The organism is Streptomyces parvulus (assembly GCF_014648855.1).
GTDB classification, from domain to species: Bacteria; Actinomycetota; Actinomycetes; order Streptomycetales; family Streptomycetaceae; genus Streptomyces; species Streptomyces parvulus.
Genome location: NZ_BMRX01000007.1, coordinates 230,686 through 286,655, shown reverse-complemented (window position 1 = coordinate 286,655; position 55,970 = coordinate 230,686). Strand labels below are relative to the sequence as shown.

Here is a 55,970-nt window from a genome sequence, read left to right as displayed (position 1 = left end):
GGACACGGTGCTCGCCGAGGACGGTTCGGTCCTCGTCTTCACGCAGTACGTCGGCATGGCCCGCCTCATCACCGCCCACCTGGCCGCGCGCGCCGTCCCCGTCGACCTCCTCCACGGCGGTACACCGGTGCCGGAGCGCGAGCGCATGGTGGACCGCTTCCAGAGCGGCGCGACGCCCGTCCTCGTGCTGTCCCTCAAGGCCGCGGGCACCGGCCTGAACCTCACCCGCGCGGGCCACGTCGTGCACTTCGACCGCTGGTGGAATCCGGCCGTCGAGGAGCAGGCCACCGACCGCGCCTACCGCATCGGGCAGACCCAGCCGGTCCAGGTGCACCGCCTCATCACCGAGGGCACGGTCGAGGACCGGATCGCCGAGATGCTCCAGTCCAAGCGGGCGCTGGCCGACGCGATCCTCGGCTCCGGCGAGTCGGCCCTCACGGAGCTGACGGCCCGTGAGCTGTCCGACCTGGTGTCCCTGCGGAGGCCGGCATGACCCCCCGCCCCGCCGACGAGGCCCGCCGCGCCCTGCGCGAGGCCCGGCTGCGCGGCGAGTCGACCCCGGACGTTCCGACGGACACCCCCGAGGACACCGGCTCCGGGGTCGCCACCGGGCCGGAGCCCGGCACGCGGGCCCGCGACACCGCGCGGTCGCGCGACCAAGGCCCCGGCGACGACCTCGACGAGAAGCGCCCCGCGCGTCCCGCCGACCTCGCTCGTGCGGCGCTGCGCGACACGCGCCACGCGAGGCCGGACGCGGATGCCGGTGCCCCCGAGGAGACGGCCGCCCACGCCGCGTCCGGCCCCGAGGAGGACCGCGAGGGCGACCGCGTCCCGGCCACGGATGACCGACCTGACGGGACATCAACCCACGGCGAGGGGAAGCCGACCGCAGAGACGGAGGACACAGAGGCGCACGACGCAGAGCCGGAGGGCGCGGAAACCCCGGCCGTCGGCGAGGGCCGCCCGGGAGACGTGGCGCGGGAGGCCCTGCGCGCGGCTCGACGGCAGGCCCGCGCGGACGCGGCGGACGGGAAGGCGGGCCCCGGGCGACGCCCCTCGCCTCCCCGGAACCCCAGGCCCCTCACCACCGGCGATCCGCGGGCCGCCGACGCCCGTGCACGCGCCCGTGCCGTACGGGACTTCGCCGCGGACGCCTTCCGGCTGCCGCCGGAGACGGACCCCGATGAGCAGACCCCGGCCGGCGAGGAGCAGCGTCCGGTATCCCAGGAGGGCGCCGAGTGCCCTTCGGCGCCCGACGAGTCGGCCGGCCGGTCCCCGCGCACGCCCGCCGACGCGACGCCCGTACCCGGTGCCGCCCCCGGCCCGGCAGAGGTGCCCCCTTCCCTCGGGGAGCCCCGCACCTCTGCCGTACCCGGCCCCGCAGAGGTGCCCCCTTCCCTCGGGGAGCCCCGCACCTCTGCCGTCCCCGGCCCCGCAGAGGTCCCCACTTCCGTCGGGGAGCCCCGCCCCGCGTCCACGTCACCACAAGACCCGCAGCCACCCCGGCACCGGACGCGCCCGCACGAGGCCCCGCCACCGCACGACACCTCACCACCCCCCACCGACGGCCGCCCCTCCCACCAGGCCCCGGCCCGCCCCGCCCCGACCCCTCCCGCCCCGGCCGCCCCCTTCACGACCCCTCGCACCACCCCCCGCTCGATGGCCGCCCCGGACCGTGACGGCGACCTGCGGCGCACGTTCCCCGCGCTCCCGCCCCGCGCGGCGGACGAAGGCCTCGCCGCCACCTGGTGGGGAAACGCATGGGTGACCGCGCTGGAGGAGGGCGCCCTGGACGCCGCCCGGCTCGCGCGGGGACGCGGCTATGCCGAGCAGGGCCACGTCGACGCCGTCACCGTGACGCCCGGACTGGTCCTCGCCTACGTACAGGGCAGCCGGCCGCGGCCGTACCGGGTGCAGGTGCGGTTGCGCACCCTGGGCGACGACGACTGGCAGCGGTTCCTGGACGCGGCCGTCGAGCGGCCCGGGCACATCGCCGCGCTCCTCGACGGGGAGCTGCCGCACACCCTGGCCGACTGCGGCGTGCCGCTGCTCCCCGGCCCCGGCGACCTCGCGCCCCGGTGCAGCTGCCCCGACTCGGGGCGCCCCTGCAAGCACGCCGCAGCGCTCTGCTACCAGACGGCGCGGCTCCTCGACGCCGACCCCTTCGTCCTGCTCCTGCTCCGCGGCCGGGGCGAACGCGCGCTGCTCGACGCCCTGTCCCGGCTGAACGCGACCCGTGCCGCACGGGCCGCCCAGGACCGCGGTCCCGCTCCGCTGCCCGGCGTGCGGGCAAGCGCCGTACTCGACGGGCGGCCTCTCCCGCCCCTCCCGGCCCCCCTGTCCCCCCCCCCGCATCCGGAGCAGCCCCCGGCCTACCCGGCGGCGCCGGGCGGCCCCGACCCCTTCGCGCTCGATCAGCTGGCCACCGACGCCGCCGCCCGCGCCCACGCCCTGCTCAGCACCGGCCGGGACCCGGTGGGCGGTCTCACGCTGTGGCAGGACGCCGCCCGGCTCGCCGCGGCCCGCCCCGGCTCCGGTCTCACCGCGGGCACCCGGGCGCTCTACGCCTCACTGGCCCGCGCGGCCGGCCGTGACCAGGCCGACCTGGCCCGCGCCGTGGCGGCCTGGCGGCAGGGCGGCCCCGAGGCACTGGACGTACTGGAGGCGGCGTGGGATCCGCCGGCCGGTCGCTTCGACCGCGCCCGGCCGCTGCTGCTCGCCGCGGACCTGCCCGCGTTCCGGCCCTGGCGCAACCGCCTCACCCACCCCCGCGGCCACGTCCAGCTCCGCCTCGGCCGCACCGGGCTCTGGTACGCCTACGAGTCGGAGCCCGGCCGGGAGGACTGGTGGCCGCGCGGCACCCCCGACCTCGACCCCGTGGGCGCCCTCACCGGCCTCGGCGCGTCCGACGACCTCTGACGCGGCCGCGGGGGCTCACACCTCGGCGTCCCGCACCAGGAGGGCGATCTGCACCCGGTTCTCGACCGCCAGCTTGGCGAACAGGCTGCCCGTGTGCGCCTTCACGGTCGCCACGCCGATGCCCAACCGCCGGGCGATCTCCGGGTTGCCCAGCCCGTCCGCGATGGCGCGGGCCGTGTCGAGTTCCCGTTCGGTCAGCGCGGCCAGCTGCTTGCGGGCGGCGTCGCGCGAGGAGTCGCGGGCGTGCGAGGACCGCGGACCGGTGGCCGCGGCGATCACCCGGGCGGTGGCCGCCGGCGACAGGACCGGGTTGCCGTCCGCCACGGACCGTACCGCCTCCAGGAGTTGCGGGGGCTGGGTGTCCTTGAGGACGAACCCGAGCGCTCCGGTGCGCAGGGCGCCCAGCACGAGGTCGTCGGAGTCGAACGTGGTGAGGATCAGCACCCGCGGCGGTGACGGCCTGCTCAGCAGCTCACGGGTCGCGCTGAGCCCGTCGCGGCCCGGCATCCGCACGTCCATCAGCACCACGTCGGGACGGTGCTCGTCCACCACCGAGATCGCGGCGTCCCCGTCGGCCGCCTCGGCGACGACGGACAGGTCCGGTTCGCCGTCGATGACCAGCCGCAGCGCCATGCGCACCAGTTGCTCGTCGTCGACGATGACGACACGCACCGGCTCCCGCTCGCTGTCCACTCATGTTCTCTTTTCGTGCGTGGGGTTCGGCCAGGGTAGTCGTGCGGTGAGGAGATAGCCGCCGTCCGGTGTGCGGTGGTGGCACAGTTCCCCGCCGGCGAGGTCGACCCGCTCGCCGAGACCGAGCAGACCGAACCCCGACGACGGCGGCTTCGCGGCCCGCGCGGCCGACGGGGAGTTGCGGATGCTCACCTGGAGCCCGCCGCCCGCCGCCCCTTCGAGGCCGACGCGGATGCGGGCGTCCGGGGCGTGCTTGGCGGCGTTGGTCAGCCCCTCCTGGACGACCCGGTAGCAGGTGCGGCCGACCACGTCCGGCGGCGTTCCCGTGACGGTGCTGGTGAGCGACACGTCCAGCCCGGAGGCGCGGGCGTCGGCCACCAGTTCGGGCACCCCTTCCAGGGAGGGCTGCGGCGGTTCGGGGAGACCGGGGTCGGCCCGGAGCACGCCGAGGACGTCCCGCAGCTCCTCCAGGGCGAGGTGGGAGCCCTCCGCGATGCCGCGGACCAGGACGCGGTTCTCCTCCGCCTTGAGGTCCCGGCGGTGGTCCAGCACTCCGGCCTGCATGGCGACCAGGGAGATCCGGTGCGCGAGGACGTCGTGCATCTCGCGGGCGATGCGGTTGCGTTCCAGCGCCCGTGCCTGCGCGGCCCGCGCGGACTGCTCCCGCTCCGCGCTCTCCGCCCGCTCCCGCAGCGACCGCACCTCCATGCGCCGCGCCCCCACGGCCATGCCCATGGCCACGGCGATGCCCGCGGTCAGGAACGGCGTTGCGAGCTGGTACCAGAAGGCGCCGGGAGGATTGTCGACCGGGTAGAGCTCCACGCCGAACTGCGAGGCGGCGACGTGGCCCACCACGACGATCCCGATCTCCACCGGACGGCGGCGGGTGGCCACCGACGCCAGGGCCAGCAGCGATGCCCCGGTCGACAGGACCGACACGGTCGCGACGATCGTGACGCCCAGCGCGACGGGGAGCGGGAACCGGCGTCGCCATACCAGCGCTGTCAGGCACCCCGCGGCCACCAGCGGATCGCCGATGAAGAACCAGGGGCTCGGCTCGCCCGCCGGCCCGTTCGACACCGCCACGCCGGTCGCCATCCAGAGCACCAGGCCGATGGCCGCGGCGCCCGCGAGCCGCCAGGTCTGCTGCCACCACCCGAGCCGTGGCGCGATGTCCGTGTTCACCTGCTCATTATCGCGAGCCCGCACGGCCGGCGGGTCGGCCGAAGGACCGAGGAGCCTTAGACCAAAGTCGAATCCCGGCCTCTCCCACGGTCCAGTGCGAGCCGGTCCGCCGGGCCGATGTGCGGCGCGGTGCGCGCGAACAGACTGCTTCACGTACCGGACGACCGAGAAGGCGGAGCGGCCGGGAGGCAGAAGGAGTGGGAGGCATGTTCGAGGACGCGCGCCGTCGGCGGGCCGTGCGGCGGGTCGAGCCCGGGGACGGACGGGAGCTGAAGCGCTTCCGGTGGTGGCAGCTGCCGTTCCGGGCCCTGTTCTACCTCCGGCTGCCGAACGGCGACGGCGGCTCGAGCGTCTACGCCGTCGACGTCAGGCACGGCAGGAGCGACGACTCCGGCAGGGTCTGGGCCCACCTGTACCTCGACGGCAGGCAGCACGCAGCGTCGCGGCTCCCCGCGGCCTTCCCCGTCCCGGGCGGTGTCGTGGAGGTGCGCAGGAGCGAGTTCGGACTCAAGCGCTGCCACTACGTCACCGACGCGGGAGCCGAGTACCAGCTCGTCCCCGACCGGGACTCGGCCGAGGGGCGCCGCGCCCACTTCGACCGCGAACACCCGGTGGCCGGCCGCGTCGTGGGCGTCCTCTCGGCGGCGGTGCTCGTGGCGGGGCTGTTCCTCGTCGTCACGCAGCTCGCCGAACAGGTCACCCGGCCGCAGGAGATCGCCCGGCACGTCGGCGGGACCTTCACCGCGCCCGTCGACCTGCCCGCCTGGGCCAACACCGCGGTCGGCCTGGTCACGGTGGCGGCCAGCACGGAGCGGGCCCTGCGGCTGCGCTACCACCGCCTCCTCGACGGCGCCGCGGGCTGAGCCTTCCCCACAGGACGACGCCACCGAGCGGCGCCCGGCCCCCCAGCCGGGGAGCACCGGACGCCGCTCGCCCCGTCGGACCGGCGGACTCAGTCGTCGTAGGACAGGCCGTGCCCGGTGCGGAAGAGGACCCTGGACGGGTCGTCGGCCCGCTGGACGGGGACGGGCAGCCTGCCTCGCGGGCCGACCCGGCCGGCGATCACCCGGGCCGCGGCGCGCAGTTCGACCTCGGTCCAGCAGTAGGAGGCCAGCGAGGCCGGGACGTCGCCGAGGTGGGCGATGTCGTAGGGGTTGCGCACCGCGAGGTGGACGACGGGGACGCCGGTCGCGAGCAGTCGGGACACCAGGGTGCGCTGGGTGCTGGTGGCACCGACGTTGTCGGTGGTCACCACCACGGCGTCCCGCCCCCGCGCGGCGGCCACGGCCTCGTCGATCTTCGCCGCGTCGGGCGTCCGGCCGGTGGCGAGGTGGGTGGTGCGGTAGCCCAGTTCGTCGAAGGCCTTGGCCAGTTCGGGCACCGTGGTGCGGGTGTCGTCGGTCGGGAAGGCCGGGCTGGCGCCGACCACGAGGAGCTTGCCCCGGCCGCGGCGCAGCGGGAGCGCGCCGTCCTCGTTGACGAGCAGGGTGGTGGTGCGCTCGGCGATCCGGGCGGCGGTGAGCCGGTGCCGGCGGGAGCCGACGACCCGGTCGACGTCCCGGCGGGAGACGAAGGGGGTGCCGCTGAGCAGGCCCGCCTTCTCCTTGACCCGCAGAATGCGCAGGACCGACGCGTCGAGGCGGTCCTCGGTGATCTCTCCGGTGCGGACGGCGGCCAGGACGCCGTTGTAGGCGACGTCGATGCTCGGGGGGAAGAGCAGCTGGTCGGCCCCGGCCTTGAGGGCGAGGACGGGCACGCGGTCGTCGCCGTACTTGGTGCGCACGCCCTGCATGTTGAGGGCGTCGGTGACGATCACTCCGTCGAAGCCGAGTTCGCCGCGCAGCACGTCCTGGAGGATCGTCGGCGACAGGGTGGCGGGTTCGTTGCTGGGGTCGAGCGCGGGGACCTGGAGGTGCGCGGTCATGATCGAGTCGACGCCGGCGGCGATCGCGGCCCGGAAGGGCGGGGCGTCGATGCGCTCCCACTCCTCCCGGGTGTGGGTGATCACCGGCAGCCCGGTGTGACTGTCCTCCCCGGTGTCCCCGTGGCCCGGGAAGTGCTTGGCGCAGGCCACGACGCCGGCCTGCTGATAGCCCGTCACCTGCGCGCCCACCATGCGGCCGACCTCGCGGGCGTCGGCGCCGAAGGAGCGGACGTTGATGATGGGGTTGGCCGGGTTGACGTTGACGTCGGCCACGGGGGCGAAGTTCTGGTGGATGCCGAGGGCGGCGAGTTCGGTGCCCGATATCCACCCGGCGGTGCGCGCGTCGGAGAGCGAGCGGCCGGCGCCGAGCGCCATCGCACCCGGCAGCTGGGTGGCCCCGCTGCCGATGCGGACGTTGACGCCGTGTTCCTGGTCGATGGAGATCAGGGAGGGGACGGGGACGGGCAGCGCGAGCGAGGCCCGCTGCACACCGTTGGAGAGGTCCGCGATCTGGTGGGGGTCGTGGAGGTTGTTCGTCCAGCCGGAGAAGTAGATGACGCCGCCGACCTGGTACTTGGCGATGAGCTCGGCGACGGTGCGGACGCCGAGTTCCTTGAGGTTGCGGTCCTGGTCGACCTGGCTGGGGGAGGTGGCGGACGCCCCGTAGAAGTACGGCACGAAGAGCTGGCCGATCTTCGCCTCGACGCTCATCCGGGCGATGATCTTCTTGAGGCGGTGGTCGCGCTGGTGTGCCGCCGCGGGGGCGGCCGTCACCGCCGAGACGCCGGCCGCGCCGGCGGCGACCGCGGTCGCGGAGACGAGAACGGTTCGCCTGGAAAGACTCCGGTCCTGCATGTGGAACTGCTCCTCCCACCCTTGCCCATCAAGGGACTTGACGGAAACTTGAAGGACGCCGAGCAGCGGGAAACGTAGCCCGGGGGGCATGGATGGGGCAATAGGTCTAGACAAAATGAGTGCGTGCCGGGGCATCGCCCCGTCAGGAGGCCGGCCGTTCGCGGGACCACTCCTCGATGACCCTGCGGGCCTCCTCCCGGGTGGCGTCCGGGTCGAACCGCTCGGTGTGCCAGGTCGTGGAGTGCAGGGCTCCGCGGTCCCGGTAGGCGCGCATGATGCGCACGTGGTCGTGCCGGGCGACGAAGCCCCGCAGGCCCTCCTCGTCACGCCAGACCGAGACCGAGCCCGAGCGCGGCCGCAGCAGGCCGGGCACGGACCAGAGCCAGAGCCCGACCGCCCCCTCGACCTCCCCCCACCCGCGGCGCAGCGCGACGCCGGAGACATTGACGCCCACGGAGGTCCAGGGGCGGTGCGGGGCGAAGCCGGTGACGCTCACGACGGCCGCGCCTCCCGCGCCTGCCGTGCCTCCCGCACCCTCCGTACCGCGCGCCCCCTGGTCGGCTCCGGTGGACGCGACCGGTCCGGGCTTCCACGGGGCGAACCAGATGGGGGCCGGCATGTGGACTCCTCGCGAGAAACTGAACGCTCGATCGTGCTAATATATCAGGCCCTGACGCGCGAGCGAGGAGCCATGAGCATGAAACCCGTCGAGGCAGTCGCGAGCACCGCCCTCAACGCCCTCTCCCTGGTCTCGGGGCGGCTCGCCGGCAAGGGCGCCTTCGCCCTCTTCCACATGCCGCTCGTGCGCGGCCGGCTCCGGTCCTCCGAGCGCGCCCTCCTGGACCAGGCGCACGTGGGCCGCGTCGAGCTGGGCGGCGGCAAGCACGCGGTGACCTACCGCTGGGGCGACGGTGGCAGCCCGGTGCTCCTGGTGCACGGATGGCAGTCGCGCGCCTCGCGGCTGTCCGCTTTCGTCCCCGGGCTGCTCGAACGCGGCCACAGCGTCGTCGCCTTCGACGCGCCGGCCCACGGCGAGGCGGACGGACGCGGCACGACCATCCTCGACTACCGCGACATCGTCACCGCGCTGCACGCCGAGTACGGCGACTTCGACGGTCTGATCGCCCACTCCATGGGCGTTCTCGGCTCGTTCTTCGGTCTGCGCGGCGGGGTGGTGGCGCGGAAGGTCGTCACGATCAGCGGGGTCTGCGACTTCGACTACCTGGTGGAGGAGTTCTCCGCCGAACTCCGCGTCCGCGACCGGCTCAAGGCCCGGCTGCACGACGAGATCAGGGTGCGGCTCTTCCCCGACCTGCCGCGCGACGAGGTGCCGTTCTCGCTCACGGACATGCCCGGGACCGTGCGCGCCCCGCTCCTGGTGGTCCACGACGAGGACGACACCAGGATCCGGGCGGATCAGGGCCGCAGGATCGCCGGGGCCTTCGGCGACCGGGCGCGGCTGGTGCTCACGAAGGGGCTCGGGCACCGGCGCATCCTCGGTGACGAGGAGGTCGTGCGGACCGTCCTGGAGTTCGTCTCCCCCCAGGGGCGCGCCGCCGACGGTACCGACGTGCGGGCGGCCGTTCTGGACTGACGGCTTCCGGTGCCGCACCAAACCGCACGCACGTCCACTTATTCGCTACACTGTTGACGCCTCAATGGAGCCGAGAAAGTCCGGCTCCGGGAGAGTGGGTGCACATGGGCGTGGCAGGAACGCAGGCCGACGGACGGATCGCGCGCGGCAACCAGACCCGTCAGCTGATCCTCAGACGTGCGGTGGAGATCGCCTCGGTGGAAGGCCTCGCGGCGCTTTCCATGGGCCAGCTGGCCAGTGAGCTGAAGCTCAGCAAGAGCGGCGTCTTCGCTCTCTTCGGCTCCAAGGAGGACCTCCAGCTCGCGACGATCCGCGCCGCCATCACCGTGTACCTGGAGCACGTGGTCCAGCCCGCCCGCGATCTGCCGGCCGGCGTCGGCCGCCTGCGGCAGCTGTGCACGGGCTGGCTCACGTACTCCAGGGAGCGGGTCTTCCCCGGCGGCTGCTTCTTCTACTCGGCCTCCGCCGAGTACGACGCGCGCGAGGGCAAGGTCCACGACATGCTCGCCTCGGCCCGCGTCAACTGGTTCTCGTACCTGGAGCAGACGGCGCGCGAGGCCCAGCTTGCGGGCGAGATCGCGGACGACGCCGACGTCCCTCAGCTGATCTTCGAGCTGGTGGCGTTCCTGGAGATGGCCAACGCCGAGTCCGTCCTCCACGACGACTTCACCTGCTACGGCAAGGCGGAGAAGGCCGTGCTGAGCCGGCTGCGCACCGTCGTCACCGATCCGTCGCTGCTGCCCGAGAGCGCCTGAGGAGCGGCTGCCGCTCCCGGGCGGCGGCCCCGGCCGCCCTCACGCCCCCATCGCGTGCACGCCGCCGTCGACGTGCACGATCTCCCCCGTCGTGCGGGGGAACCAGTCGGACAGCAGGGCGACGACGGCGCGGGCGGCCGGCTCGGGGTCGCGGATGTCCCAGGCGAGCGGGGCGCGGGTCTCCCAGATCTCGCGGAAGGTGTCGAAGCCGGGGATGTGCCGCGCCGCCATGGTGCTGACCGGCCCGGCCGCGACCAGGTTGCAGCGGATCCCGCGCGGCCCGAGGTCGCGCGCGAGGTGGCGGGAGGTGGCCTCCAGCGCCGACTTGGCCACGCCCATCCAGTCGTACGCCGGCCAGGCCGTGCGCGCGTCGAAGTCCAGGCCCACGACCGCCCCGCCGCGTTCCTCCATCAACGGCAGGCAGGCGACGGTCAGCGCCTTGAGGGAGTACGCGGAGACCTCGACCGCGGTCCGCACCGACTCCCAGCCGGTCGCGAGGAAGCCGCCGCCCAGCGCGTCCTGCGGGGCGAAGGCGATGGAGTGCACGACGCCGTCGAGACGCGCGTCCGCGCCCACCCGTTCCGCGATCCGGCCGGCCAGGCTCTCCAGGTGGCCCGCGTCGCGGACGTCCAGCTCGACGAGCGGCGCCGGCGCGGGCAGCCGGCGGGCGACCCGCTCGACGAGACCGAGCCTGCCGTGCCCGGTGAGGACCACCTCGGCGCCCTGCTCCTGGGCGAGCCGGGCGGTGTGGAAGGCGATCGAGGACTCCAGCAGGACGCCGGTCACCAGGACGCGCCTGCCCGCGAGCAGTCCGCTCACCGGGCCGCCGCCTCCCCCCGGGGGGAGCGGCCGGTGGGCTCCCCGCCGGCGAGGAACCGGGCGACCGTGTCGACCACCACGGGGGCCCCGAGGATCCGCCGGTGCCCGAGCCGGCGGGTGACCACCAGGCGCGCCCGGTCCCCGAAGGCCCCGGCGAGCCGCTCCGCCTGCTCCGCGCCGACCGCCTCGTCGTTCTCGTCGTGGACCAGCAGCAGCGGGAACCGCACCCGCGGCGCGTGGTGCAGCACCGAGAAGCGGGTCCACATGTCCTCGCCCGGGTACAGGTCGCGGTCCAGGCGGTCGCGCAACTCCGCGTCGCCGCGCGCGTCCAGGGCCGTGTGGGCGCAGAACGAGTCGACCAGGTAGGCGAAGTCGGGGACCGTGCTGATCGCCACCATGCGCCGGGTCTCCAGCCCCCCGGACAGGGACAGGAAGAGCGCCAGCGCGCCGAAGGAGTGGCCCACGACGGCCTCGAAGCCACCGTGCGCGCGGTGCAGCGCGCGGATGGCGGCGCCGTAGTCGAGCAGGGTCGCGCCGTCCCCCTCCGACTCGCCGTGCCCCGGCGCGTCGAAGGACACCGGGCTGAGGCCGAGTTCGAGGAGCCGTACGACCAGCTTGGCGTAGCGCGACGCGCGCGACTCCCAGCCGTGCACCAGCAGGACGGGGCGCTCGCCGGTGCCCCAGGCGTAGGTGACGACCTCGCCGCCGCCGACGTCCACCGTGCCGGTGCGCGCGCTCTCCAGGGCGGCCCGCTCGTCCGGCCTGGTCCTGCTGCGCCCCTGGGGCCGCCGGAAGAGGTCGAACAGCCGCTCTCCCTCGGTGGTCGGGGCCAGGGCGGCCTCCGTCGTCGCGAGGTCCATGGGACGCCTCCAGGTCGGTCAGCGGACACAGCGGCACGAGGAATGCCGGCAATGTCTGCACGAGCGATAATGTCTGCACGATCGTTCGCTCATATTTATACCAGGGCATCGCGCGCGCACTATAAAACTGTACGCACGATCGTGCTAATCTCCCTGCCGTCAGCGCTCCCGCATGGAGGACGACATGGCTCTCTCAGCTCTCTCGCATCCCGCCGGCCGCGGCACGGAGACCGCGGCGGACCGGCAGCCCGGACCCAATCAGTGGATCAAGGACCACCTCGACTCGGTGATCGACGCCGAGTTCCTGGGGGACACCTCCGCCGAGCCCGCCGCCGCCCGGCCGGGAGCACGGCCGTGACCGGCGACGGAGCCCCGGGCGGGGACGGGTCCCGGGAAGGCGGACGGGTGGGCGTCGTGGTGGCGTCCGGCATGCTCAAGGGCGTCTACGGCCACGGGGTGCTGTCCGCCTTCGAGGAGCGCGGCCTGCGGGCCGACGTGTACGCCGCGGCCTCCTCCTCGGGGCTGTCCTGCGGCCTCGCCGCGATCGGCCGGGCCCGCGAGGTCGGCGTGGACTACTGGCTCGGTGCCGCCGCGGCCGCCGGCGAGCGGGGGATGAGCCGGGTGGTCCTCGACAGCATCGCCGCGCACGGACCCGCCCTGCGCGAGGGCCTGTTCCGCCCCGGCGCGCCGGAGTACCTGCTGGCGACCAGCAAGGTCACCGACGCGGCCGCCGCGGAGACCACCCAGGGGCCCGGTGCCAAGGCGCTCGGCAAGCAGCTGCTGCGGGACGTCTTCACCGGGGACCGCGGCTGGGTCGAGAAGAACCTCGCTCCCGTCGTCTTCTCCTCGCGGGCGGAGCCGGGCGAGGGCTTCCCGCGTCTGACCCCGCAGAACCACGACGCGGTCGCCTACGCCTCCACCCGGATGCTGCATGCCTGGGCGGTCCCCGCCGAGATCGACGGGGAGGCCTACGTCGACGCTTCCTACACCTGCTCCTGCCCGGCGCGTGAGGTCGCCGCGCGGGGCGTGAGCGAGCTGATCGCGATCGGATCCGACCCGTTCCCGCTCTACCGCGACCTCTACGCCTCCGAGGAGATCGCCGACGGCACCGTGCTCGACGGCGCGCGGGTCATGGTCGTCAAGCCCGGGGAGGACCTGAAGACCCTGGGCGTCGACTACGCGGCCGCGACCGCCGAGGGGCTGGTCGCCGCGTACGAGGCCGGGCTCGCGGCCGGACACGGCTTCCTGGACGCGCACCCCGGACTGCCGGCCGGGTCCCGGGAGGGCGTCGCATGACCCACGTCGTCGCCGAGCAGTGCGTGCGCTGCAAGTTCGCCGAGTGCGTCACGTACTGCCCCGTCGCCTGCTTCCGCGAGGGCGACACGTTCCTCGTGATCGACCCCGAGGAGTGCATCGACTGCGGCAACTGCGTGGAGGCGTGCCCGGCCGACGCGATCTACCCGGAGGACGAGCTGCCCCCCGAGCTGCGGCCGGCCCTGGAGTGGAACGCCCGGCTGGCTCCCCTGCTGCCGCTGGCCACGGCCGACCTCCGGCCGCTCGCCGAGGCCGACGCCTGGCTGGGCCGGCCGGACAAGTGGGGGACGCTCGCGGGGGAGCAGGCCCCGGCCGCGGGCCGCCCCTGACCGCGGCGGGGACCCGTACGGCGGCGGACGACGCGTGAGGGGGAGGCCGGCAGCCGGCCTCCCCCTCATCCGTCACCGCCTCAGACGGCCATGGCCTCGCGCTGCGCACGGGCCGCCCTGATGCCCTCGCGGCGGTCCGTGAACGAGGTCGCCTTCGTGTCCAGCCGCCGCACGAACGCGGCGAGTTCCTCCCGCGCGGCCTCGCCCGGGGCGCCGAACCCCTCCCGCTCGAAGACCCGGAGCCTGCGCAGGATCGGCATCACCACGCTGTCGTGGTGCAGGCGCAGGTCGTAGATGCCGGCGATGGCGATCTCCGCGGACTTGCGGCCGAAGTCCTTGATGGTGGAGCCGGGCATCTCGAAGCCGACGACGACGTCCCGCACCACCTCCATGGCCGTGTCCGGCGCCAGTTCGAACGCGGCCTCGACCAGGTTGCGGTAGAAGACCATGTGCAGGTTCTCGTCCGCGGCGATCCGCGCGAGCAGCGCGTCGCACCGCGGTTCCCCGCTCACCACGCCGGTGTTGCGGTGCGAGATGCGGGTGGCCAGCTCCTGGAACGCGGCGTAGGCGATGGCGTGCAGCGCGCTGTAGCCGTCCGGCCGGTCGTAGCCGCCCTCCATGTGCGTCATGCGGGCCCGCTCCAGCGCCCGGGGGTCGACGGCCCGGGTGGCGAGGAGGTAGTCCCGCAGAGCGGTTCCGTGCCGGGCCTCCTCGGCGGTCCAGCGGTCCACCCAGGTGCCCCAGGCGCCGTCCTTGCCGAACTCGGCCACCGCGAAGTGGTAGCCGGGCAGGTTGTCCTCCGTGAGCAGGTTGACCACCAGGGAGGTGCGGGCGACCTCCGGCAGCGTGGCCTCGTCCGGGGTCCACGGCTCGCCGCCGAGCGGGCCGTCGAACGTGCGCCCCTCGCTCCACGGGATGTACTCGTGCGGGAACCACTCCTTGGCGACGCCGAGATGGCGGTGGAGGTTGGCCTCCACCACCGGCTGCAGGTCGGCCAGCAGGGCGTGTTCGGCGCGCCCGGCGCTGCGGTCCGATCGGTCGATGGGTGGCATCGTGTTCTCTTCCTCGCGTCCGCGCGGGAGCCGTCGGCCCCGCGCCGTGGATCTGGCTCTCAGGTGTGCCGTGCGGAACGGGACCGGATGGCTGGTGCGGCGGCCGCGGCGCCGGCGGCGCCGATGGCGCAGGCGAGGAACACCTGCAGGTAGCCCTCGTCGTCGAGGACGTGGTGGCGTTCGAGGATGGCGGCGAGCGCGGCGATGCCCAGGGCGCCGCCGATCTGCCGGGTCGTCATGAGCAGACCGGTGCCGGAGGCGTAGCGCTCGGGCGGCAGCGCGGCGGTGGCCGCGTTGGAGATCGCCGTCAGCGCCGCACCGATGCCGATGCCGGCCAGGACACCGATGGGCAGCCACACCGCCGCGTACTGCTTCTCGGTGCCGAGCAGCAGGTACATCGCCGCGCAGGAGGCGCCGAAGAGCGCGGAGCCGACGGCGACCGCGGCCCACTGCGCGGACGGCTGGATCCGGCGCCCCACGACCATGGCCCCGATCGCGGCGGCGAAGGCACCCGGTGTCACCGCGAGGCCCGCCTTCAGCTCGGAGTAGCCCCACACCGCGTTCAGGAAGAGCAGGGAGCTGAGCAGGTACGAGTACATGGCGGCCCCGAAGAGGACCGAGGTGACGTTGGTGGCCGCGAAGGCCCGGCTGCGCCACAGGTCCAGCTCCAGGGCCGGCGCCGCGTGCGCCCGGGAGAGCAGCAGGGCCACCACGAGCAGCACCGCGCCGCCGGCCAGCAGCCCGAGCACGCGTCCGCTGTCCCAGCCCCACTCGGTGCCCTGGGTGACGCCGAAGACCAGGCCGCCGACGCCCAGCGCGAGCGCCAGGGTCCCGAGCGGGTCGGGGAGCCTGCGGCCCGTGGGCTCGTCGGCGACGAGTCTCGCGGCGCCCAGGAGGATCACGAGGCCGATCGGCAGGTTGATGAGGAAGACGCTGCGCCAGCCCCAGACGTCGACGAGCAGGCCGCCGAGGCTCGGACCCACCGCGGCGGCCATGCTGCCGACCGCGCCCCAGACGCCGATGGCCACCTGGCGGCGGGCCGCGGGGGTGTGCTGGAGGACCAGTCCGAGCGCGGAGGGGATGAGGCCGGCGGCACCCACCCCCTGCAGGGCGCGCGCGGCGATGAGCATCGGCACGTCCGCGGCGAGTCCGCTCAGCAGCGAGGCCGCGACGAACACGCCCGAGGACCACAGGAACAGCCGCTTGCGGCCGATCACGTCGGCGACCCGGCCGCCGACGGCCAGCAGCGCGGCGAACACGACGGTGTAGGCCGTGACGACCCAGGTGAGCTGGGACAGCGAGGCGTCGGGGAAGTCGGTGCGCAGGTCGGCGAAGGCGATGTTCACGACCGTGGTGTCGAGCACGGCGAGGAACGTGGCGCCGGACGCGACGAGCAGGGCGAGCTTGGCCGTCGCGGCGGCCGGTGTCCCTGCCTGCTCCGGGCCGGCCGGCTGCGGTGTGGCCGGACCGGTGTCCGGCGAGTGGGGGGAGGCGGTCGTCATGCGAGGTGATCCCTTCGTCCGATGCGCCGCCGTCGCCCGGTTCGCGGCGGCCGCACCCACACCAGTAAAGTAAACGACCGTGCGTACATTTAAAAGCGGAGATCCCGCCGAATCGAGGGCCGGGGCCGGCGCGCTTCCCCGGACTGGCCGAAACCCGCCGCGGCCCTCGACCGCCGGCCCTCAGAACCCGTCCGGGCCCACCGCGCGCACCGGATCACCGCTCGCGGACAGGGCACGGTGCGTCAACTCGCCCGCCGCTCCCGTGTACGCGGCCGGGTCGAGGAGCGCCTCGAGGTGGCCGGCGGAGAACCGGGCCGCGATCTCCGGTCGGGCCGCGAGGATGTCGGCCAGCGGGCGTCCGGTGGCGGCGCTCTCGGACGACGCCCCGCCCACCGCCTCCTTGGCCGCCGCCTTGCCGAGGGCGGAGGCGAGTACGGCGGCCAGGCGCTCGGAGACGATCAGACCCCCGGTCAGGCCGAGGTTCGCGCGCATCCGCTCGGGCGACACCACCAGGCCGGACACCAGCTCGCGCGCCGTGTGCGCGGCGCCGCCCGCCAGCCGCAGGCACTCGCGCAGCGGCTGCCACTCGGCGTGCCAGGCGCCCGCCGAGCGCTCGTCCTCGGACAGCATCGACTGCGTCAGCACACCGGCGTACGCGGGCACTTGGAGGGCGGCCGAGCGGATCAGCGTGGCCAGCGCCGGATTGCGCTTCTGCGGCATCGCGGAGGAGACGCCGCGCCCGGCCGCCGCCGGTTCCGCCAGCTCGGCGGTCTCCGTGCGCGCCAGTGACTGCACATCCACCGCGATCTTGCCCAGCACGCCGGTGGCCAGGGCGAGTTCAGCGGCCAGCCCCGCCACCGGCGCCCGGTGCGCGTGCCAGGGCAGCAGGGGGGCGGCCAGGTCCGTCTCGACCGCGAACCTCGCCGTCAGCCGCCGCGCGTACTCGTCCGACGAGGCCTCCCCCCGCTCCGCGCGGTGCAGCCGCTCGTACTCGACGTAACCCGCCAAGGTGCCCGCCGCGCCGCCCAGTTGTACGACCAGCTCCTCGTCCCGGACCCGCCGCAGCCGCCCGGCCGCCGACGTCACCGCGACGAGCCAGCCCGCCGCCTTCAGCCCGAACGTGGTCGGTACGGCGTGCAGCGCGAGGGTGCGCCCCGCCATCAGCGTGTCCCGGTGCCCGTCGGCCAGGGCGCGCAGCGCGGCGGCCACCTCGTCCAGGTCGGCCAGCAGCACGTCCAGGGTGCGGGCCGCCACCAGCATCAGGGCCGTGTCGAGGACGTCCTGACTGGTCGAACCGCGGTGCACGTAGTCCGCCGCGTCCGCATCCTCGGCCGCCACCAGAGCGGTGAAGGCCTGGACGAAGCCCACCACCGGGTTGGCCGCGCCCCGGCCGAGCACGGCGATCGCGCGCAGGTCCAGAAGGTCGGCCCGGGCCAGCCGGGTGATCGTCCGCGCGGCCTCGAAGGGCACGGTGCCCAGGGCCGCCTGGGCCCGGACCAGCGCCGCCTCCGCGTCGAGCATCGCCTGGAGCAGGGCGTGGTCGCAGGTGGTCTCCTCGGCCGGGGTGCCGGCCCGGACCGGGCTGAGGATCCCGGAGTCGACGGTGAGGTGACTCATCGCGCCAGCTCCCCGATCATCTCCTCGTCGTGCCGCAGGTCCTGGGAGCCCGCGAGGACCGCGCACGCGATGGCGTCCGAGTCCTGAAGCGTCACGGAGTTGACGCCCGGGCGTATCCCGGCGGCCGTCGCCCAGTGCACGGACTCGGTGGGCACGCCGAAGGCGAAGCGCCGCGGATGCGCCCGGCCCCCGGAGTCGATCAGGCGGAAGGGCGCGCCGGTGACGGCGAGGCCGCCCGTCTCGTACGGCGTCCCCCCGGGGTCGCTTATCTCGTAGGGGCGGCACTGCCCCGACTCCAGGAGCGTGCGCAGCAACGGGTCGGCGGTGGAGCGCAGATCGGTCTCCGGCAGCCGTGCCTCGATCAGCGTGGTGGCCTCGGTCCGGGACCCGGGAACCGCCGGCGACCAGGCCGCGAACACCCCCGCCGCCTCGTCGGCCACCGCCTGCGCGTCGGGACCGAGCACCCGCAGCACCCCGGCCTCGACCAGGGCGATCGCCTGCTCGATCCGGGCGGCGGGCGGACCGATGGACAGGAAGGCGTTCAGCGGCGTGTACCAAGCCTCCAGATGCTGCCGGTGCGAGCGACCGGTGAGGCCGCCGTGGTCGACCACGAGCCGCAGTTCGTTGCGCAGGTCCCGCAGGACGTCGAGCGCGGCCTTGAGCGGTCCGCCGACGTTGCCCGCGCGCGCCGCCGCGAGGTCCGCGCGCAGATGGCCGACCAGCCAGTCCCGGAAGTCCTCCGGCGAGCCGAACTCCCGCCCCGTGTACGGGCGGGCGATCCGGGACCAGTCCCAGCGGTCGGCCGGCGCGATGCCGAACACGTCGAGGACCGCCCGTTCCTGCGCGCTGCCCGGCGCCGCCGCGAGGTAGGCCGTGCGCAGCCGGCGTGCGTCGCCCGCGCGGTCGGCGCCGGTGAGCAGCGTGGTGTAGTAGACCGTCTCGACCTCCTTGGAGACCAGCGGCCACACGGTCTCGCGGAAGTCGATGCCGCCCCTGCGCCGGGCCGACTCGCGCAGTTCCCCGATCACTTCGGCGGTCAGCACCGCCGGTTCGTGCCTGCCGTGCGCGCCCTTCTGGTTCTCGCCGCGGGCGTGGAAGGGCAGCCCGCGCCGGGATCCGGCCACCAGCCGCGGTTCGTCGCCGGAGGGCAGGTAGACCAGCCTCTCTCCGCGGCGCTCGAACCTGCCGCCGCGGCCCAGGGTGAGGAGGGCGAGGTAGTCGAAGAAGTTGAGCCCCAGCCCGATCAGCGCGACCGTCTCGCCCGGTGCCACCCCGGTGAGGTCCACGTCGGCCGGATTGGCCGGCGGGACGTGGCGCAGGCCGTGGGCGGCGGCGAAGTCGCCCAGTTCGCGCCGGCGGTGGGACGCCCGCACCGGCAGATGCCCCTGGGCGAGGACGACGGCGTCCAGACCCGTCAGGAGCGTGCCGTCGTCGAGCCGCACGTGCTGGGTGCCGTCGTCCCCGTCGTCGAGCGCGACCGCGCGGGCGCGGTGCACGACGGTGCGCACGTGGTCCGGCGCCGTCTGCGTCACCCGCTGGAAGACCCACTCCAGATAGTGGCCGTAGAAGGACCGGGTGGGATAGGAGTCGGGGCCGAGCGCGCGCGCCTCGCCGAGGACCCGCTCGTCGTACGGGGGGCCGTCCATGGGGCCGATGAGGGTGAGGAAACGCGCCCACTCGTAGAGGCTGGGCCCGGGAACCAGTCTTCCCTCGACGTGCACGCTCTCGTCGGTGAACATGGTGACCTGGGAGGCCACCGTGTTCATCAGCAGGTGCCTTGACTGGTCGGTGCGCCACACCCGGCCGGCACCCGGCGGGCAGGGGTCGACCACGTGCACGGTGACGGCGGTGTCGTCCGGGACCGACGCGGCGTTCGCACACAGCCTTTCGAGGACCGAGAGGCCGCGTGGCCCGGCACCGATCAGGCAGACGTCGAGCCGTCGGCTGGTCATAGTCACTCACTCCACTGGGTCGGAAGTCGTCGTGGGCCCGGTCGGCCGCCCGACGGGTGGCGGCGTGATCACCGACGCCTCATTATGGGACGGCCGCCGCGCCGCTCAGGCTCAGGTCGGTCCGCCCCTGGATCAGTGCGCGCCCCCGCACGCCGCGGGCCAGGACGTCGTTCAAGTGGGCCCGGCCGGTGGGTCCGTGGGCCGGTGGGGCCACGGCCAGGTCCCGCAGCGCGGCCACGGCCGCGTTCAGTTCCAGGGCCACCTCCGTCAGCACCTCGGCGACCGCGGCCGCGTTCGAGCTGAGGATGTCCGTCCACAGGCCGGCGTCGCCTGCCGCGATCCGGGTGGCGTCCCGCAGCCCCTGCCCGGCGAGTTCGAGGTGGGACTCCTCGCCGGTCAGCAGCCGGGCCGCGAGCAGGCTCGCGACCAGGTGCGGGGCGTGCGAGACGAGGGCCACGGCCCGGTCGTGCCGGGCCGTCTCCATCACCACGGGCCGTGCCCCGCACAGCTCGGCCAGCGACCGCGCCCGTTCGACGGCCCGCTCGCCGGTGCCCTCCGCGGGGGTGAGCACCCAGGGCCGGTCGTGGAACAGGTCGCCCCGCGCCGCGAGCGGCCCGGACCGCTCCCGGCCGGCCATCGGGTGGCCGCCCACGAACCGGGCCAGGTCGCAGCCCAGCTCCGCGGCCTCCCGCTGCGGCCGCACCTTGACGCTGGACACGTCCGTGAAGTCCTGCGCCAGGCCCCGCAGCTGCTGCTCCCGCAGAACCGCCGCGACGTGCTGCGGCGGCACCGCGAGCACCGCCAGGTCGACGGGCACCCGGGGCGCCCCCACCACCCCGGCGCCCAGACCGGCCGCGAGCCGCGCCGCCTCCGGATCGGCGTCGAGGAGGTGGGGGACGATGCCCCGGCCCCGCAGGGCCAGGGCGATCGACGTACCGATCAGGCCGGTGCCGACCACCGCGACACTGCGCATCAGCGGGTGCGCCACAGCACCGGGAGGAAGTCGGGGTCCGCGTAGTCCGGCGTGCCCTCGGGAGTGCGGCGCACCACCACGTCGTGGTTGTAGGTCACCTCGGTGCCGTCCGAGCGGCGGAAGGCGCGGTAGCGGTTCTCGCCGTCCTGGAGGTGGAACGAGATGGCGCGGCGCGGGCGGTCGCTCACGTTGGCGCCGCTGCCGTGGTAGGTGCGGCAGTGGTGGAAGCTGACGTGCCCCTTGGGGATCACCATGGGGACCTTGCGGACCTCGACGCCGTTGTACGCGGCGTTCTCCTCCAGCATCTGGTCGAGTTCACTCCGGTCGCGCTCGGCGAAGTGCAGGGAGGTGGCGTCGTTGGCGGCCGTCTCCTTCCACCGGTGGCTGCCGTCCACCATCGTGATGGTGCCCATCTCCTCGTCGCAGTGGTGGAAGGGGATGAAGGCGGTCAGCATCCGCTCCGAGGTCGACGTGGCCCAGTAGTGCCGGTCGAAGTGCCAGGGCACGATGTTCGAGCGCTCCCCGGCGACCGGCGGCTTGTAGATCAGGGTCGACTGGAAGACCCGTATCTCCTCGGCCTCGGCGAGCCGCGCGGCCACCGCGCCGAGCAGCGGCTTGCGCAGGATGCGGCCGATGGTGTCGTCCTCGTAGTGGATGTAGTCGTTGTGCCGCTGGACGGAGCCGTGGTCCGGCTCCCAGTAGGCGAGCTTGGGCGGGCGCACCGGCAGGGTCCGGTCGCGGTGGCCGGCGTAGAACCGCTCGGACGCGGCCTCCAGGAGGTCGATCTCCTCGTCGGTGAAGAGCTTCCCGGACAGGTACCAGCCGCGCTCGGTGTAGAGGTCGACCTCCTCGTCGGTGGGCAGGAGCGCGCGCTCCTCGTCGGTCAGCGTGAACGGTGCCGTGTTCTGCATGGTCGAGGTCTTCCTGGGTGGGGTGGTGAGATGGGCTCGGACGGGCGCGGGTCAGGCCATCGCCTTCTCGCGGGCCACCGCCTCGTAGAGGGCCTTGATGTTGCCGCTGCCGAAGGTGCGGGCGCCGTGCCGGTCGATGACCTCCCAGAAGAAGGTCTTCCGCACGTGCATGGACTGGGTGAAGATCTGGAAGACCTGCCCCCAGTGGTCCTGGTCGACCAGGACGTTGGTGCGCCGCAGGTCCTCCAGACGCAGGTCCGGACGCTTCAGACGCCCGCCCAGCTCGTCGTAGTAGGAGCCGGGCGTGTCCAGGAAGGTGACCCCGCGGGCCTCCAGCGCCGGGACGGCGGACACGATGTCGTCCGTGAGCAGCGCGAGGTGCTGCACGCCGGCCCCGCCGTGCCGGGCGAGGAAGGTGTCGATCTGGCCGGGGCGGCGGTCGGTCACCGGCTCGATGAGGGTGAAGGTCACCTTGCCCGACGAACTCTGCACGACCTTGGAGTCCATGGCCTGCTCGCCGACCTCGATGAACTCCTCGAAGATCTGGCCGAACCCGAACACCTTCTCGTAGAAGGCGACCGTCGGCCGCAGCTCACCGGCCGGCAGGCAGATCGCCGCGTGGTCCACCGTGTGCAGGAGCTGCTCGCTCTCCTCCGGGTCGTCGGCGATCATGTCCATGGTGCCGGGCAGGAACTCGGCGGGGTCCCCGGTGCGCTGCACGAACCGGTGGGCGACGTCGCCGAAGCCGAGCACGGAGGCGGTGACGACCTCGGTGCCGCACTGGCTGTGCACGACCGGTTCCTCGACCGGGGTGGCCCCCCGCGCGACGGCCGTCTCGAAGGCCTTCGCCGCGTCGGGCACCCGGAAGGCGATGTTGGCCACCCCGTCGCCGTGCCGGGACACGTACCCGGCCGCCGGGTGGTCCGGGGTCAGCGCGGAGGTCAGCACGACGTCGACGCCGCCCTGGCGCAGCAGCAGGGAACGGCTGTCCACGCGGCCCGTCTCGGGCCCCGCCTGGCCGCACACCCGGAACCCGAAGGCGGTGCAGAGGTAGAACGCGGACTGCTGGGCGTCGCCGACGTGGAACTCGACGTGGTCGACGGCTTCGATCTTCACGTGCCTTCTCCCTCTCGCTGTCGTGTGGTGCGGGTACTTGCGGTGCCGAAGAGCAGGCTGACGTTGTGACCGCCGAAGGCGAACGAGTTGGACAGGGCGGCCGCCACGGGACCGCGCCTCGCCTCGCCGCGCACGTGGTCGAGGTCGCAGGCCGGATCCACCTCGTCGAGGTTGTGCGTGGGCGGCAGCGTGCCGCGCGAGACGGCGAGGGCGCAGACGGCGGCCTCGACGGCACCGGAGCCGCCGAGCAGGTGCCCGGTCATCGACTTGGTGCTGCTGACCGCGGGGGAGCGGTCCCCGAACACGGCCCGGACGGCCCGCGTCTCGGCGACGTCGCCCAGCTTGGTGGCCGTGCCGTGCGCGTTGATGTAGCCGACCTCGTCGGGCGTGAGCCCGCCCGTCCGCAGCGCACCGCGCATGGCCTGGGCGGCGCCCTCGCCGCCCGGACGCGGCGCGGTGGGCTTGAAGGCGTCCGTGCTCGCCCCCCAGCCGAGCAGGTCGGCGTAGCCGGCCGCGCCGCGGGCGTCCGCGTGGTCGGCCCGCTCGACGACCAGCACACCGGCGCCCTCCGCGAGCACGAACCCGTTGCGGCGGCGGTCGAAGGGGCGGCTGGCCGCCTCCGGGTCGTCGTCCCAGCCGCCGGCCAGGGCCCGCGCGTGGTCGAAGGCCAGGGCCGAGGTCGGGTTCAGCGGTGCCTCGGCGCCGCCGCAGACCACGACGTCGGCCTCGCCGTACCGGATCAGCCGCGCCGCCTCCGCGACGGCGTGGGCGCCCGCGGCGCAGGCCGTGGACACGGCCGAACTCCAGCCGCGGATACCGTGCTTGATGGCGATGCGGGCGGCCGCCATGTTGGGCAGCATGCCGGGCAGGAGGTACGGGCTGACCGCGGTCCGGCCGCGGCTGACGCGGTCGTGGGCCTGTGCCTCGTACGTGGTCAGGCCGCCCGCGCCGCTGGAGACGACCACCGCGACCCGTTCCGGATCGGCGTCCCGGCCCACGACGAGCCCCGCGTCGGCGAGGGCGTCGTCGGCCGCCGCCAGTGCCATCAGGGCGAAGCGGTCCACGAGCCGGCCCTCGCTGGGCGGCAGCACCTCGGACGCCTCGATGTCGGGGGCGATGCCGGCGGAGCCCACCGTGCCGTCGAGCAGGTGCCCGGCGGGCGGCCGGCGCAGGCCGGACTTGCCGTGGCACAGCGCGTCGAAGGTGTCGGCGGCGCCCCGGCCGAGCGGGGTGAAGGTGCCGAGCCCGGTGATCACGGCGGCCGGGTGGGAGACGCTCATACCGCCACCTGCTTCGCGGAGGGCTCCGTGCCGAGCAGTTCGCCGTCCAGGAAGCGGCGGCGGAGCAGGAACTTGCGCACCTTGCCGGTCGCGCCCAGCGGGATGCGGTCCGGGCTGACCACCACCACCCGTTCGACCGTGCGGGCCACGTGCTCGTCCAGCGCGGCGAGCACCTCCGGCGTGCGGTCGCTCTCCTGGTCGGCCGCCGGGTCCAGCACGAGCAGGACCGAGGTGACGACCCGGCCCTCGCTGGGCACCGCCACCACCGTGCACTCCAGCACGTCGGGGCAGTCGGCGAGGACGCGCTCCTCGCACAGCATGGTGTACAGGCGGTGGCCGTCGCCCAGGTCGACCGCGTCCACCAGGCGGTCGACGTGGTAGTAGTAGCCCTCCTCGTCGCGCATGACGAGGTCACCGGTGAGGAAGTAGCCGTCCCGGCGGGTGCGGTAGGTGGTCAACGAGTCGTTCCAGTAGCCCAGTGACAGCGTCGGCGCGCTGACGGCCAGCTGGCCGACCTCGCCGGCGCCGAGCTTCTCGCCGTCGTCGTCGACCACCGCGACGTCCGAGAAGGCGTGCGGCCTGCCGATGCAGCGGCCGTAGCGGTCGGTGTCGGGCGTGTGGGTGATGTGGAACTGGGAGTGGCCCATCTCCGAGGAGCCGAGGCCGTCCACGAAGAACGAGCCGGGCCGCGTGACGCGCCCCCGCGTCGTGACGGACTCCCGGGTGCCGTTGGCGATGAGCCGGCGGATGTGCGCCTCGTGCGCGCAGTCCCCGGTGTTCCACCAGGTGCGCACCGAGGCCAGGTCGCGCTGCGACAGGTCCTCGCCCGCCAGTTCGGACCAGGTGGCCGCGAAGCCGAGGACGCTGGTGGGCTGCCAGGACTCGATGGCGTCCAGCACCCGGACGCCGTTCTGCTGGGACAGCACGGCCAGTTGGGCGCGGTTGGTCAGGGCGAGGTTCACCGCGATGACGGTGGCCGCGTGCGCCGAGGGCAGCGCGCCCAGCATCCGGTCCAGGCCCTGGCCCTTGGGCAGGGACAGCCGGTGGCGGATGGCCGCGAAGAGGCTGTGGTGGGAGTGGGTGACGGCCTTGGGCAGGCCGGTGGTGCCGGAGGAGTGGGTGATGACCACGGGTTCGTTGCCGTGGTGCCGGTAGGGCGCCGGTGCCCCGGCCCCGTCGCCCTTGCCGAGGTCGGCCGGGTGGGCCAGCAGCGGCGTCGTGTTGCCGGCGCCGGACAGCAGGTCCCAGTGCGGGACGTCCGCGATCACCCCGACGGCGCCGAGCCGCCGGATGTACTCGGCAGCCTGGTCGGCGGGCAGCCTGCCGTTGACGAGCGCCGGAATCGCGCCGAGGCGGGCCAGCGCCAGGTAGCCGAGCACCTGGTCGGCCCCGTCCGTCACCCAGACGGCGACCGGGTCGCGGGGCCGGACGCCGAGGGCGTGCAGGGCGGCGGCCCGGCCGGCGACGCGCTCGGCGAGCTGGGCGAGGGTGAGGGCCTGCCAGGCCGGATGGCCGTCGACCTCGGTGTCGAAGGTCAGGGTCGGAGTGTCGAGGCCGGTGCCCCGCTCGGTCAGTGTGGTCAGCACGTTGCCCACGCCGAGCCGTTGATCGGCCGCGAGTTGTGCGCGCTCGTTCTTCGGGTTCATTCCCGGGTGTCCCTACGTGTGGGGCGTTGACGCCTTGGACTTGCCGGACACGGCCGCTGCCGTCCCGGCCCGCGCGGGGTGCCGCCGCCCTCCCGCCCGCCACGGGGGCGTGCGAGCAGGGAGGCGCACCCGTGGCCGGGGGCCGGCCGGGGACTCACCTGGCCGCGGCAGCGGCGGCGGCGCGGTCGACGATCTCCTTGACGAGTCCGGAGACGGTGAGGAGCGCGACGGACTCCATCTCGTCCTCCTCGAACTTCACCCCGTACGTGTCCTCGACCTGGATCGCGATCTCCGCGACCGAGAGCGACTCCAGGTCCAGGCCGGCCGGACCGAGCGGGGTGTCTCCGGTGACCTCGGACACGTCGTAGTTCATGTTCTCCAGCGCCTCGATGATGAACTTCTCGACCTCAGCGGACATTTGATTGACTCCGTTCATGGATGGTCGCCCGGGAGCGGACCCGGACACGGTGACGGTGCTGTGGTGCACCACGGACGGGGACGAGCGCAGGAGGGCGCGCGCACTGCTGCTGCGGAGCGCGGCCGCGATGCTGGACGTCCCGGAGTCCGAGGTCTGGGTGGAGCACGAGCCCGGCGGCCGTCCTTGTCTCGGCGGTGCCGGGGGCGGGCTGCGGGTGAGCGTGGCCCACACGCGTGGAGCGCTGGCGATCGCCCTGTCGGAGCGGTGGCCGGTGGGTGTCGACGTGGAAGGGGTGCGTGAGCTGCGCGCCGCGGCGATGGGGCGCGCATGGTTCGACCCCGCGGAGGCGGCCTGGATCGGCGGACTGCCCGAGCGGGAACGCCCGGCGGCTTTCCTGTGGTTGTGGACGCAGAAGGAGGCGGTCGGCAAGGCACTGGGCCGCGGACTGCGCGACGGGGGCATGAGACGGGCCGTGCCCCTGCCGAGTCCGTGGCCTCCCGGTCCGCGCCCTCCGCTCGTCCCCCGCCCGCTGCCGGGGCGGCGGGACGTCCTCTCGCTGGCGCTCGGGGTGGACGACGGCCGCCATGTCGTCGGCGTCGCGCTGCACCGGGACGGTGCGGAGCCCTCAGGCGAGGGCGCTGTCCGGCTCCAGGTGCGCCGGGTCTGATCCGGGGCCCGTTTCCGAACCGCCGGCGGAGGCGGCGGCCCGGACCGCGGCCCGCAGGACGTCGGCGTTGCGCACGGGCTTCCCGGTGACGGTGCGCGGGATCTCGGACAGGGTGTGCACGGCGCGGGGCCGTTTGTACGGTGCGAGGCGCGCCGCGAGCAGGGCGGCGAGCCCGTCCCCGGCCTCCTGTCCCGTCACGGACACGAAGGCCTCGATGCCCGCGCCGTGGACGACCACGGCGCCGGTGACGCCGGGCAGCGAGGTGAGGACCTCCTCGACCTCGGCGAGGTCGACCTTCAGGCCGCCGACCGAGACCTGCGCGTCCAGCCTGCCGTGGACCGTCAGCAGGCCGGCCGCGTCGAGGCTGCCCGCGTCCTTGGTGCGCAGCCATCCGTCGACGAAGCGCGTCGGGTCGGCCGGGCCCACGTAGGGCGTCCGGGGCAGGCCGAGGAGGATCTGCCCCTCGTCGACGCGCACCTTCATGCCGGGGGCCGGGGTGAGTCCGGGCGCGGTGCTCCCGGTCAGGTCGGTGGCGATGACGCCGACCTCGGTCATGCCGTACATGACGCCCAGTTCGGCGTCGTAGCGGCGGGTGAACCGCTCGCGGACGTCCGCGCCGACCAGTTCGCCGCCGACGATCATGCGGCGCAGCTGGGGGAGGCGGGGCGGGGTCCGGTGCGCGGCGAGGAGCGCGGTCTGGGAGGGGACGCCCAGGAGGGTGGTGGGCGCGTCGCCCGCGGCCACGGCACGGAGGACGCCGTCGACCGTCTGGGTGCCGGGCAGGACCACCTCGGCGCCGGACGCGAGGCCGTGCAGCAGTCCGCCGACCAGTCCGAGGACGTGCACGACCGAGGCCAGCACGACGGTGCGCTCGCCCCGCCGGGTAAAGCCGTCGAGCTGCGCGTACCGGTCGAGTTCGGCGAGGAGGCTGCCGACCGTGCGGCCGATGACCTTGGAGGGGCCGGTCGAGCCGGAGCTGAGCTGGAGCAGCGCGTCGGCGGAGCCGGCCGGCCGGCCGCCGTGCAGGGGGGTGATGCGGGTGGTGACGTCGAAGAAGCCGCGCAGCCTGCCGCTCACCTCCTCGACCGGCTCGGCGACCAGCTGCGGGGTGAGCCGGGCGATCGCCTTGCCGACCTCGTACGTGGTCAGCCGGTGGTCGAGCAGCGCGACCTGGGCTCCCGTGCGCCACCCGGCGAGCATGGTGACGACACAGGCCAGGGAAGGGGGCATCCGTACGGCGAGCGTGCCTCCGCCCACCAGTCCGGCGGCCCGCAGTCGCTCCTGCTCGCCGTCGACGAGCAGGCGCAGTTCGTCCAGGGTCACCGGCCTGCCGAGGTGGAGGGCGGTTCTGCTGCCGTCCCCCTCGAGTAATATGTCGTCGATCCAAGCGCCTTCCAGGCAAGCGGCCTTTTTCGGCACCGCTATCCTCACTGAAATCCCCACCCATCGAAATGCGGAATCGAGCCGGCGGCCTTCACAATTTCTCCGTGCCGCCAGATTCATCGTTGCTCACTACCTGTGAGTATGCAAGCAAAGTTTTGGTGACCTGTTGCACTGCGAAGAGGTCCGTGAGCAGCTGTTTTTGGGCATGTCTGATACCCATTCATCCCGTCGTGGAAAGATGAATGGGCGACGGCCGGGCGGTCAGAGGCTATTCACCGGAGAGTAACTCCCGAGGGACCGAAAAGCCGGACGCGTGGCGCTCCCATGAGGGCCATGACCTCTTCGAACTCCTCCATGAGAATCCGCAGCACCGAAAGAACGCCGGCGCTGCCGGAATGTGCGAGACCCCACAGCACGGGACGGCCGACGAAAACGATGTCAGCGCCCAGACAGAGGGCTTTGGCAATGTCGGCGCCATGCCGGATCGACCCGTCCACGATCACCGGACATCGACCGTCGACGGCTTCGGAAATCTCCGGCAGTGCCTCCATCGCGGGGCGGGCGAAATCGAGCTGGCGCCCCCCGTGATTGGAAACCACAATTCCGTCGGCGCCGTGTTTCACCGCCAGTTCGGCGTCCTCCTTGGTGAGCAGGCCCTTCAGGACGATCGGCAGCGACGTGCGTTCCCGCAGCCAGGCCAGGTCCTCCCAGGTGACGGACGGGTCGAACTGCTCGCGGGAGTGCCGCGCGACCGCCGACTCGCCCGGCCGGTCCGTGTGCGAGGCGGACATGAGGGAGGGGTCGATGTTCACCGCGCGGATGCCCTCCGGTACCGCGAAGCCGTTGCGCGCGTCCCGAGGGCGGCGGGCGACCCGCGGGGCGTCGACCGTCAGGACCAGCGCCCGGTACCCCGCCTCCTCGGCCCTGCGGACGAGGTCGATCATGGGCCGACGGTCTCTGAGCCAGTAGAGCTGGAGCCACAGCGGCCCCGTCGCGGCGGCGGCGATCTCTTCCAGGGTGCGGCTCGCGAACATGCTGACGGTCAGGAGCGCCCCGGCCTCGCCCGCGGCCCGCGCCGTAGCCGACTCGCCCTCGTCGTGGGCCAGCCGGTGGTAGGCCATGGGGGCGATGCCGAGCGGCGCCGAGAGGCCGGCGCCCAGCAGCGTGGTGCGCGGGTCGCAGTCCGAGACGTCCACGAGGAGGCGGGGCCGCAACCTGATCCGGTCCAGGGCCTCGCGGCCCGCGGACAGCATGGACTCGGTCCCGCTCCCGCCCGCGAGGAAGTCCCAGACGGGCCCGGCGAGCCGTTCCCGGGCCACGGTCTCGTACTCGTGAAGCGCCGGCGACATCAGCGAACACCCCCGTGTTCTCGGTCTGTTGTGGCGTGTTCGACCGTGCTTCCGAACTAACCGCACGCGCGTACACTGACCGAACTCTCCCACATGACCGCACGGTCGTCCATATAATCCTGGAACCGGCTGGTCACGGCGGCGGACGCCCCGGTGGGGGTCATCGAGGAGGTGTTCCTTGGCAGGTACAGGTATGGACGGACGGGTCGAACGGGGGAACCGGACCCGGCGCGCGATCCTTCGACGAGCCGTCAGGATCGCTTCGGTGGAGGGCCTGGAGGGGCTGTCGCTCGGCCGTCTGGCGGGCGAACTCGACCTCAGCAAGAGCGGTGTCTTCGCCCTGTTCGGATCGAAGGAGGAACTGCAGCTCGCCACCGTGCGCGCCGCCATCAAGGTCTTCATCGCCCACGTGGTGCAGCCGGCCCGCGACCTACCCGCCGGCCTCGGCCGGCTCCGGTGTCTGTGCGGCAACTGGCTCGGCTACTCGGCGCAGCGCGTCTTCCCCGGCGGCTGCTTCTTCTACTCGGTCTCCGCCGAGTACGACGCACGGCAGGGCAAGGTGCACGACGCCGTGGCCGGCGCGCACGGCAACTGGTTCACCCTCGTGGAGCAGACGATCGACGAGGCCAAGGCGGTGGGCGAGGTCCGCGCGGACACCGACTCCGCCCAGCTAGCGTTCGAACTCGTCGCCCTCCTGGAGATGGCCAACGCGGAGTCGGTGCTCCACGACAACTACACCTGCTACGACAGGGCGGCCAGCGGCATCGTCGCCCGGCTGCGCGACATCGCGACGGACCCGTCCGTGCTCCCCGACACCCTCGAACCGCCCGCGACCGCCGTGGCCGCGGGCCCGGAACGGAGACACCATGCCGTTTGACCCGCAGTTGCAGGCCCTCTACGACCGCCGCGCGGCCCAAGGGGTGCGCCCGCTCTACACCATGACGCTCCAGGAGGCGAGGGCGGCCGACCTCGCGGACATCCGGAGCGCGGCGGGCACCCCCGAACCGGTGCGGGAGGTGCGCGACCTGACGTTCGAAGGCCCGGGCGGCCCGCTGCCGCTGCGTGTGTACCGGCCGTCCGGCGAGGGTCCGCTGCCCGTGCTGGTCTACTTCTTCGGCGGCGGCTGGACGCTGGGCTCGCTGGACACCAGCGACGCGCTCTGCCGCCGCCTGGCCAACTCCGCGGGGTGCCTGACCGTCGCCGTCGGCTACCGCCTCGCCCCCGAACACCCCTTTCCCGCCGCGCCGCGGGACTGCTTCGCGGGTCTGAGGTGGGCCGCCGAGCACGCCGCGCGCTTCGGGGGCGATCCCGGCCGCCTGGCCGTCGCCGGGGACAGCGCGGGCGGCAACCTGGCCGCCGCCGTGACCCTCATGGCCCGCGACGCGGGCGGCCCCGGCCTCGTGACCCAGGTGCTGGTCTACCCGAACACGGACTACCTGGCCGACACGCCCTCGCGCCGGGAGAACACCGACCCGCTGCTCTTCAACGACAAGTCGGTGCACTGGTACTGGGACAACTACCTCACCACCCCGCAGGACGGCACGCACCCGCTCGCCTCCCCCCTGCGGGCCCCCGACCACTCGGGCCTGCCGCCCGCCCTGGTGCTCACCGCCGAGTACGACCCGCTGCGCGACGAGGGCGAGAGCTACGCCGAGCGGCTGCGGGCGAGCGGCGTACCCGCCGAGTCGGTCCGCTACGACGGGCTGGCCCACGGCTTCTTCACCATGTCCGGCACGCTCGACGCCGCCCGCCGGGCCGTGGAGCGGGTCGCGGCCCATCTGCGCACCGCCTTCGCCGACGCCACGAGCAGGGACTGACCATGACGTACGCCACGACCGCCCCGGCCCTCGCCCTCGACGACCTGCACGCCTCGCTGACCGACCCGGTGCTGGACGCGATGAACTTCCTCAACGAGGTCGTCGCCCGCTTCCCCGACGCGCTCTCCTTCGCCCCCGGACGCCCTGCCGAGGGCGCCTTCGAGGTCGAGGACCTCGCCCGCCACCTGCGCTCCTACACCGGCCACCTGGAGCGCTCGCTCGGCTGGTCGAGGGACCGGGTGCGCACCCACCTCTTCCAGTACGGGCGCACCAACGGCATCATCCACGAACTGATCGCCCGCACCCTGGCCAACGACGAGGGGATCCACGTCCCCCCGGAGTCGGTGGTCGTCACGACCGGCTGCCAGGAGGCCATGCTGCTCACCCTGCGGGCCCTGTTCGCCCGCCCCGAGGACACGCTGCTGGTCAGCTCGCCCTGCTACGTCGGCATCACCGGCGCGGCCCGGCTGCTCGACATCGCGACCCACCCCGTACCGGAGGGGGCCGGCGGACCGGACCCCGAGGCCTTCCGGACCGCCGCCCGGCGGCTGCGCGCGGCGGGCAGGCGGCCCCGGGCCCTGTACGTGGTGCCGGACTTCGCCAACCCGTCCGGCACGAGCATGGACCTCGCCGCCCGCGAACTGCTGCTGCGCGTCGCGGCGGAGGAGGATCTGCTCGTCCTGGAGGACGACCCGTACGGCTTCTTCGTCCGCGCCGGTTCCGCGCGCCCCACGCTGAAGGCGCTGGACCGCGAGCGCCGGGTACTGCACCTCGGGTCGTTCGCCAAGACCGCGCTGCCCGGTGCGCGCGTCGGCTACGTCGTGGCCGACCAGGAGGTCGTCGGCCGGGACGGCCGGCGCTCCCTGCTGGCGGACGAGCTGTCCAAGATCAAGAGCATGACCACGGTCAACACCTCGGCCGTCGGCCAGGCCGTGATCGGCGGCATGCTCGTGGAGTGCGGCTGCCGGCTGCGCGAGGCCAACGCCGGCGCCATCGCCCACTACGCCGGCAACCTGGCCACACTGCTCGGCGAGCTGGAGCGGAACTTCCCCGAGGAGCGGCGGCGCCGGCTCGGCCTGAGCTGGAACGAGCCGACGGGCGGCTACTTCCTCGTCGTCGACGTCCCCTTCGCGGCGGACCACGCGGCCCTGGAGGAGTCCGCGCGCACCTTCGGCGTGCTCTGGACGCCGATGAGCGACTTCTACACGGACGGCGGCGGCGAACACCGGCTCAGGCTCTCCTGCAGCGCGCTGACGGCCGATCAGATCGTCGAGGGGGTGCGCAGGCTGGCCCGGTTCGTCGAGTCGCGGGCCGCCGGGCCGGCCGGGAGCCGCTGAGGCACGTCCGGAGGGCGCCTCGGCACCGGCCGTCCAAGATCTCCAAAACTGAACGCACGATCGTGCTAATGTTTTTCCCGGACCCACCCACTCGCGAAAGGGCCCGCATGGATATCCGGAAGCTCGACCGGACGGCTGTGCTGGAGACCGTGCGCCTCGTGCGGCAGGCCGACCCGACCCACTGGGACCTGCCGACCCCCTGCGCCGGATGGACGCTCCGCCGGCTCGTGGCCCACATGGCGGGCCAGCACCACGGCTTCGCCGCGGCCGCCGCCGGAGGCGGTGCCGACCTCGCCGACTGGCGGCCCGTCGAGACCGGCGGCGATCCGTCGGCCGCGTACCGGGACGCGGCCTGGACGGCGATCGACGCCTTCGCCCGGCCCGGGGCGCTCACCCGGGAGTTCACCCTGCCGGAGATCAGCACAACCGTCCGCTTCCCGGCCACCGTCGCCATCGGCTTCCACTTCCTGGACCACGTGGTCCACGGCTGGGACGTCGCCCGCACCCTCGGCGTGCCCCTGGAGCTGGACGAGGCGACCACCGAGGCCGCCCTCGCGTTCGCCCTGCGCGTGCCGGACGACGAACGCAGGCTCGTGGCCGACCCCCTCTTCCGCCCCGCGCTGCCGCCGCCCTCCGGCGCGAGCACCCTCGACCTCGTCCTGACCTCGCTCGGCAGGTCGCCCGACTGGTCCGCCGCGCCCGCCCGCTAGGCACCCGCGCCCGCCCGTCGGGCCCCCGCGCCCACTCACCCAGGGAGACACCTTGCTCACCGAGCTGAAGCAGCACGTCGCACGGCGCCTCGGCCTCACCCCGGAGGAGGTCTTCGACGGCCGGCCCCTCTCGGCGGTCCTCGTCGCCTCGCCCACCGCGATCAACTCCATCGACCTGCTGGACGCGTTCGCCGGCGCCCTCGCGGACACCGGCTTCGACGACGACGTCGAACTGCCGACGATGACCCTCGACCACACCGCCGAGGACGTCGTCCAGGCCCTCGGCAGGCAGCTCGCGCCCACCGCGTCCTGACCGGGTCCCTCCACCAAGGAAGGCGAGAGACATGCTGATCATGACCGACATCGTGGGCGAGCTGCGCGCCGGCGCCACCATCACCGACGTGCTGCGCGTCCAGCAGAGCTACCACGAGCAGCGCCGCTGGTCCTCCGACGAACTCTTCGACGGCCGCCGCCTGACCCGGCCGGGCGAGAGCGACAAGGCCGCCCTGTGGCACGCCGCCCGCGCCGAGCTGACCACCCAGCCGGCCGGCATCCGGCTCGCCGTGGACGGCGTCCGGCTCGCCCACGAGATACGCGAGTCCAACCCGCTGGGCAGCGACGTCCTGCACGTGGCCGCGGCCTGGTCGGCGCGCTACTGGCTGGAGGAGGAGGCTCACCACGAGGTCTCCTTCGGGCGCCTGATGGAGATGGCCGGCATCGACCCGATCGAGACCGAGGAGGTCGTGGAGCACCGGGGTGCCTTCCCGACCGACAACTACGCCCGGGTCTGCATCCTCCAGGCCTGTGTGGAGATCGAGGCCTGCGTCTCGTACCAGCACGCGGCCCGCACCAGCGGCGACGAGCTGGTGCACGACGTCTTCCACACGATCATGAAGGACGAGGTGCAGCACCGGCAGTACTTCGCCGCCTTCGCCAAGGCCCTGGTGGAGTCCGGCGTCTACCCGGTCAAGGACGTCCTGTCGATGGCGTACACCTGGATCCGCCCCGACGGCGGCGAGACCTACGGCTCCACCCGCGAGGCCCAGACCGAGCGCCAGGGCTTCGTCAACTGGTGGGAGCGGATCCGCACCGACGAGGACGACTTCGCGCTCGGCGACGACGCCCTGCACGAGGGCTCCGTGCACGCCCGCAAACTCAGCAGCGTCTTCGCCCTGGTACGGGAAGTCACCGGCATCGAGACCCGATCCTACGAGGACCTGAAGCGTGCCTACTTCGCCAGCCTCCGCACCAACGATGTCGACCGGATTCGATCTGCAGTCCGTCGAGGAGCTGGCGCGGCGGCGGCACTTGCGCGATAGCGGAACGGTGTTCACCGAGGGGGAGCGGGCGCACTGCCGCTCCCGCCCCGACCCGGACGCGTCACTGGCCGGGCTGTTCTCCGCCAAGGAGGCCTTCGTCAAGGCCCTCAGCGCGATGCGCGGTGCCCCGGCCCACACCTTTCCGGAGATCGAGATCGGCCACGAGCCCGCCGGCCGGCCCCGGCTGAGGCTGCACGGAGACCTCGGCCGCTGGTGCCGGCAACACGGCATCCACGCCGAGGTGTCGATCAGTCACACCGCCGGCGTGGCCGGGGCCGTGGTCGTACTGCTGGCCGGGACGACGACGAACGAAGGGCATGACGCATGACGACCGCCACGCCGCCGCTCCTGGAGCACGTGTGTGAAGTGGCCCTGCGCCCCAACGACTTCGACCGGGCGGGACACCTGAACAACAGCGTGTACCTCCAGCTTCTGGAGACCGGCCGCTGGGAATGGGGGATCGCGCACGGCGTCGACGCGCGTGCGGACACCCTGGTCGCCATGGTCCTCCAGCTGCACCTGGACTACCTGCGCTCGGTCGACTGGGACCCGGTCGGCCGCGTCGTCGTGCGCACCTCGCTCGCCGAGCACTCGCCCTACAGCTTCTCCCTCGCCCAGAACGTCGAACTCCGCGACGGCACGGTCGCCGCCAGGGGCCGGGTCCGGCTCGCCCTCGTCGACCCGCACACCAAGCGGGCCCACCGGGTCGACCTGGGTGCCATGCCCGCCCGGCCGGAGAGCCCGGCATGACCGGGCCCGCACCCGCGCACCCCACCCTCGCCGCGGCGATCGCCGCCCAGGCGCACCGCGGCGGGGCGACCGTCACCTTCGGCACCTCGGCCCGCCGGGAGACCCTGACCTACCCCCGGTTCGCCGAGCAGATCGCGGCGGCGGCCGGAGGCTTCGCCGCCCAGGGCGTGGCGGCCGGGGACCGGGTGATGCTGCGCGTCGGCAGCTCCCGCGAGAGCGTGCTCGCCCTGCTGGCCCTGCTGCACCTCGGGGCGGTCCCCGTGTCCGTGAAACCGCGGGTGCCCGGGACGGCCGTCGAGCGGTACCTGGCCGAGGTCGCCCGGCAGCAGCGGGCCCGCCACGCCTTCCGGATCTCCGGGCACGGCCTGCGCGAACTGGCACTGCAACCGCGTCCGCACCGGGCGCCCGAGGCCGCCGCGGGGGCGCCGGACGGCCTGGCGTTCGTCCAGTACACCAGCGGCTCCACCGGCATGCCCCGGCCCATCCCGCTCAGCCACCGCGCCGTCCTCGGCAACATCGGGGCGATCGCCCGGGTGTCCGGCATGCGGCCGGGTGACACCGGCCTGCTGGCGCTGCCGCTCCACCACGACATGGGACTGATCGGCACCCTCACGGCGCTCGTCCGGGGCGCGGACGTCGTCCTGGAGGACCCGGGCACCTTCCTGCGCCGGCCCATGGCCGCCCTGCGCCTGGTGCGGGACGCCGAACGCGTCCACAGCGCCTTCCCCGACTTCATGCTGCGCTACCTGGCGGCACGGATCACGGAGACGGCCGCCAGGGAAGTCCCCGATCCCCTGCTGCTGCGGGCCTGGAGCACCGTCTTCTGCGGCGCGGAACCCATCCGCCGCCGGACCGTGCGCGGCTTCCTCGGCACCACCGCCCCCTGGGGCTTCGACCCCTCCGCGCTGGTCTTCTGCTACGGCCTCGCCGAGGCGGTCCTGATGGCCACCGCCCACCGGCTGACGGACCCGGAGGGCGCCTTCCGCACCGACGGCCCCGTCACCACCGCCTGCCTCGGCACGCCCGTGCCCGGCCTCGCCCTGCGCGTCATGGACGAGCGAGGGGACCCGTGCGCGCCGGCGCGCACGGGCCGGGTGCAGCTGCGGGGCGAGACGCTCTTCGACGGCTACGACGGCGTCACCGACCACCGGACCACCTGGTTCGACACCGGCGACCTCGGCCACCTCGACGCCGGCCTGCTGTATCTCGACGGCAGGCGCTCCGACCGCGTCAGCGTCAACGGCACGAACGTCTTCGTCGCCGACGTGGAGCACGCGGCCGCCGCGGAACCGGGCGTCGCGGAATGCGTCGTCCTCCCGCACGGCGCCTCCTTCGCCGTCGCCGTCGTCCCCGAACGCGGCAAGCGGGTCGACACCACCCGCCTCGCGGCCCGTATCGCCGCGGACTTCACGGTCGCGCCGGAGACCGTCGTCGAGGTCGCACACAGCACCGTCGCCCGCACGGCGAGCGGCAAACCCGCCCGCGCCCACCTGGCCGCCCGCCTCACGGAAGCAGGTCTGCTGCCCCCCTCCTCCGCCGGCGACGAGCCCACGGAGGTCACGGCCGTCCCGGGCCCCCGTCCGTGAGGCCGTGTCACACCGGAGCCGGCTCCCCGCCTCGCGGTCCGGAGGCCGTTCCCCGTCCGGGTCCGTCGCACGGGCCGGCCGGGTGCTCGGCGCGGCTCATGCCCCCTGGCTCAAGCGGGCCGGCAGGCGGGCGGCGAGGTGGCCGATCAGCTCGGTGACCCGACGGGGGACGCGTCCGTCGTCCTCGACCAGGGCGTAGATGTCGGCCGCGGGGGTCGGGACACCGGGGAGGACGCGGACCAGATCGCCGCGCTCGATGAGGGGACGGACCTGCCATTCGGAGCGCATGACCAGGCCGCTCCCCTCCAGGGCCCCGCCGCACTCGAAGGAGGCTTCCCCACAGCGAGACGTGGTCCGGGACGACCTCGGGCCGGCCGACCGCACCGAAGAAGAGGGCGTCGAACGCGCCGAGCACGTCCCGCCAGTCCTCGGGCAGCATCGTGCCGTGCTCCAGCCAGTAGTCGGCGCTGGCGAAGTCGAACTCGGTGACGTCGAGGGCGAATCCGTGCGCCCCGGCGGCGGCCCGCAGACAGCGCAGGCCCTCGGGCACGACCTCTCGGCCGATCCCGTCCCCCGGAATCGCGGCGATGCGGTAGGTCTTCGGCACGGAACCACTCCTCGGCCCAGATGTTCGACGTGCGCGTCCGGCGACGGGCGCCCTCTTCCGGGCGTCGCTCCGGAGCGCGGCTGGCCCCACCCTGGCCAGCGGCGACACCTGTTACAAGGGTGTGAACGGCAAGGTAGGTTTTCGCCCAGGGAAAGACGGGCGGCCGGCCGCCGGGCCGACGAGCCGGGCCGGAGCGGCGCCGCGGCGCGGAATTCCCCCGGCTGTGTGAGATCTCGTGGGACGTGAGAGGGTCGGAGCCGTGAGTGAGACACCGCCGAACACCCTGCAATACCGCTTCGACGGGCCCGAAGACGCCCCCGTCCTCATCCTCGGCCCCTCACTGGGCACCACCTGGCACATGTGGGACCGGCAGGTGCCGGAGCTGTCGCAGCACTGGCGGGTCTTCCGGTTCGACCTGCCGGGGCACGGCGGCGCCCCGGCCCACCCGGCGGGGTCCGTCACCGAGCTGACCCGGCGGCTGCTCGCCACGCTCGACGGGCTCGGCGTGCAGCGGTTCGGCTACGCGGGCTGCGCGTTCGGCGGCGCGGTCGGCATGGAGCTGGCCCTGCGCCATCCCGAACGCCTCGCCTCGCTCGCGCTGATCGCCGCCTCGCCGCGCTTCGGCACCGCCGACGAGTTCCGCCAGCGGGGCGTCATCGTCCGCACCAACGGGCTCGACCCCATCGCCCGCAGCTCGCCGGAGCGCTGGTTCACCGGCGGGTACGCCGCCGCCCAGCCGGCGATCACCGAGTGGGCCGTGCAGATGGTGCGGACCACCGACCCCGGCTGCTACATCGCCGCCTGCGAGGCGCTCGCCGCCTTCGACGTGCGCGGCGAACTCGGCCGCGTCGGCGTCCCCACGCTGGTCCTGGTCGGCTCCGACGACCAGGTCACCGGCCCCGCCGAGGCCCGCACCCTGGTCGCCGGCATTCCCGACGCCCGCCTCGCCGTCGTGCCCGGCGCCTCCCACCTGGTCCCGGTCGAGCAGCCGGCGGCCGTCACCGACCTGCTGGTGCGGCACTTCAGCACCGCCTGGCAGAGCCCGCACGACTCCGCCTCCACGGGGCAGATCCCCGTCCAGGCCCCCGTCGCCCAGCCCGTCGCGGTCCCCCCGCAGCCCGCCCTCGCCCCGCCCGCCCAGGCCGCGCCCATCGCCGAGATCGCCCCGGCGCCCGCGGTGCCGCGCCAGGGAGCGGGCCGGCCCGACCCGTACGACGCGGGGCTCAAGGTGCGCCGCGAAGTGCTCGGCGACGCGTACGTCGACCAGGCGCTCGCGCGGGCCGACGAGTTCTCGGGGGACTTCCAGGAGCTGCTCACCCGGTACGCGTGGGGCGAGGTGTGGGACCGGCCGGGCCTGGACCGGCGCGCCCGCAGCTGCGTCACGCTCACCGCCCTCGTCGCCGGCCGCCACACGGACGAACTCGCGCCCCACCTCAGGGCCGCTCTGCGCAACGGCCTCACCCCGGGGGAGATCAAGGAAGTACTCCTCCAGGCCGCCGTCTACTGCGGCGTACCGGCGGCGAACAGCGCCTTCCGGGTGGCCCAGCAGGTCATCCGCGAGGAGACGACCCCCCAGGAGTGAGCGCCGCCGCCGCCTCCGCCCCGCGCGGCGGCAGGATGGGGGCATGAAGCTCACCAAGAAGTCGCATTCCTGCGTCCGCCTCGAAAAGGACGGGCGGACGCTCGTCCTGGACCCCGGCGGGTTCAGCGAGGAGGACGCCGCCGTCGGCGCGGACGCCGTGCTCGTCACCCACGAGCACCCCGACCACTTCGACGAGCGGCGGCTGCGCGCCGCCATGGAGGCGGACCCGGCCACCGAGATCTGGACGCTGAGGTCCGTCGCGGAGCAGCTCACCGCGGCGTTCCCGGGCCGCGTGCACACCGTCGGCCACGGCGACACCTTCACCGCCGCCGGATTCGACGTCCAGGTCCACGGCGAGCTGCACGCCGTGATCCATCCGGACATCCCGCGCATCACCAACATCGGCTTCCTCGTGGACGACGGCAAGGTCTTCCACCCCGGCGACGCCCTCACCGTCCCGGACCGGCCCGTCGAGACGCTGATGCTCCCCGTGATGGCCCCGTGGAACAAGATCTCCGAGGTCATCGACTACGTCCGCGAGGTGCGGCCGCGGCGCGCCTACGACATCCACGACGCCCTCCTCACCGACCTCGCCCGCCCGATCTACGACCGGCAGATCGGCGAGCTGGGCGGCGCCGAGCACCTGCGGCTGACCCCGGGCGGCTCCGCACGGCTCTGAGGGGCCCGGTGGTCGGAAGCCGCGTTGTCGGTGGCGCCCGGTAGGTTGTGGGACATGCGCATCGCGACCTGGAACGTGAACTCGATCACCGCCCGCCTGCCGAGGCTCCTCGCCTGGCTGGAGAGCAGCGGCACCGACGTGCTCTGCCTCCAGGAGGCCAAGGTCGCCGAGGCGCAGTTCCCCTTCGACGCGCTGCGCGAGGCGGGCTACGAGGCCGCCGTGCACGCCACCGGCCGGTGGAACGGCGTGGCGGTGCTCTCCCGCGTGGGCATCGCCGACGTGGTCAAGGGCCTGCCCGGCGACCCGGGGTACGAGGGCGTCCAGGAGCCCCGCGCGATCTCCGCCACCTGCGGCCCGGTCCGCGTGTGGTCGGTCTACGTGCCCAACGGCCGCGAGGTCGACCACCCGCACTACGCCTACAAGCTCCAGTGGTTCGAGGCCCTGCGCGCGGCCGTCGAGGGCGACGCCGCCGGCGACCGCCCCTTCGCCGTGATGGGCGACTACAACGTGGCGCCGACCGACGAGGACGTCTACGACCGCGCCGCATTCGAGGGCGCCACCCACGTCACCCCGGCCGAGCGGGCCGCCCTCGCCTCCCTGCGCGGGACCGGCCTGTCCGACGTGGTCCCGCGCCCGCTGAAGTACGACGTCCCGTTCACGTACTGGGACTACCGCCAGCTCTGCTTCCCCAAGAACCGCGGCATGCGCATCGACCTGGTCTACGGGAACGGGGCGTTCGCCAAGGCGGTCACCGACTCCTACGTCGACCGCGAGGAGCGCAAGGGCAAGGGCGCCTCGGACCACGCGCCGGTCGTGGTCGACCTCGACGTGTGAGCGCGCCGGGCCTGCGCGCCCAGTGGTGCGCGGGGCGGTACGAATGACAGTGTGGAGGTATGAACTTCCCCTTCCTGGGCAGGCGGCGCGAAGATCCCCGGGCGCATGACGCCGAGGGCATCGGCGAGCTGCTCGCCGACTGTGATCTGCTGCGTTCGCAGGCACTGCGGGAGGGGGTCCGACTCGACGACTCCGCGGTCTCGTTGGAGCAGTTGGACCAGATCCTGCCGCGCTGGCGCGCCGACGAGGAGATCCAGACCTGGCTGGGCAACGACGCGGGGCTGTACCTCGGCACGGTCATCGTGCGCACCGTGCTCGGCGCCGCCTGGGCCATCCGCTCCGACGGCCAGCCGGTCGTCCGGCTCGCCTCCGGCCGGGAGTTCGACGTGGTGGCGTCCGGTCACGCCTGGGCGGCCGACGGCGCGCCCGAACTCTCCCAGCTGTACGGGGAAGTCGCCGAAGCCTGAGTCCTCGGCCCGATAATCGCCTTAAACCGGGCTCATGCCCGAATGGTGCGTGTCGTTGGCATGTATGCCCTTTGTCTCGGTACGTTGCATGGGTCAGGGCACACGAACGCACAGGGGGAGTCGCAGGGTGCAGCCGGAGATCACTGCTCGCCCGGCACAGCGGACACCGCGCGCCGGCGTCCGCGGGCGAGGAGAAGGTCAGCTGCACACACCCCCTACGCCCGGTGGGAGTTGCGGGCGGTCGGTGCCGGTGCCGGCAGGGGGCTTGTCGCCGCCCGGGTGACGTCCCCGACGAGTTCGACGACGTCCGGGCCGTACGCCTGGGAGTTGACCACCTTCAGCAGGAGCACGAAGGAGCTGGTGCCGTGTTTGCGGGCCAGCTTCTCGTGGTGCCGGGCGAGGTAGCGGGTGGCCGCCTGGTTGGTGATCGCCCGCTGTCCGCAGAACAGGAAGGCGGGCCGCGCCTCGCGCCGGTCGCCCGCGGTGAGCCGCGCCAACAGGACGTACTCCGTGGTACCCGCCTCCAGCCGGTAGCGCTCGCCGCCGATCTGGAAGGCGCCGCGGTCCGGACCGGGCTCGGGGTCCACATTGACCCGCACCCCGGGCAGCATGGCCGCCATGTGGGCGACCATGCGCCGGTTCGAGCCGGGGCCGCCCACGCAGAACTCCGTGCGCTCGCCGAAGCCCTGGGCGACCATGTCCTGCGTCACCACCTGCATGTGCGCGCCGCAGTCCTTGATCAGCGCCGCCAGCTCCAGCAGCGCGAAGACGTCGAAGCGGTGCACCGCCGGCTCGGTCGCGGCCGGGTCGCGGTTGACCACCAGCAGCGATTCGGAACTCTCCGGCAGCCCGAAGAACGCCTGCTTGCGGCGGAGTCTGCGCCGGGACAGGTAGGTGCGGGTGAACCAGCCCAGCGCGGCGCTGATGCCCGCCGCGATCACACCCAGGACGATGTTGCGTACGTCGTCGCTCATGGGCGCGCATGCTAGCGGGCGTCGGCGTACCGGTGTTCGACGGGCGCCCGCCGCCCCCTCCGGACACCGGACACCGGTCCCTCGTACCCCTGACGCGACCATGACGATCAACTAAGCTGCCCGAACGGCTTTTTCCCTGGAGGTGCGGATGCGTCGCCCTGTCGCACGGAATCTGACGGTCCTGGCGGTCTCGGCCGCCGTGGTGGTGTCCGTGGGGGCCGCGGCGCCGCCCACACCCCACGGCGCCCCCGGCGCCCCGAAGACCCCGGTCGCCGTCGGCTACGGCGGGGCGGTGGCCAGCGTCGCCCCGGACGCCTCCGCCGCCGGCATCGAGGTCCTGCGCAAGGGCGGCAACGCCGTCGACGCCGCCGTGGCCACCGCGGCCGCGCTCGGCGTCACCGAGCCCTACTCCGCGGGCGTCGGCGGCGGCGGGTACTTCGTCCACTACGACGCCAAGTCCCGCACGGTGCGCACCATCGACGGCCGCGAGACCGCACCCCGCACCGCCGACGCGAACCTCTTCACCGAGAACGGCAAGCCCATCCCGTTTTCGGACGCCGTCAGCAGCGGCCTCGCCGTCGGCACCCCCGGCACCCCCGCCACCTGGCAGCGCGCCCTCGACCGGTGGGGCACCCGGAAGCTCGCCTCCGTACTCGAACCCGCCGAGCGGCTGGCCCGCCACGGCTTCACCGTCGACGACACCTTCCGCTCCCAGACCGCCGCCAACGAACAGCGCTTCCGCTACTTCCCGGACACCGCGGAACTGTTCCTGCCCGGCGGCGAACTCCCCGTCGTGGGCTCCACGTTCAAGAACCCGGACCTCGCGCGGACCTACCGGGAGCTGGGCCGCGAGGGCGTCGGCGCGCTCTACCGCGGCGAGCTGGGCGAGGACGTCGTGGCCACCGTCAACAAGCCGCCCGTCGACCCGGACTCCGGCTGGAACGCCCGCCCCGGCGACCTGTCCGCCGAGGACCTCGCCGCCTACGAGGCCGAGTTCCAGGCGCCCACCAGGACCTCGTACCGCGGCCTGAACGTGTACTCCATCGCGCCCTCCTCCTCCGGCGGCACCACCGTCGGCGAGGCGCTGAACATCCTGGAGCGCACCGACCTCTCCGAGGCGAGCAAGGCCCGGTACCTGCACCGCTTCATCGAGGCCAGCCGCATCTCCTTCGCCGACCGCGGCCGCTGGGTCGGCGACCCCGCCTTCGAGGACGTCCCCACGAGGGAACTGCTCTCCCAGCGCTACGCCGACTCGCGCGCGTGCCTGATCAAGGACGACGCGGTGCTCACCAGCCCCCTCGCGCCCGGCGACCCCCGGCACCCCGCCGCGTGCGCGGGCGGCGGCACGGCGGCACCGACGACGTACGAGGGCGAGAACACCACGCACCTGACGGTGGCCGACAAGTGGGGCAACGTCGTCGCCTACACGCTCACCATCGAGCAGACCGGCGGCAGCGGCATCACCGTGCCCGGCCGCGGCTTCCTGCTCAACAACGAGCTGACCGACTTCTCCTTCGCCCCGGCCAACCCGGCCGTCCACGACCCGAACCTGCCCGGACCGGGCAAGCGCCCGCGGTCCTCGATCGCGCCGACCGTCGTCCTGGACCGCCACCACAAGCCGGTCGTCGCCGTCGGGTCGCCCGGCGGCGCCACCATCATCACCACCGTGCTCCAGACGCTCACCGGCTTCATCGACCGCGGTCTGCCGCTGGTGGACGCCATCGCCGCCCCGCGCGCCAGCCAGCGCAACGCCGCCCAGACGGAACTCGAACCCGGCCTCTACGACAGCCCGTTGCGCGGGCGTCTGGAGGCGCTGGGCCACTCCTTCAAGGAGAACCCGGAGATCGGCGCCGCGACCGGCGTCCAGCGGCTGCCCGACGGCAGGTGGCTGGCCGCCGCCGAGAAGCAACGGCGCGGCGGCGGCTCGGCGATGGTGGTGCGCCCGGCGCGCTAGCGGGCGGCCGTCACAGTTCGGGGACGGGCCGGTCAGGCGTACGGAACGCCAGCCGCCCGTCCTCGACGTCGACCGTCACCCGGCCGCCCTCCGCGACCCGGCCGTCGAGCAGCAACCGGGAGAGCTGGTTGTCCACCTCGCGCTGGATGGTGCGGCGCAGCGGGCGGGCGCCGTACTCGGGCTGGTAGCCGCGCTCGGCGAGCCAGTCCACCGCCGCGTCGGTGAACTCGACGGTGACGCCCTGCGCGTGCGCCATGCGCCGGGTCTGCTCCAGGAGCAGGCTGGTGATCTGCCGCAACTGCTCCCCGCTGAGCTGGCGGAAGACCACGATCTCGTCGACGCGGTTCAGGAACTCGGGCCGGAAGTGCTCGCGCAGCGGACGCAGCACCTGCTCGCGCCGCGCCTCCTCGTCCGCCTCCGCGCCGCCGGACCCGAAACCGATGCCCGCGCCGCGCCGGGTGATCACGTCCGAGCCGAGGTTGCTGGTCATCACGACGACCGTGTTGGTGAAGTCCACGGTCCGGCCCTGCGAGTCGGTCAGCCGGCCGTCGTCCAGGACCTGGAGCAGGATGTTGAAGACGTCGGGGTGCGCCTTCTCCACCTCGTCGAGCAGGAGCAGCGAGTACGGGTGCCGGCGCACCACCTCGGTGAGCTGGCCGGCCTCCTCGTGCCCGACGTAACCGGGCGGGGCGCCCACGAGGCGGCTGACCGTGTGCCGCTCCTGGTACTCGCTCATGTCGAGCCGCACCATCCGGTCCTCGCTGCCGAACAGCGCCTCGGCCAGCGCCCGGGCCAGCTCCGTCTTGCCGACGCCGGTCGGTCCGAGGAAGAGGAAGCTGCCGATCGGCCGGTCCGCGCTGGAGAGCCCGGCGCGCGAGCGCAGCACGGCGTCCGATACGACCCGCACCGCCTCCTCCTGGCCGACCACGCGCTCGTGCAGATGCGACTCCAGGCCCAGCAGGCGGTCCTTCTCCTCCTGGGTGAGGCTGCTGACCGGGATGCCGGTCTGCCGGGACACCACCTCGGCGATCGACTCGGTGCCGACGACCAGGTTGAGCCCCTCGTCGGCCTCGCCGTCGCCCGTGGCCTCGGTGATGCGCTGCTTCAGCTCGCCGATGCGGTCGCGCAACTGGGTGGCCTGCTCGTACTGTTCGTCCGCGACGGCCTGGTCCTTGTCCCGGACCAGCTGGTCCACCTGGCGCTCCATGGTCCGCACGTCGGTTCCCTTGGTGCGCGACCGGAGCCGGACGCGGGCGCCGGCCTGGTCGATCAGGTCGATGGCCTTGTCGGGCAGCCGGCGGTCGGTGAGGTACCGGTCGGACATCTGCACGGCGGCCACCAGCGCCTCGTCGGTGTAGCGGACCTGGTGGTGCGCCTCGTACCGGTCGCGCAGGCCGCGCAGGATCTCGATGGCGTCCGCGGGGGTCGGCTCGGGCACCAGGATCGGCTGGAAGCGGCGGGCCAGGGCCGCGTCCTTCTCGATCCTGCGGTACTCCTCCAGCGTGGTGGCGCCCACGATGTGCAGCTCACCCCGGGCCAGCGCCGGCTTGAGGATGTTGCCGGCGTCCATGGAACCGCCCTCGCCGCCCCCGCCGGCGCCGACCACGGTGTGCAGTTCGTCGATGAAGATGATCAGTTCGTCGGAGTGGGCGCGGATCTCGCCGACGATGTTGTTCATCCGCTCCTCGAAGTCGCCCCGGTAGCGGGTGCCCGCGACCACGCCGGTCAGGTCCAGGGCGACCACGCGGCGGCCGAGCAGCACGTCGGGGACGTCGGCGTCGGTGATGCGCTGCGCCAGCCCCTCCACGACGGCGGTCTTGCCCACGCCCGCGTCGCCGATCAGCACCGGGTTGTTCTTGCCCCGCCGGGAGAGCACCTCGACGGTCTGCTCGATCTCGTCCTCGCGCCCGATCACCGGGTCGATCCGGCCCTGCTGCGCCAGGTCGGTGAGGTCGCGGCCGTACTTGTCCAGGGTCGGCGTGTTCGTGGCCCGCGCGCTCTCGGGACGGGCCTTGCCGGTCTCCGGCGGCTCCGTGGGCAGGCCCGAGGGCGCGAACCGGGCCGCGTTCAGGATGTGCCCGGCGGCCGAGTCCGGGTTGGCGGCCAGGGCGCTGAGCACGTGCTCCGGGCCGATGTATCCGGTGCCGGTCGACCGGGCCAGCTCGTGCGCGTCCAGCAGCGCCCGCTTCACCGCGGGCGTGAGCGAGAGCGACGTCGGCGGGGGTGCCTCGCCCGGCGCGTGCTGGGCGGGGCCGGTGCGCTCGTCGATCTGCGACGCCAGGGAGTCGGGGTCGGCGCCGGCGCGGCTGAGCAGCCCCCGGGTCGGTTCGGTGGCGAGCGCGGCCCGCAGCAGGTGCTCCGTGTCCAGGTCCCGGCTGCCGTGCTCGGCGGCGTACTGGGCGGCGCCGCGCACCAGCTCCCGCGCGGGCTGGCTGAGCAGCCGGCCGATGTCGATCTGCCGGGGCTTCGGCCCGCCGAAGAAGCGTGCCAGGAATTCCGCGAACGGGTCGCCCTCCGGGCCCATGAAGCCGCTGGTCATCGTGTCCGGCCCTCCGCTGCTTCGCTGATCGGCGTACCGGAGCCGGGTAACCCGGGCGGCGCGCGTTCATGCCCAACATGTCACGTTATGTGCCGGTGGGCATGTTCGCGGGGGCGGGCGGAGGTCAGTGGTCCTAGAGGCCGTCCCGTGCGGTCAGGACGCGCGGGCCGGCGTCGGTGACGGCCACCGTGTGCTCGACGTGCGCGGCGCGGGAGCCGTCGTTGGTGCGCAGGGTCCAGCCGTCGGCCGCCGCGTGGTAGTCGTCGCGGCCGCCCGCGATCAGCATGGGCTCGATGGCGAGGACCATGCCGTGGCGCAGCGGCATCCCGCGCCCCGGCCGGCCCTCGTTGGGCACGCCCGGGTCCTCGTGCATCCGGCGGCCGATGCCGTGGCCGCCGAAGTCGTCCATGATGCCGTAGCCGCCCGCCCGGCAGACCGTGCCGATCGCGTGCGAGATGTCGCCGATGCGGTTGCCGACGACGGCCGCCGCGATGCCCGCCGCCAGGGCCCGCTCGGCGGTCTCGACCAGGGTGACGTCCGCCTCCCGCGGCGTGCCCACGACGAAGCTGATCGCCGAGTCGCCGGCCCAGCCGCCGAGGGTCGCTCCGCAGTCGAGCGAGACGAGGTCGCCGTCGCGCAGCCGGTAGCCGTCCGGGATGCCGTGCACGATCGCGTCGTTCACGGAGGCGCAGACGACGGCCGGGAAGGGGGTCGGCGCGAAGGACGGCCGGTAGCCGAGGAACGGGGAGCCGGCCCCCGCCTCCTTCAGTACGTCGTGGGCCACCGCGTCCAGCTCCAGCAGGGAGACGCCCACGCCGGCGGCCTCGCGGGCGGCGGTCAGGGCGCGCGCGACGACCTGGCCGGCCTTGTGCATCGCCTCGATCGATGTGTCTGTCTTGAGTTCCACCATGCCAATTACTATACCGGTATTTGAATTGGGTCCGGTACGGGAAGCCGGTATTACAATGCCGGTATGGTGCGCACCCCCCTGACCCCCGAAGAGCACGAGCGCGGCGAGCGCCTCGGCCGGCTGCTGCGCGAGGCCCGCGGCGAGCGGAGCATGACGGAGGTGGCCGCCGAGGCCGGCATCTCCGCCGAGACCCTGCGCAAGATCGAGACCGGCCGAGCGCCGACCCCGGCGTTCTTCACGGTGGCCGCGCTGGCCCGCGCGCTGGGGCTGTCCATGGACGAACTGGCGGGGCTCTGCGTCCTGGCCGGGGTGTGAGCGGTGACGCCACCTGCCGAAAACTCCCCGTAGCGGTGCCGTAACACGGCTGGTGTTCTCTACGTGACCGGACCGACCGGAGTCCTCCGGCCGGGGCGGGAGGCGAACCATGGCCGCGGAACAACTGCCGGGTGGCGTCGGGGACTTCACCCGGTACCTGACGGGGCTGCTGGCGCGACTGGACCAGGGCGCCGGCTGGTGCGGGGTGTTCTGGCGGCGCGACTCCGACGGCATGCGCGCCTGTCTCGACGGGCGCGAGATCCCGCCCTGGGACGTGGTCGAGGCCCTGCTCCAGGACTTCGGCGAGCGGTACGGCGCCCTTGCCGCCGGGGCCGAGGCGGGCCCCGCCCGCGCGCTGTACGCCGCCGCGCTCACCGCGTACGACGCCCTGCAGGGCGCGCGGGAGGCCCTCGTCGACCGGCTCGACGTCATGCTCCGCGAGCAGCGGTACGCCGGGGAGCGCGCGGCCCGGCTGACCCGGACGCTCACCCACCCCGACACCACCCCGGAGACGGGCGGCGCCCTCCGCCTCGACCTCGCCTGGGCCCGCGACGACCACACCCGGGCGACGGCCCGGTGCGCGGAGCTGAGGGCGCGCCTGGCCGCATTGGACGCGGCCCGGCGGGGGAGCGGGGGCCACCCGGCGGACGCCGGGCCGACGGTCCCGGCGACCGGGGCCGCGCCGGGGGTACCGGCCGACGATCCGTCCGGGCATGCGCGGCGCCCCGAGGACTCGGTCTGGGACCTCCACGGGTCGGCGGCCCGTGGGGGTCTGTCCGGCGCCGCCGTCGCCGCGCCAGGGGTCGGGTCCGCGGGGCCCGTACCCGCTCCTGTCGACGGCGGCATGCCCGCAGTGGAGGCCGGGGGGTGCCGGAGTCACGAGGCGACCCCGCCCGCCGACCACCCGCCCGCGGACCATCCGGCGCGCTCGCCCGTCGTGGCGCCTTGGAGCGCCGGGTCCGCAGAGCAGCGGACCGGCGGACACCCGCCCGCCGACCGCTCCGCACCCCCACCTGCCGGTGGGCCCCCGCGGAGCGTCGCCCCCGCCGAACACCCGGCGCCCCTGCCCGCCGCCACCTCCCCGAGCGCCGACCCCGCCGGCCACCCGGCGCCCTCGCCACCCGGTCCCGAACCCACGCACGACCCCACCCCCACCCCCAAACAACGCCGACGTCGCCGAGGCGGCGCCCGTTTCGCCGGAGCCGTCGACGTGGATGTCGAAGTGGGCGTGAGTGGAGTCCCCTCCGGGCCGGTGCCCGTGCCGGAGGGGCCAGGGCCGCGTGGGGCGCGATTCGCGGGAGGCGCCGGATCGGGGGACGAGGAAGCCGTGCCGGTGCCGGGGGAGGACGACCGGGGAGCCGTCGACGCGCTCGTCGAGGAGCTGGCGCGGTTGCGGGCTGCCGGACTCAGCGGCGCGGCGCACGCCCTGCTGGCCGAGGCGGCCCTCGGACCCGCCCCCCGCTTCCCACTGCTCGCCGCGCGCCTGGAACGGGCGGGACTCGGCGCCGACTGGGCCACGCTGCTGTGGGAGACCGCCGCGCTGCCCGCGGACGCGCTGGCCGCCGTCGCCGACGCGCTCGCCCGGGCCGGGCGGCAGTCCGACGCCGAACAGGTCCTGCGGCAGGACGTCGTGCGGCCCGCCGCACAGACCGGCGCCGCCGTCCTCGGCCTGGCCGCCGAGGGCCGGCACCGCGAGGCCCGCGCGCTCCTCGACGCCTGCGTCCGCGCCCGCACCCCGCAGGACGCCGCCCGCGGCGCCGCGGCGGACCCCGAGGCGCTGGTGCCCCTGCTCCTGGAAGCGGCCCGGGGCGTCTCCGCCCGGTGCCACCGGGACCTCGTCCACGCCCTCCGCGTCGCCGGGTTCACCCCATGAAATCCGCCCCCGTGGCCCCACCGGTCCCACCAATCACCCACAGGAGTGCGAAAAGCGATCGACACCGCGCCGTGGCGACGATGGTCTTGGCAAGCCCGTCCGGCCAGGCTTACGTTCGTCCCTCTACGGCCTGCTCTACGGGCGTAGAGGCTCTGACGTCGCGTCGAAGGAGCAGCTCATGGCCAACGTCGTACGTGCCGCTCTCGTCCAGGCCACCTGGACCGGCGACACCGAGTCCATGGTGGCGAAACACGAGGAGCACGCCCGCGAGGCGGCCCGCCGGGGAGCCCAGGTCATCGGCTTCCAGGAAGTCTTCAACGCCCCCTACTTCTGCCAGGTCCAGGACCCCGAGCACTACCGCTGGGCCGAGCCCGTGCCGGACGGCCCGACCACCCGCCGCATGCAGGACCTCGCCCGCGAGACCGGCATGGTGATCGTCGTCCCCGTCTTCGAGGTCGAGCAGTCCGGGTTCTACTACAACACCGCCGCCGTGATCGACGCCGACGGCACCGTCCTCGGCACGTACCGCAAGCACCACATCCCGCAGGTCAAGGGCTTCTGGGAGAAGTTCTACTTCCGCCCCGGCAACCTGGGCTGGCCGGTCTTCGACACGGCCGTCGGCAAGGTCGGCGTGTACATCTGCTACGACCGGCACTTCCCGGAGGGCTGGCGCCAACTCGGCCTCGGCGGCGCCCAGCTGGTCTACAACCCCTCCGCCACCCACCGCGGACTCTCGGCCCACCTGTGGCAGCTCGAACAGCCCGCGGCGGCCGTCGCCAACGAGTACTTCGTCGCCGCGATCAACCGGGTCGGCCAGGAGGAGTACGGGGACAACGACTTCTACGGGACCTCGTACTTCGTCGACCCGCGCGGGCAGTTCGTCGGCGGCACCGCCAGCGACACCAAGGAGGAACTCCTCGTCCGGGACCTGGACTTCGGCCTCATCGACGAAGTGCGGCAGCAGTGGGCCTTCTACCGCGACCGCAGGCCCGACGCCTACGAGGGGCTGGTGCGGCCGTGACCCGCGACCTGCTCGGCCGCCACCGCGCCGTCCTGCCCGAGTGGCTCGCCCTGTACTACGAGAACCCGCTGGAGATCACGCACGGCGAGGGCCGGCACGTCTGGGACGCCGCCGGCAACAAGTACCTCGACTTCTTCGGCGGCATCCTCACCACCATGACCGCGCACGCCCTGCCCGAGGTGGCCAAGGCGGTGAGCGAGCAGGCCGGGCGGATCATCCACTCCTCGACCCTCTACCTCAACCGGCCCATGGTCGAACTCGCCGAGCGGATCGCCCACGTGTCCGGCATCCCCGACGCCCGGGTCTTCTTCACCACCTCCGGCACCGAGGCCAACGACACCGCCCTGCTGCTCGCCACCGCGTACCGGCGCAGCAACACGATCCTGGCGATGCGCAACAGCTACCACGGCCGCTCCTTCAGCTCGGTGGGCATCACCGGCAACAGCGGCTGGTCCCCGACCTCGCTGTCCCCGCTCCAGACCCTGTACGTGCACGGCGGCGTCCGCACCCGCGGCCCCTACGCGCACCTGGACGACCGCGACTTCGTCGCCGCCTGCGTCGACGACCTGCGCGACCTCCTCGGCCACACCCGCGCCCCCGCCGCGCTGATCGCCGAGCCCATCCAGGGCGTCGGCGGCTTCACCTCCCCGCCCGACGGCCTGTACGCCGCCTTCCGCGAGGTGCTGCGCGAGCGGGACGTCCTCTGGATCGCGGACGAGGTGCAGACCGGCTGGGGCCGCACCGGCGAGCACTTCTGGGGCTGGCAGGCCCACGCGCACAACGGTCCGCCGGACATCGTGACCTTCGCCAAGGGCATCGGCAACGGCATGTCCGTCGGCGGCGTCGTCGCCCGCGCCGAGATCATGAACTGCCTGGACGCCAACAGCATCTCCACCTTCGGCGGCACCCAGATCACCATGGCGGCGGCCCTCGCCAACCTCAACCACGCCCTGGAGCACGACCTCCAGGGCAACGCCCGGCGCGTCGGCGGACTCCTCCTCGAACGGCTGCGGGCCGTCGCCGCCCAAGTCCCGCACGTACGCGAGGTCCGCGGGCGCGGGCTGATGCTGGGGATCGAGCTGACCCGGCCCGGCACCGACGAGGCGGCGCCCGAGGCGGCGGCCACCGTGCTGGAGGAGGCCCGCGCGGGCGGCCTGCTCATCGGCAAGGGCGGCGGCCACAACACCAGCGCCCTGCGCGTCGCCCCGCCGATGTCCCTCACCGTCGCGGAGGCCGAGGAGGGCGCCGCGATCCTCGAACGCGCCCTGCGGAGCATCTGACAGCAGCGTCCCGAGCAGAGGAAACGCCGCCATGACCGCCACCCCGGCCACCTCCGGCACCCCCGCCGTTCCGGCCCAGCAGCCCTGGGAACCCGCCCTGTCGGTCCGCCAGGTCCTCGGCCTGGAGCGGGTGCTGGCCGGACAGCCCGAGGTGGTGGCCGGCGCCCACCGGCTCGACCGGCCCGTGCGGTGGGTGCACGTGGCCGAGGCCGCCGACGTCGGCGTCATGCTCAGCGGCGGCGAGATGGTCCTCACCACCGGGGTGCTGCTCGCCGGGGACGAGGACAAGCAGGGCGAGTACATCCGCTCCCTGCACCGGGCGGAGGCCGCGGCCGTCGTGCTCGGACTCGGCCGCGCCTTCCCCGCCCCGCCGGACGTGATGCGGCGGGCGGCCGACCGGTGCGGGCTGCCCATGGTCGTCCTGCACCGCCCCTTCCCCTTCGCCGAACTCACCGAGGAGGTCCAGTCCCGGCTGCTGCGGCGCAAGTTCGCCGCCGTCAGCCTCTCCGAGGCCGTACGCACCGAACTCACCGGCCTGATCACCGCGGGCGCCCCCGTGCAGCGCCTGCTCGACGAGGTGGCCCGGCACGGCGGCTGCCCCGTCGTCGTCACCAACCTCGCCCACCGCGTCCTCGCCACGGCGGGGGAGCGGCCCGCCGTCGACGACGTGCTCCGGGACTGGGAGCGCATCGCCCGCCAGGCCGGGGCCGGCACCGCCGACGGCTGGATCCGCGCCGAGCTGACCTGCCGGGGGGAGCGGTGGGGCCGGCTGGTGCTGTGCGGCTACCGCGGCGACCGGGCCGCCGGACGGCTCCTGGCCGAGCGCGCCGCCGAGGCCCTGGTCCTGCACCGGCTGCTCGGCGGCGGCGACGGACGGCGCGGCGCCGGCCCCGGCAGCGCCGGCGGGACCTGGGACTCCCCGGGCTCCTGGGAGGAGCAGTCCGCGCGGAGCCTGCTCACCGACCTGGTCAGCGGGGCCGTTCCGGCGCGGCAACTGCTGCCCCGGGCGCGGGCCGCCGGACTGCCCGTCAACCGGCGCGTCTTCGTACCGCTCGTCGTCGGCGCTCGGGACACCGCACGGCTGGATCGGGTGCTGCGGCTGCTGGGCCTGCCCGGGATCGTCGCCGGCCTCGCGGACGACCGGGCCGCCGTCCTGCTCAGCCTCGCGCCCGACCAGGACGCCAGGGCGCTCACCGCCCACTTCGCCGCCCGGCTCCGGTCGGCGGCGGACGCCGCGCACACCGTGGTCGCGGCCGCCGACGCCCGCGCCGACTGGGCCGACGTCCCGGCCGGCCTGCGCGAGGCGCAGCAGGTCGCCGACGCCGTGGCCGACTCCCCGGCCGCCCTCGAACTGCCGCCCGTGGTGCGGCTGCGCGACGTCCACCTGCGCGGACTCGTCCGGCTGCTGCGCGACGACCCGCACGTCCAGTCCTTCGCCGAACGGGAGCTGGACGGACTGCTCCAGGGTCCCGACGGGGACCTGCTGTCCGTGCTGCGCACCTACCTCGCCACCGGCCGCAACAAGTCCCGCACCGCCCAGCTCCACCACGTCTCCCGGCCCGCCCTCTACCGCCGGCTGGAGGCGATACAGGGCCGCCTCGGCGTCGACCTCGACGACTTCGAACAGGCCGCCTCCGTCCACATCGCGCTCCTCGCCCACGACGCACAACAGGGGTGACACCGTGCAATGCCCGACCCCCGCGGACGTGACACCGTGCCAGTCGAACCGGCCGCCGGCGCTCCCTAGGCTCGCCCCACACCGAGCGCCACACCGAGCGAGTGGAGGCCGAAGATGAGCCGAGTGATCCGTGCCGCGCTCTTCCAGACCGCCTGGACGGGCGACAAGGAGTCGATGATCCGGGTCCACGAGCAGGCGGTCCGCGACGCCGCCGCCCAAGGGGCCCAAGTGCTGTGCTTCCAGGAGCTGTTCTACGGGCCCTACTTCTGCCAGGTCCAGGACCCCGAGTTCTACGCCTACGCCGAGCGCATCCCCGACGGCCCGGTCGTCGAGCGCTTCCAGCGGCTCGCCCGCGAGCACGGCATGGTCCTGGTGCTCCCGATGTACGAGGAGGAGCAGCCCGGCGTCCTCTACAACACCGCCGCCGTGCTCGACGCCGACGGCTCCTACCTCGGCAAGTACCGCAAGACCCACATCCCGCAGGTGCGCGGCTTCTGGGAGAAGTTCTACTTCCGCCCCGGCAACTCCGGCTGGCCGGTCTTCGACACCGCCGTCGGCAAGGTCGGCGTCTATATCTGCTACGACCGGCACTTCCCCGAGGGCTGGCGGGCGCTGGGCCTCCAGGGCGCCGAGGTCGTCTTCAACCCCTCGGCGACCTCCCGCGGCCTCTCCGGCTACCTCTGGCAGCTGGAGCAGCCGGCGGCGGCCGTCGCCAACGAGTACTTCGTCGGCGCCATCAACCGCGTCGGCGTCGAGGAGTACGGCGACAACGACTTCTACGGCACCTCGTACTTCGTCGACCCCGAGGCCCGGTTCGTCGGTGAGGTGGCGAGCGACAAGGAGACCGAACTCGTCGTCCGCGACCTGGATCTGGCCAAGCTGCGCGAGGTCCGCGACCGCTGGCAGTTCTACCGGGACCGCGCGCCCGGCGCGTACTCCCCGCTGACCGCGCCCTGACTGGAGGGAACAGCATGAGCAGCCGTACCGTCGTCCGCGGCGGCCTCGTCATCACCGCGTCCGACGAGATCCACGCCGACGTCCTGATCGAGGACGGCCGCGTCGCCGCCCTCGCCGCCACCGGCACGCGGGCCGCCGACGCCTTCACGGCCGAACGCGTCATCGACGCCACCGGCAAGTACGTCATCCCGGGCGGCGTCGACGCACACACCCACATGGAGATGCCCTTCGGCGGCACCTACGCCGCCGACACCTTCGAGACCGGCACCCGCGCCGCCGCCTGGGGCGGCACGACCACCATCGTCGACTTCGCCATCCAGAGCGTCGGCCACTCCCTGCGCGAGGGCCTCGACGCCTGGCACGCCAAGGCCGAGGGCAACTGCGCGATCGACTACGGCTTCCACATGATCGTCTCCGACGTGAACCAGGAGACGCTCAAGGAGATGGACCTGCTGGTCGAGGAGGGCGTGACCTCCTTCAAGCAGTTCATGGCCTACCCCGGCGTCTTCTACTCCGACGACGGCCAGATCCTGCGGGCCATGCAGCGCGCCGCCGGCAACGGCGGGCTCATCATGATGCACGCCGAGAACGGCATCGCCATCGACGTCCTGGTCGAGCAGGCCCTCGCCCGCGGCGAGACCGACCCGCGCTTCCACGGCGAGGTCCGCAAGGCCCTCCTGGAGGCCGAGGCCACCCACCGCGCCATCAGGCTCGCCCAGGTCGCCGGCGCGCCCCTCTACGTCGTGCACGTCTCCGCGACCGAGGCGGTCACCGAGCTGATCCGCGCCCGCGACGAGGGCCTGAACGTCTTCGGCGAGACCTGCCCGCAGTACCTGTTCCTGTCCACCGACAACCTCGCCGAACCGGACTTCGAGGGTGCCAAGTACGTGTGCAGCACCCCGCTGCGCCCGCGCGAGCACCAGGCGGCGCTGTGGCGGGGCCTGAGGACCAACGACCTCCAGGTGGTCTCGACCGACCACTGCCCCTTCTGCTTCAGCGGTCAGAAGGAGCTGGGCCGCGGCGACTTCTCCAAGATCCCCAACGGGATGCCGGGCGTCGAGAACCGCATGGACCTGCTCCACCAGGCCGTCGTCGACGGGCACATCGGCCGCCGCCGCTGGATCGAGATCGCCTGCGCCACCCCGGCCCGCATGTTCGGCCTGTACCCGAAGAAGGGCACCATCGCGCCCGGCGCCGACGCCGACATCGTCGTCTACGACCCGCACGCCGAGCAGGTCATCTCCGCCGGGACCCACCACATGAACGTCGACTACTCGGCGTACGAGGGCAAGCGCGTCACCGGCCGGGTGGAGACCGTGCTCTCGCGCGGCGAACCGGTCGTCACCGAGCGGGAGTACACCGGACGCAAGGGCCACGGCGTCTACACCCCGCGCTCCACCTGCCAGTACCTGAACTAGGAGCGGTGCCCATGGACTTCGGACTCGTCCTCCAGACCGACCCGCCCGCCTCCCGCGTCGTCGACCTCATGAAGCGGGCGGAAAGCAACGGCTTCACCCACGGCTGGACCTTCGACTCCGCCGTGCTCTGGCAGGAGCCGTTCGTCATCCACAGCCAGATCCTGGCCCACACCACGCGCCTCAAGGTCGGCCCGATGGTCACCAACCCCGGCACCCGCACCTGGGAGGTGACCGCCTCCACCTTCGCCAC

At 73.8% G+C, this 55,970-nt stretch carries 53 protein-coding genes and 1 pseudogene (2 of these 54 only partly in view); 31 read left to right on the top strand and 23 right to left on the bottom strand.

Annotation, left to right across the window (positions count from 1 at the left end; all coding sequences use genetic code 11):
• Positions 1-493, top strand: the final stretch of a protein-coding gene (locus IE108_RS15495) for an SCO1167/SCO6262 family helicase (protein WP_064730531.1). It extends 2,534 nt beyond the left edge of the window; 493 of the gene's 3,027 nt are visible here — the last part of the coding sequence; its start codon lies beyond the left edge, outside the window; its stop codon occupies positions 491-493.
• On the top strand, positions 490-2,919 hold the full coding sequence (locus tag IE108_RS34825) for an SWIM zinc finger family protein (RefSeq protein WP_229851838.1): 2,430 nt from the start codon (positions 490-492) through the stop codon (positions 2,917-2,919). Before IE108_RS15495 ends, IE108_RS34825 begins: the two co-directional genes overlap by 4 nt.
• A gap of 15 nt (positions 2,920-2,934) precedes the next feature.
• On the opposite strand, the gene IE108_RS15485 is transcribed toward IE108_RS34825, so the two are convergent.
• Positions 2,935-3,612, bottom strand: coding sequence for a response regulator (locus tag IE108_RS15485; protein ID WP_064730532.1), 678 nt, complete (start codon positions 3,610-3,612; stop codon positions 2,935-2,937).
• The gene (locus IE108_RS15480) at positions 3,613-4,797 is read right to left on the bottom strand and encodes a sensor histidine kinase (protein ID WP_064730533.1); all 1,185 of its coding nucleotides are present in this window, start codon (positions 4,795-4,797) and stop codon (positions 3,613-3,615) included.
• Positions 4,798-5,003: 206 nt separating this feature from the next.
• On the opposite strand from IE108_RS15480, the gene IE108_RS15475 reads away from it, so the two are divergent.
• Positions 5,004-5,660 carry a hypothetical protein gene (locus tag IE108_RS15475; RefSeq protein ID WP_064730534.1) on the top strand — a complete coding sequence of 219 codons (657 nt, stop codon included), beginning with the start codon at positions 5,004-5,006 and terminating at the stop codon, positions 5,658-5,660.
• 89 nt (positions 5,661-5,749) lie between these two features.
• Here IE108_RS15475 and IE108_RS15470 read toward each other — a convergent pair whose 3' ends face one another.
• Both IE108_RS15470 and IE108_RS15465 read right to left on the bottom strand, forming a co-directional pair.
• Positions 5,750-7,576 (bottom strand): glycoside hydrolase family 3 protein, encoded by a 1,827-nt coding sequence (locus IE108_RS15470; protein ID WP_064730535.1) that lies wholly within the window; start codon positions 7,574-7,576, stop codon positions 5,750-5,752.
• Between the two features lie 142 nt (positions 7,577-7,718).
• The gene (locus IE108_RS15465) at positions 7,719-8,195 is read right to left on the bottom strand and encodes a hypothetical protein (protein ID WP_064730536.1); all 477 of its coding nucleotides are present in this window, start codon (positions 8,193-8,195) and stop codon (positions 7,719-7,721) included.
• A gap of 72 nt (positions 8,196-8,267) precedes the next feature.
• Here IE108_RS15465 and IE108_RS15460 point away from each other — a divergent pair, with 72 nt between their 5' ends.
• Both IE108_RS15460 and IE108_RS15455 read left to right on the top strand, forming a co-directional pair.
• Positions 8,268-9,170 (top strand): alpha/beta hydrolase, encoded by a 903-nt coding sequence (locus tag IE108_RS15460; RefSeq protein ID WP_079163716.1) that lies wholly within the window; start codon positions 8,268-8,270, stop codon positions 9,168-9,170.
• A 110-nt stretch (positions 9,171-9,280) separates the two neighbouring features.
• Positions 9,281-9,925 carry a TetR/AcrR family transcriptional regulator gene (locus IE108_RS15455; RefSeq protein ID WP_107420501.1) on the top strand — a complete coding sequence of 215 codons (645 nt, stop codon included), beginning with the start codon at positions 9,281-9,283 and terminating at the stop codon, positions 9,923-9,925.
• Positions 9,926-9,964: 39 nt separating this feature from the next.
• Here the strand turns inward: IE108_RS15455 and fabI are convergent, their stop codons facing one another.
• Together fabI and IE108_RS15445 are read right to left on the bottom strand one after the other, a co-directional pair.
• Positions 9,965-10,744, bottom strand: a complete 780-nt coding sequence (gene fabI, locus IE108_RS15450) for an enoyl-ACP reductase FabI (protein WP_064730538.1) — start codon at positions 10,742-10,744, stop codon at positions 9,965-9,967.
• On the bottom strand, positions 10,741-11,604 hold the full coding sequence (locus tag IE108_RS15445) for an alpha/beta hydrolase (protein WP_064730539.1): 864 nt from the start codon (positions 11,602-11,604) through the stop codon (positions 10,741-10,743). The genes fabI and IE108_RS15445 overlap by 4 nt, the downstream gene beginning before the upstream one ends.
• 184 nt (positions 11,605-11,788) lie before the next feature.
• Here IE108_RS15445 and IE108_RS15440 point away from each other — a divergent pair, with 184 nt between their 5' ends.
• The 3 genes from IE108_RS15440 to IE108_RS15430 are packed head-to-tail and all read left to right on the top strand — an operon-like array spanning position 11,789 to position 13,247.
• Complete coding sequence (locus IE108_RS15440) at positions 11,789-11,962, top strand: hypothetical protein (RefSeq protein WP_159394636.1); 174 nt, start codon at positions 11,789-11,791, stop codon at positions 11,960-11,962.
• Positions 11,959-12,900 (top strand): patatin-like phospholipase family protein, encoded by a 942-nt coding sequence (locus tag IE108_RS15435; protein ID WP_064730541.1) that lies wholly within the window; start codon positions 11,959-11,961, stop codon positions 12,898-12,900. Before IE108_RS15440 ends, IE108_RS15435 begins: the two co-directional genes overlap by 4 nt.
• Complete coding sequence (locus IE108_RS15430) at positions 12,897-13,247, top strand: ferredoxin family protein (RefSeq protein WP_064730542.1); 351 nt, start codon at positions 12,897-12,899, stop codon at positions 13,245-13,247. Before IE108_RS15435 ends, IE108_RS15430 begins: the two co-directional genes overlap by 4 nt.
• Positions 13,248-13,327: 80 nt before the next feature.
• Here IE108_RS15430 and IE108_RS15425 read toward each other — a convergent pair whose 3' ends face one another.
• From IE108_RS15425 to IE108_RS15380, 10 genes are all read right to left on the bottom strand, one after another.
• Positions 13,328-14,299, bottom strand: a complete 972-nt coding sequence (locus IE108_RS15425) for an acyl-ACP desaturase (protein WP_064730543.1) — start codon at positions 14,297-14,299, stop codon at positions 13,328-13,330.
• Between the two features lie 59 nt (positions 14,300-14,358).
• Positions 14,359-15,801: an MFS transporter gene (locus tag IE108_RS15420; RefSeq protein ID WP_079163717.1), complete on the bottom strand. Its 1,443-nt coding sequence runs from the start codon at positions 15,799-15,801 to the stop codon at positions 14,359-14,361.
• A 180-nt stretch (positions 15,802-15,981) separates the two neighbouring features.
• Positions 15,982-17,418, bottom strand: a complete 1,437-nt coding sequence (locus tag IE108_RS15415; protein WP_064730544.1) for a nitrosuccinate lyase — start codon at positions 17,416-17,418, stop codon at positions 15,982-15,984.
• A complete protein-coding gene (locus IE108_RS15410; RefSeq protein ID WP_064730545.1) occupies positions 17,415-19,370 on the bottom strand; it encodes an FAD/NAD(P)-binding protein in 1,956 nt (651 codons plus the stop codon). The genes IE108_RS15415 and IE108_RS15410 overlap by 4 nt, the downstream gene beginning before the upstream one ends.
• Before the next feature lie 82 nt (positions 19,371-19,452).
• Complete coding sequence (locus tag IE108_RS15405) at positions 19,453-20,343, bottom strand: prephenate dehydrogenase (protein WP_107420502.1); 891 nt, start codon at positions 20,341-20,343, stop codon at positions 19,453-19,455.
• Complete coding sequence (locus IE108_RS15400; protein WP_064730547.1) at positions 20,343-21,254, bottom strand: phytanoyl-CoA dioxygenase family protein; 912 nt, start codon at positions 21,252-21,254, stop codon at positions 20,343-20,345. Before IE108_RS15400 ends, IE108_RS15405 begins: the two co-directional genes overlap by 1 nt.
• A 51-nt stretch (positions 21,255-21,305) precedes the next feature.
• On the bottom strand, positions 21,306-22,370 hold the full coding sequence (hppD, locus tag IE108_RS15395; RefSeq protein WP_064730548.1) for a 4-hydroxyphenylpyruvate dioxygenase: 1,065 nt from the start codon (positions 22,368-22,370) through the stop codon (positions 21,306-21,308).
• Positions 22,367-23,650, bottom strand: coding sequence for a beta-ketoacyl-[acyl-carrier-protein] synthase family protein (locus tag IE108_RS15390; protein WP_064730549.1), 1,284 nt, complete (start codon positions 23,648-23,650; stop codon positions 22,367-22,369). Before IE108_RS15390 ends, hppD begins: the two co-directional genes overlap by 4 nt.
• Positions 23,647-25,296, bottom strand: coding sequence for a class I adenylate-forming enzyme family protein (locus IE108_RS15385; RefSeq protein WP_064730550.1), 1,650 nt, complete (start codon positions 25,294-25,296; stop codon positions 23,647-23,649). Before IE108_RS15385 ends, IE108_RS15390 begins: the two co-directional genes overlap by 4 nt.
• A gap of 154 nt (positions 25,297-25,450) precedes the next feature.
• The gene (locus IE108_RS15380; protein WP_064730551.1) at positions 25,451-25,714 is read right to left on the bottom strand and encodes a phosphopantetheine-binding protein; all 264 of its coding nucleotides are present in this window, start codon (positions 25,712-25,714) and stop codon (positions 25,451-25,453) included.
• Between the two features lie 16 nt (positions 25,715-25,730).
• Between IE108_RS15380 and IE108_RS15375 the strand changes: the two genes are divergently transcribed.
• Positions 25,731-26,381: a 4'-phosphopantetheinyl transferase family protein gene (locus IE108_RS15375; RefSeq protein ID WP_079163718.1), complete on the top strand. Its 651-nt coding sequence runs from the start codon at positions 25,731-25,733 to the stop codon at positions 26,379-26,381.
• Here the strand turns inward: IE108_RS15375 and IE108_RS15370 are convergent.
• Together IE108_RS15370 and IE108_RS15365 are read right to left on the bottom strand one after the other, a co-directional pair.
• Complete coding sequence (locus IE108_RS15370) at positions 26,340-27,800, bottom strand: class I adenylate-forming enzyme family protein (protein WP_373296986.1); 1,461 nt, start codon at positions 27,798-27,800, stop codon at positions 26,340-26,342. The genes IE108_RS15375 and IE108_RS15370 overlap by 42 nt on opposite strands.
• A gap of 236 nt (positions 27,801-28,036) precedes the next feature.
• Complete coding sequence (locus IE108_RS15365) at positions 28,037-29,113, bottom strand: alpha-hydroxy acid oxidase (protein ID WP_064730554.1); 1,077 nt, start codon at positions 29,111-29,113, stop codon at positions 28,037-28,039.
• 178 nt (positions 29,114-29,291) lie between these two features.
• Here IE108_RS15365 and IE108_RS15360 point away from each other — a divergent pair, with 178 nt between their 5' ends.
• From IE108_RS15360 to IE108_RS15320, 9 genes are all read left to right on the top strand, one after another.
• Positions 29,292-29,990, top strand: coding sequence for a TetR/AcrR family transcriptional regulator (locus IE108_RS15360; RefSeq protein ID WP_079163720.1), 699 nt, complete (start codon positions 29,292-29,294; stop codon positions 29,988-29,990).
• A complete protein-coding gene (gene lipP1, locus IE108_RS15355; protein ID WP_064730556.1) occupies positions 29,980-30,930 on the top strand; it encodes a LipP1 family hormone-sensitive lipase in 951 nt (316 codons plus the stop codon). Before IE108_RS15360 ends, lipP1 begins: the two co-directional genes overlap by 11 nt.
• 2 nt (positions 30,931-30,932) lie before the next feature.
• A complete protein-coding gene (locus IE108_RS15350) occupies positions 30,933-32,267 on the top strand; it encodes an aminotransferase-like domain-containing protein (RefSeq protein WP_064730557.1) in 1,335 nt (444 codons plus the stop codon).
• Between the two features lie 107 nt (positions 32,268-32,374).
• A complete protein-coding gene (locus IE108_RS15345) occupies positions 32,375-32,977 on the top strand; it encodes a TIGR03086 family metal-binding protein (protein ID WP_064730558.1) in 603 nt (200 codons plus the stop codon).
• A 52-nt stretch (positions 32,978-33,029) separates the two neighbouring features.
• Complete coding sequence (locus tag IE108_RS15340) at positions 33,030-33,290, top strand: hypothetical protein (protein WP_064730559.1); 261 nt, start codon at positions 33,030-33,032, stop codon at positions 33,288-33,290.
• A gap of 31 nt (positions 33,291-33,321) precedes the next feature.
• Positions 33,322-34,296 carry a ferritin family protein gene (locus tag IE108_RS15335; RefSeq protein WP_064730560.1) on the top strand — a complete coding sequence of 325 codons (975 nt, stop codon included), beginning with the start codon at positions 33,322-33,324 and terminating at the stop codon, positions 34,294-34,296.
• A complete protein-coding gene (locus IE108_RS15330) occupies positions 34,232-34,624 on the top strand; it encodes a holo-ACP synthase (RefSeq protein WP_064730561.1) in 393 nt (130 codons plus the stop codon). Before IE108_RS15335 ends, IE108_RS15330 begins: the two co-directional genes overlap by 65 nt.
• A complete protein-coding gene (locus tag IE108_RS15325; protein WP_064730562.1) occupies positions 34,621-35,046 on the top strand; it encodes an acyl-CoA thioesterase in 426 nt (141 codons plus the stop codon). Before IE108_RS15330 ends, IE108_RS15325 begins: the two co-directional genes overlap by 4 nt.
• Positions 35,043-36,632 carry an AMP-binding protein gene (locus tag IE108_RS15320; protein WP_064730563.1) on the top strand — a complete coding sequence of 530 codons (1,590 nt, stop codon included), beginning with the start codon at positions 35,043-35,045 and terminating at the stop codon, positions 36,630-36,632. Before IE108_RS15325 ends, IE108_RS15320 begins: the two co-directional genes overlap by 4 nt.
• A gap of 96 nt (positions 36,633-36,728) precedes the next feature.
• Here IE108_RS15320 and IE108_RS15315 read toward each other — a convergent pair whose 3' ends face one another.
• Positions 36,729-36,920 carry a type 2 periplasmic-binding domain-containing protein gene (locus tag IE108_RS15315; protein ID WP_064730564.1) on the bottom strand — a complete coding sequence of 64 codons (192 nt, stop codon included), beginning with the start codon at positions 36,918-36,920 and terminating at the stop codon, positions 36,729-36,731.
• A gap of 85 nt (positions 36,921-37,005) precedes the next feature.
• A pseudogene (locus IE108_RS35240) lies at positions 37,006-37,182 on the bottom strand (tartrate dehydrogenase); the annotation flags it as partial.
• Between the two features lie 316 nt (positions 37,183-37,498).
• Between IE108_RS35240 and pcaDC the strand changes: the two are divergent.
• From pcaDC to IE108_RS15290, 4 genes are read left to right on the top strand one after another with little or no spacing between them, the layout of a single operon-like run.
• On the top strand, positions 37,499-38,821 hold the full coding sequence (gene pcaDC / locus IE108_RS15305) for a bifunctional 3-oxoadipate enol-lactonase/4-carboxymuconolactone decarboxylase PcaDC (RefSeq protein WP_064730565.1): 1,323 nt from the start codon (positions 37,499-37,501) through the stop codon (positions 38,819-38,821).
• A 43-nt stretch (positions 38,822-38,864) separates the two neighbouring features.
• Positions 38,865-39,500 (top strand): MBL fold metallo-hydrolase, encoded by a 636-nt coding sequence (locus IE108_RS15300; RefSeq protein ID WP_064730566.1) that lies wholly within the window; start codon positions 38,865-38,867, stop codon positions 39,498-39,500.
• Between the two features lie 54 nt (positions 39,501-39,554).
• Positions 39,555-40,334, top strand: a complete 780-nt coding sequence (locus IE108_RS15295; protein ID WP_064730567.1) for an exodeoxyribonuclease III — start codon at positions 39,555-39,557, stop codon at positions 40,332-40,334.
• A 59-nt stretch (positions 40,335-40,393) separates the two neighbouring features.
• Entirely contained in the window at positions 40,394-40,801 is a 408-nt protein-coding gene (locus IE108_RS15290; RefSeq protein ID WP_064730568.1) for a DUF6278 family protein, read from the top strand.
• Positions 40,802-41,016: 215 nt separating this feature from the next.
• Here IE108_RS15290 and IE108_RS15285 read toward each other — a convergent pair whose 3' ends face one another.
• Entirely contained in the window at positions 41,017-41,775 is a 759-nt protein-coding gene (locus IE108_RS15285) for a hypothetical protein (RefSeq protein ID WP_064730569.1), read from the bottom strand.
• A gap of 148 nt (positions 41,776-41,923) precedes the next feature.
• Between IE108_RS15285 and ggt the strand changes: the two genes are divergently transcribed.
• Positions 41,924-43,729 carry a gamma-glutamyltransferase gene (gene ggt / locus IE108_RS15280; RefSeq protein WP_064730570.1) on the top strand — a complete coding sequence of 602 codons (1,806 nt, stop codon included), beginning with the start codon at positions 41,924-41,926 and terminating at the stop codon, positions 43,727-43,729.
• A 10-nt stretch (positions 43,730-43,739) separates the two neighbouring features.
• Here ggt and IE108_RS15275 read toward each other — a convergent pair whose 3' ends face one another.
• Together IE108_RS15275 and map are read right to left on the bottom strand one after the other, a co-directional pair.
• Positions 43,740-46,268, bottom strand: a complete 2,529-nt coding sequence (locus IE108_RS15275; protein ID WP_064730571.1) for an ATP-dependent Clp protease ATP-binding subunit — start codon at positions 46,266-46,268, stop codon at positions 43,740-43,742.
• A gap of 133 nt (positions 46,269-46,401) precedes the next feature.
• Positions 46,402-47,178 (bottom strand): type I methionyl aminopeptidase, encoded by a 777-nt coding sequence (map, locus tag IE108_RS15270; protein ID WP_064730572.1) that lies wholly within the window; start codon positions 47,176-47,178, stop codon positions 46,402-46,404.
• 63 nt (positions 47,179-47,241) lie between these two features.
• On the opposite strand from map, the gene IE108_RS15265 reads away from it, so the two are divergent.
• The 8 genes from IE108_RS15265 to IE108_RS15230 form a co-directional block, all read left to right on the top strand.
• Entirely contained in the window at positions 47,242-47,493 is a 252-nt protein-coding gene (locus IE108_RS15265) for a helix-turn-helix domain-containing protein (protein ID WP_064730573.1), read from the top strand.
• 109 nt (positions 47,494-47,602) lie between these two features.
• Entirely contained in the window at positions 47,603-49,366 is a 1,764-nt protein-coding gene (locus IE108_RS15260) for a hypothetical protein (RefSeq protein ID WP_064730574.1), read from the top strand.
• Between the two features lie 178 nt (positions 49,367-49,544).
• Positions 49,545-50,387, top strand: a complete 843-nt coding sequence (locus IE108_RS15255; protein WP_064730575.1) for a nitrilase-related carbon-nitrogen hydrolase — start codon at positions 49,545-49,547, stop codon at positions 50,385-50,387.
• Entirely contained in the window at positions 50,384-51,667 is a 1,284-nt protein-coding gene (locus tag IE108_RS15250; RefSeq protein WP_064730576.1) for an aspartate aminotransferase family protein, read from the top strand. Before IE108_RS15255 ends, IE108_RS15250 begins: the two co-directional genes overlap by 4 nt.
• Before the next feature lie 31 nt (positions 51,668-51,698).
• Positions 51,699-53,345 (top strand): PucR family transcriptional regulator, encoded by a 1,647-nt coding sequence (locus tag IE108_RS15245; RefSeq protein ID WP_064730577.1) that lies wholly within the window; start codon positions 51,699-51,701, stop codon positions 53,343-53,345.
• A gap of 114 nt (positions 53,346-53,459) precedes the next feature.
• Positions 53,460-54,302, top strand: a complete 843-nt coding sequence (locus IE108_RS15240; protein ID WP_064730578.1) for a nitrilase-related carbon-nitrogen hydrolase — start codon at positions 53,460-53,462, stop codon at positions 54,300-54,302.
• Positions 54,303-54,316: 14 nt separating this feature from the next.
• Positions 54,317-55,720, top strand: a complete 1,404-nt coding sequence (gene hydA / locus IE108_RS15235) for a dihydropyrimidinase (RefSeq protein WP_064730579.1) — start codon at positions 54,317-54,319, stop codon at positions 55,718-55,720.
• Between the two features lie 11 nt (positions 55,721-55,731).
• A protein-coding gene (locus IE108_RS15230) for a TIGR03842 family LLM class F420-dependent oxidoreductase (protein ID WP_064730580.1) crosses the window boundary here: on the top strand, positions 55,732-55,970 show its start. The gene runs 784 nt beyond the window's last position; the window shows 239 of its 1,023 coding nt (coding positions 1-239); the start codon lies at positions 55,732-55,734; the stop codon falls past the right edge of the window.

Excerpts from the sequence above, each read along its gene's own strand:
- IE108_RS15425 (WP_064730543.1), bottom strand. The coding sequence starts at position 14,299 with ATGCCACCCATCGACCGATCGGACCGCAGCGCCGGGCGCGCCGAACAC.
- IE108_RS15415 (WP_064730544.1), bottom strand. The coding sequence starts at position 17,418 with ATGAGTCACCTCACCGTCGACTCCGGGATCCTCAGCCCGGTCCGGGCC.
- IE108_RS15265 (WP_064730573.1), top strand. The coding sequence starts at position 47,242 with ATGGTGCGCACCCCCCTGACCCCCGAAGAGCACGAGCGCGGCGAGCGC.
- IE108_RS15295 (WP_064730567.1), top strand. The coding sequence starts at position 39,555 with ATGCGCATCGCGACCTGGAACGTGAACTCGATCACCGCCCGCCTGCCG.
- IE108_RS15330 (WP_064730561.1), top strand. The coding sequence starts at position 34,232 with ATGTCGACCGGATTCGATCTGCAGTCCGTCGAGGAGCTGGCGCGGCGG.
- IE108_RS15275 (WP_064730571.1), bottom strand. The coding sequence starts at position 46,268 with ATGACCAGCGGCTTCATGGGCCCGGAGGGCGACCCGTTCGCGGAATTC.
- IE108_RS15430 (WP_064730542.1), top strand. The coding sequence starts at position 12,897 with ATGACCCACGTCGTCGCCGAGCAGTGCGTGCGCTGCAAGTTCGCCGAG.
- hydA (WP_064730579.1), top strand. The coding sequence starts at position 54,317 with ATGAGCAGCCGTACCGTCGTCCGCGGCGGCCTCGTCATCACCGCGTCC.
- IE108_RS15380 (WP_064730551.1), bottom strand. The coding sequence starts at position 25,714 with ATGTCCGCTGAGGTCGAGAAGTTCATCATCGAGGCGCTGGAGAACATG.
- IE108_RS15410 (WP_064730545.1), bottom strand. The coding sequence starts at position 19,370 with ATGACCAGCCGACGGCTCGACGTCTGCCTGATCGGTGCCGGGCCACGC.
- IE108_RS15420 (WP_079163717.1), bottom strand. The coding sequence starts at position 15,801 with ATGACGACCGCCTCCCCCCACTCGCCGGACACCGGTCCGGCCACACCG.
- IE108_RS15375 (WP_079163718.1), top strand. The coding sequence starts at position 25,731 with ATGGATGGTCGCCCGGGAGCGGACCCGGACACGGTGACGGTGCTGTGG.
- IE108_RS15385 (WP_064730550.1), bottom strand. The coding sequence starts at position 25,296 with ATGAACCCGAAGAACGAGCGCGCACAACTCGCGGCCGATCAACGGCTC.
- IE108_RS15285 (WP_064730569.1), bottom strand. The coding sequence starts at position 41,775 with ATGAGCGACGACGTACGCAACATCGTCCTGGGTGTGATCGCGGCGGGC.
- IE108_RS15460 (WP_079163716.1), top strand. The coding sequence starts at position 8,268 with ATGAGCATGAAACCCGTCGAGGCAGTCGCGAGCACCGCCCTCAACGCC.
- IE108_RS15240 (WP_064730578.1), top strand. The coding sequence starts at position 53,460 with ATGAGCCGAGTGATCCGTGCCGCGCTCTTCCAGACCGCCTGGACGGGC.
- IE108_RS15465 (WP_064730536.1), bottom strand. The coding sequence starts at position 8,195 with ATGCCGGCCCCCATCTGGTTCGCCCCGTGGAAGCCCGGACCGGTCGCG.
- IE108_RS15260 (WP_064730574.1), top strand. The coding sequence starts at position 47,603 with ATGGCCGCGGAACAACTGCCGGGTGGCGTCGGGGACTTCACCCGGTAC.
- IE108_RS15475 (WP_064730534.1), top strand. The coding sequence starts at position 5,004 with ATGTTCGAGGACGCGCGCCGTCGGCGGGCCGTGCGGCGGGTCGAGCCC.
- lipP1 (WP_064730556.1), top strand. The coding sequence starts at position 29,980 with ATGCCGTTTGACCCGCAGTTGCAGGCCCTCTACGACCGCCGCGCGGCC.
- IE108_RS15400 (WP_064730547.1), bottom strand. The coding sequence starts at position 21,254 with ATGCAGAACACGGCACCGTTCACGCTGACCGACGAGGAGCGCGCGCTC.
- IE108_RS15405 (WP_107420502.1), bottom strand. The coding sequence starts at position 20,343 with ATGCGCAGTGTCGCGGTGGTCGGCACCGGCCTGATCGGTACGTCGATC.
- IE108_RS34825 (WP_229851838.1), top strand. The coding sequence starts at position 490 with ATGACCCCCCGCCCCGCCGACGAGGCCCGCCGCGCCCTGCGCGAGGCC.
- IE108_RS15335 (WP_064730560.1), top strand. The coding sequence starts at position 33,322 with ATGCTGATCATGACCGACATCGTGGGCGAGCTGCGCGCCGGCGCCACC.
- IE108_RS15320 (WP_064730563.1), top strand. The coding sequence starts at position 35,043 with ATGACCGGGCCCGCACCCGCGCACCCCACCCTCGCCGCGGCGATCGCC.
- IE108_RS15245 (WP_064730577.1), top strand. The coding sequence starts at position 51,699 with ATGACCGCCACCCCGGCCACCTCCGGCACCCCCGCCGTTCCGGCCCAG.
- IE108_RS15445 (WP_064730539.1), bottom strand. The coding sequence starts at position 11,604 with ATGGACCTCGCGACGACGGAGGCCGCCCTGGCCCCGACCACCGAGGGA.
- IE108_RS15255 (WP_064730575.1), top strand. The coding sequence starts at position 49,545 with ATGGCCAACGTCGTACGTGCCGCTCTCGTCCAGGCCACCTGGACCGGC.
- IE108_RS15390 (WP_064730549.1), bottom strand. The coding sequence starts at position 23,650 with ATGAGCGTCTCCCACCCGGCCGCCGTGATCACCGGGCTCGGCACCTTC.
- IE108_RS15365 (WP_064730554.1), bottom strand. The coding sequence starts at position 29,113 with ATGTCGCCGGCGCTTCACGAGTACGAGACCGTGGCCCGGGAACGGCTC.
- ggt (WP_064730570.1), top strand. The coding sequence starts at position 41,924 with ATGCGTCGCCCTGTCGCACGGAATCTGACGGTCCTGGCGGTCTCGGCC.
- IE108_RS15350 (WP_064730557.1), top strand. The coding sequence starts at position 30,933 with ATGACGTACGCCACGACCGCCCCGGCCCTCGCCCTCGACGACCTGCAC.
- IE108_RS15325 (WP_064730562.1), top strand. The coding sequence starts at position 34,621 with ATGACGACCGCCACGCCGCCGCTCCTGGAGCACGTGTGTGAAGTGGCC.
- IE108_RS15315 (WP_064730564.1), bottom strand. The coding sequence starts at position 36,920 with ATGCGCTCCGAATGGCAGGTCCGTCCCCTCATCGAGCGCGGCGATCTG.
- IE108_RS15300 (WP_064730566.1), top strand. The coding sequence starts at position 38,865 with ATGAAGCTCACCAAGAAGTCGCATTCCTGCGTCCGCCTCGAAAAGGAC.
- IE108_RS15345 (WP_064730558.1), top strand. The coding sequence starts at position 32,375 with ATGGATATCCGGAAGCTCGACCGGACGGCTGTGCTGGAGACCGTGCGC.
- IE108_RS15290 (WP_064730568.1), top strand. The coding sequence starts at position 40,394 with ATGAACTTCCCCTTCCTGGGCAGGCGGCGCGAAGATCCCCGGGCGCAT.
- IE108_RS15470 (WP_064730535.1), bottom strand. The coding sequence starts at position 7,576 with ATGCAGGACCGGAGTCTTTCCAGGCGAACCGTTCTCGTCTCCGCGACC.
- IE108_RS15440 (WP_159394636.1), top strand. The coding sequence starts at position 11,789 with ATGGCTCTCTCAGCTCTCTCGCATCCCGCCGGCCGCGGCACGGAGACC.
- map (WP_064730572.1), bottom strand. The coding sequence starts at position 47,178 with ATGGTGGAACTCAAGACAGACACATCGATCGAGGCGATGCACAAGGCC.